45 protein-coding genes, 1 tRNA gene and 1 pseudogene are annotated in these 55252 nt (G+C 33.4%); 21 read left to right on the top strand and 26 right to left on the bottom strand.

Going from position 1 to position 55252, the window contains the following annotated elements; all coding sequences use genetic code 11:
• Positions 1 to 25 precede the first annotated feature (25 nt).
• Genes GMC_RS0110485 through GMC_RS0110470 form a run of 4 tightly spaced genes read right to left on the bottom strand, consistent with a single transcriptional unit; the run spans position 26 to position 6003 of the window.
• Complete coding sequence (locus GMC_RS0110485) at positions 26 to 2431, bottom strand: TonB-dependent receptor plug domain-containing protein (protein WP_010522098.1); 2406 nt, start codon at positions 2429 to 2431, stop codon at positions 26 to 28.
• A 3-nt stretch (positions 2432 to 2434) separates the two neighbouring features.
• Positions 2435 to 3154 carry a DNA repair protein RecO gene (recO, locus tag GMC_RS0110480; protein WP_010522097.1) on the bottom strand — a complete coding sequence of 240 codons (720 nt, stop codon included), beginning with the start codon at positions 3152 to 3154 and terminating at the stop codon, positions 2435 to 2437.
• Positions 3154 to 5490 carry a type IX secretion system anionic LPS delivery protein PorZ gene (gene porZ / locus GMC_RS0110475; RefSeq protein WP_010522096.1) on the bottom strand — a complete coding sequence of 779 codons (2337 nt, stop codon included), beginning with the start codon at positions 5488 to 5490 and terminating at the stop codon, positions 3154 to 3156. The genes recO and porZ overlap by 1 nt, the downstream gene beginning before the upstream one ends.
• Before the next feature lie 39 nt (positions 5491 to 5529).
• Complete coding sequence (locus GMC_RS0110470) at positions 5530 to 6003, bottom strand: DinB family protein (RefSeq protein WP_010522095.1); 474 nt, start codon at positions 6001 to 6003, stop codon at positions 5530 to 5532.
• 85 nt (positions 6004 to 6088) lie between these two features.
• Here GMC_RS0110470 and GMC_RS0110465 point away from each other — a divergent pair, with 85 nt between their 5' ends.
• Positions 6089 to 6448, top strand: a complete 360-nt coding sequence (locus tag GMC_RS0110465) for an arsenate reductase family protein (RefSeq protein WP_010522094.1) — start codon at positions 6089 to 6091, stop codon at positions 6446 to 6448.
• A 5-nt stretch (positions 6449 to 6453) separates the two neighbouring features.
• Positions 6454 to 7350, top strand: coding sequence for a DMT family transporter (locus GMC_RS0110460; RefSeq protein ID WP_010522093.1), 897 nt, complete (start codon positions 6454 to 6456; stop codon positions 7348 to 7350).
• A gap of 24 nt (positions 7351 to 7374) precedes the next feature.
• Here GMC_RS0110460 and GMC_RS0110455 read toward each other — a convergent pair whose 3' ends face one another.
• Positions 7375 to 7884 (bottom strand): acyl-CoA thioesterase, encoded by a 510-nt coding sequence (locus GMC_RS0110455; protein ID WP_010522092.1) that lies wholly within the window; start codon positions 7882 to 7884, stop codon positions 7375 to 7377.
• 190 nt (positions 7885 to 8074) lie between these two features.
• Between GMC_RS0110455 and GMC_RS0110450 the strand changes: the two genes are divergently transcribed.
• The 5 genes and pseudogenes from GMC_RS0110450 (at position 8075) to GMC_RS0110430 (ending at position 14213) form a co-directional block, all read left to right on the top strand.
• Positions 8075 to 8932, top strand: coding sequence for a YicC/YloC family endoribonuclease (locus GMC_RS0110450; protein ID WP_010522091.1), 858 nt, complete (start codon positions 8075 to 8077; stop codon positions 8930 to 8932).
• The gene (gene gmk, locus GMC_RS0110445) at positions 8932 to 9501 is read left to right on the top strand and encodes a guanylate kinase (RefSeq protein ID WP_010522090.1); all 570 of its coding nucleotides are present in this window, start codon (positions 8932 to 8934) and stop codon (positions 9499 to 9501) included. The genes GMC_RS0110450 and gmk overlap by 1 nt, the downstream gene beginning before the upstream one ends.
• Positions 9502 to 9543: 42 nt before the next feature.
• A pseudogene (gene nadD, locus GMC_RS19720) lies at positions 9544 to 10124 on the top strand (nicotinate (nicotinamide) nucleotide adenylyltransferase).
• Between the two features lie 692 nt (positions 10125 to 10816).
• Positions 10817 to 11992, top strand: a complete 1176-nt coding sequence (locus GMC_RS20720; protein WP_010522088.1) for a T9SS type A sorting domain-containing protein — start codon at positions 10817 to 10819, stop codon at positions 11990 to 11992.
• A gap of 193 nt (positions 11993 to 12185) precedes the next feature.
• The gene (locus GMC_RS0110430; protein ID WP_010522087.1) at positions 12186 to 14213 is read left to right on the top strand and encodes a ComEC/Rec2 family competence protein; all 2028 of its coding nucleotides are present in this window, start codon (positions 12186 to 12188) and stop codon (positions 14211 to 14213) included.
• On the opposite strand, the gene GMC_RS0110425 is transcribed toward GMC_RS0110430, so the two are convergent.
• Together GMC_RS0110425 and GMC_RS0110420 are read right to left on the bottom strand one after the other, a co-directional pair.
• Positions 14203 to 14742, bottom strand: coding sequence for a thioredoxin family protein (locus GMC_RS0110425; RefSeq protein ID WP_010522086.1), 540 nt, complete (start codon positions 14740 to 14742; stop codon positions 14203 to 14205). The two genes, GMC_RS0110430 and GMC_RS0110425, sit on opposite strands and share 11 nt — an antisense overlap.
• A gap of 50 nt (positions 14743 to 14792) precedes the next feature.
• Positions 14793 to 16382 (bottom strand): peptide MFS transporter, encoded by a 1590-nt coding sequence (locus tag GMC_RS0110420; RefSeq protein ID WP_010522085.1) that lies wholly within the window; start codon positions 16380 to 16382, stop codon positions 14793 to 14795.
• A 268-nt stretch (positions 16383 to 16650) separates the two neighbouring features.
• Between GMC_RS0110420 and GMC_RS0110415 the strand changes: the two genes are divergently transcribed.
• From GMC_RS0110415 to GMC_RS0110395, 5 genes are all read left to right on the top strand, one after another.
• Entirely contained in the window at positions 16651 to 17967 is a 1317-nt protein-coding gene (locus GMC_RS0110415) for a hydroxymethylglutaryl-CoA reductase, degradative (RefSeq protein WP_010522084.1), read from the top strand.
• Positions 17967 to 18896 (top strand): GYDIA family GHMP kinase, encoded by a 930-nt coding sequence (locus tag GMC_RS0110410; RefSeq protein WP_010522083.1) that lies wholly within the window; start codon positions 17967 to 17969, stop codon positions 18894 to 18896. The genes GMC_RS0110415 and GMC_RS0110410 overlap by 1 nt, the downstream gene beginning before the upstream one ends.
• A 297-nt stretch (positions 18897 to 19193) precedes the next feature.
• Entirely contained in the window at positions 19194 to 22004 is a 2811-nt protein-coding gene (locus GMC_RS0110405) for a glycoside hydrolase family 9 protein (protein WP_010522082.1), read from the top strand.
• A gap of 426 nt (positions 22005 to 22430) precedes the next feature.
• Positions 22431 to 23024: a hypothetical protein gene (locus GMC_RS0110400; RefSeq protein WP_010522081.1), complete on the top strand. Its 594-nt coding sequence runs from the start codon at positions 22431 to 22433 to the stop codon at positions 23022 to 23024.
• Positions 23025 to 23177: 153 nt separating this feature from the next.
• On the top strand, positions 23178 to 23909 hold the full coding sequence (locus GMC_RS0110395) for a hypothetical protein (protein ID WP_010522080.1): 732 nt from the start codon (positions 23178 to 23180) through the stop codon (positions 23907 to 23909).
• Between the two features lie 239 nt (positions 23910 to 24148).
• Here GMC_RS0110395 and GMC_RS20715 read toward each other — a convergent pair whose 3' ends face one another.
• The 4 genes from GMC_RS20715 to galK all read right to left on the bottom strand — a co-directional run bounded on the left by GMC_RS20715 (position 24149) and on the right by galK (position 30001).
• Entirely contained in the window at positions 24149 to 25753 is a 1605-nt protein-coding gene (locus tag GMC_RS20715; protein ID WP_157998160.1) for a T9SS type A sorting domain-containing protein, read from the bottom strand.
• A complete protein-coding gene (locus GMC_RS0110385) occupies positions 25746 to 27596 on the bottom strand; it encodes a hypothetical protein (protein ID WP_010522078.1) in 1851 nt (616 codons plus the stop codon). The genes GMC_RS20715 and GMC_RS0110385 overlap by 8 nt, the downstream gene beginning before the upstream one ends.
• Positions 27597 to 27799: 203 nt before the next feature.
• A complete protein-coding gene (locus tag GMC_RS0110380) occupies positions 27800 to 28846 on the bottom strand; it encodes a UDP-glucose--hexose-1-phosphate uridylyltransferase (RefSeq protein WP_010522077.1) in 1047 nt (348 codons plus the stop codon).
• A gap of 6 nt (positions 28847 to 28852) precedes the next feature.
• On the bottom strand, positions 28853 to 30001 hold the full coding sequence (gene galK, locus GMC_RS0110375; RefSeq protein WP_010522076.1) for a galactokinase: 1149 nt from the start codon (positions 29999 to 30001) through the stop codon (positions 28853 to 28855).
• Between the two features lie 719 nt (positions 30002 to 30720).
• On the opposite strand from galK, the gene GMC_RS0110370 reads away from it, so the two are divergent.
• Together GMC_RS0110370 and galE are read left to right on the top strand one after the other, a co-directional pair.
• Positions 30721 to 31758 carry an aldose epimerase family protein gene (locus GMC_RS0110370; RefSeq protein WP_010522075.1) on the top strand — a complete coding sequence of 346 codons (1038 nt, stop codon included), beginning with the start codon at positions 30721 to 30723 and terminating at the stop codon, positions 31756 to 31758.
• Between the two features lie 15 nt (positions 31759 to 31773).
• Positions 31774 to 32796 carry a UDP-glucose 4-epimerase GalE gene (galE, locus tag GMC_RS0110365; RefSeq protein ID WP_010522074.1) on the top strand — a complete coding sequence of 341 codons (1023 nt, stop codon included), beginning with the start codon at positions 31774 to 31776 and terminating at the stop codon, positions 32794 to 32796.
• 136 nt (positions 32797 to 32932) lie between these two features.
• Here the strand turns inward: galE and GMC_RS0110360 are convergent, their stop codons facing one another.
• From GMC_RS0110360 to GMC_RS0110330, 7 genes are all read right to left on the bottom strand, one after another.
• Entirely contained in the window at positions 32933 to 35047 is a 2115-nt protein-coding gene (locus GMC_RS0110360; protein ID WP_010522073.1) for a peptidylprolyl isomerase, read from the bottom strand.
• A 101-nt stretch (positions 35048 to 35148) separates the two neighbouring features.
• Positions 35149 to 36414, bottom strand: a complete 1266-nt coding sequence (locus GMC_RS0110355) for a hemolysin family protein (RefSeq protein WP_010522072.1) — start codon at positions 36412 to 36414, stop codon at positions 35149 to 35151.
• A gap of 3 nt (positions 36415 to 36417) precedes the next feature.
• Positions 36418 to 36609: a hypothetical protein gene (locus GMC_RS0110350; protein ID WP_010522071.1), complete on the bottom strand. Its 192-nt coding sequence runs from the start codon at positions 36607 to 36609 to the stop codon at positions 36418 to 36420.
• 63 nt (positions 36610 to 36672) lie between these two features.
• Entirely contained in the window at positions 36673 to 37185 is a 513-nt protein-coding gene (locus tag GMC_RS0110345; RefSeq protein WP_010522070.1) for an LptA/OstA family protein, read from the bottom strand.
• A gap of 62 nt (positions 37186 to 37247) precedes the next feature.
• A complete protein-coding gene (locus GMC_RS0110340) occupies positions 37248 to 38621 on the bottom strand; it encodes a tetratricopeptide repeat protein (RefSeq protein ID WP_010522069.1) in 1374 nt (457 codons plus the stop codon).
• A 14-nt stretch (positions 38622 to 38635) separates the two neighbouring features.
• Positions 38636 to 39874, bottom strand: a complete 1239-nt coding sequence (bamG, locus tag GMC_RS0110335; RefSeq protein WP_029489713.1) for a BamG family beta-barrel-assembly machinery protein — start codon at positions 39872 to 39874, stop codon at positions 38636 to 38638.
• Entirely contained in the window at positions 39871 to 40602 is a 732-nt protein-coding gene (locus GMC_RS0110330; RefSeq protein WP_010522067.1) for a type III pantothenate kinase, read from the bottom strand. The genes bamG and GMC_RS0110330 overlap by 4 nt, the downstream gene beginning before the upstream one ends.
• Before the next feature lie 109 nt (positions 40603 to 40711).
• Between GMC_RS0110330 and GMC_RS0110325 the strand changes: the two genes are divergently transcribed.
• Positions 40712 to 40784 (top strand) — tRNA-Phe (locus tag GMC_RS0110325).
• A 175-nt stretch (positions 40785 to 40959) separates the two neighbouring features.
• On the opposite strand, the gene GMC_RS22995 is transcribed toward GMC_RS0110325, so the two are convergent.
• From GMC_RS22995 to GMC_RS21930, 4 genes are all read right to left on the bottom strand, one after another.
• Positions 40960 to 41022 carry a transposase gene (locus GMC_RS22995; RefSeq protein WP_238527972.1) on the bottom strand — a complete coding sequence of 21 codons (63 nt, stop codon included), beginning with the start codon at positions 41020 to 41022 and terminating at the stop codon, positions 40960 to 40962.
• A gap of 663 nt (positions 41023 to 41685) precedes the next feature.
• Positions 41686 to 42318 carry a hypothetical protein gene (locus GMC_RS19705; RefSeq protein WP_010522066.1) on the bottom strand — a complete coding sequence of 211 codons (633 nt, stop codon included), beginning with the start codon at positions 42316 to 42318 and terminating at the stop codon, positions 41686 to 41688.
• Positions 42319 to 42639: 321 nt separating this feature from the next.
• Positions 42640 to 43044, bottom strand: coding sequence for a hypothetical protein (locus GMC_RS21935; protein ID WP_238527970.1), 405 nt, complete (start codon positions 43042 to 43044; stop codon positions 42640 to 42642).
• A 120-nt stretch (positions 43045 to 43164) separates the two neighbouring features.
• Positions 43165 to 43398, bottom strand: a complete 234-nt coding sequence (locus GMC_RS21930) for a hypothetical protein (RefSeq protein WP_010522064.1) — start codon at positions 43396 to 43398, stop codon at positions 43165 to 43167.
• Between the two features lie 329 nt (positions 43399 to 43727).
• Here GMC_RS21930 and GMC_RS0110310 point away from each other — a divergent pair, with 329 nt between their 5' ends.
• The 6 genes from GMC_RS0110310 (at position 43728) to GMC_RS0110285 (ending at position 49043) form a co-directional block, all read left to right on the top strand.
• Positions 43728 to 44126: a hypothetical protein gene (locus GMC_RS0110310; protein ID WP_010522063.1), complete on the top strand. Its 399-nt coding sequence runs from the start codon at positions 43728 to 43730 to the stop codon at positions 44124 to 44126.
• 18 nt (positions 44127 to 44144) lie between these two features.
• Complete coding sequence (locus tag GMC_RS0110305) at positions 44145 to 44501, top strand: DoxX family protein (protein ID WP_029489712.1); 357 nt, start codon at positions 44145 to 44147, stop codon at positions 44499 to 44501.
• Positions 44502 to 44565: 64 nt separating this feature from the next.
• Complete coding sequence (locus GMC_RS0110300) at positions 44566 to 45180, top strand: alpha-ketoglutarate-dependent dioxygenase AlkB family protein (RefSeq protein WP_010522061.1); 615 nt, start codon at positions 44566 to 44568, stop codon at positions 45178 to 45180.
• A 427-nt stretch (positions 45181 to 45607) separates the two neighbouring features.
• A complete protein-coding gene (locus tag GMC_RS0110295) occupies positions 45608 to 46414 on the top strand; it encodes an HAD family hydrolase (RefSeq protein WP_010522060.1) in 807 nt (268 codons plus the stop codon).
• A 9-nt stretch (positions 46415 to 46423) separates the two neighbouring features.
• The gene (locus tag GMC_RS0110290; RefSeq protein ID WP_010522059.1) at positions 46424 to 48325 is read left to right on the top strand and encodes a M61 family metallopeptidase; all 1902 of its coding nucleotides are present in this window, start codon (positions 46424 to 46426) and stop codon (positions 48323 to 48325) included.
• Between the two features lie 4 nt (positions 48326 to 48329).
• Complete coding sequence (locus GMC_RS0110285; protein ID WP_010522058.1) at positions 48330 to 49043, top strand: DUF4369 domain-containing protein; 714 nt, start codon at positions 48330 to 48332, stop codon at positions 49041 to 49043.
• 294 nt (positions 49044 to 49337) lie between these two features.
• Here GMC_RS0110285 and idi read toward each other — a convergent pair whose 3' ends face one another.
• The 4 genes from idi to GMC_RS0110265 all read right to left on the bottom strand — a co-directional run.
• A complete protein-coding gene (gene idi, locus GMC_RS0110280; protein WP_010522057.1) occupies positions 49338 to 49862 on the bottom strand; it encodes an isopentenyl-diphosphate Delta-isomerase in 525 nt (174 codons plus the stop codon).
• Positions 49863 to 49956: 94 nt separating this feature from the next.
• Positions 49957 to 51912, bottom strand: coding sequence for an OmpA family protein (locus GMC_RS0110275; RefSeq protein WP_010522056.1), 1956 nt, complete (start codon positions 51910 to 51912; stop codon positions 49957 to 49959).
• Between the two features lie 33 nt (positions 51913 to 51945).
• Positions 51946 to 52887 carry a PorP/SprF family type IX secretion system membrane protein gene (locus tag GMC_RS0110270; protein ID WP_029489711.1) on the bottom strand — a complete coding sequence of 314 codons (942 nt, stop codon included), beginning with the start codon at positions 52885 to 52887 and terminating at the stop codon, positions 51946 to 51948.
• A gap of 33 nt (positions 52888 to 52920) precedes the next feature.
• A partial coding sequence (locus GMC_RS0110265) for a T9SS type B sorting domain-containing protein (RefSeq protein WP_010522054.1) occupies positions 52921 to 55252 on the bottom strand: 2332 nt, incomplete at its 5' end.

Below are 55252 nucleotides of genomic sequence, written 5' to 3'. Positions count from 1 at the left end.
TAATACATACTATCATGTTTCTTTTTTAAAAGCTATAACGCAAACTTGAAATAAAGTTTATGCCTGGGGCGGATATCCCTGAAGAGTAAGTTCGGTAACGCTGATCCGTAATATTTTCGATAGCCGCAACAAAAGTTAGCTGCTTAGTTACGTTTAAACTGGTTCTTAAATTGTAAGTGATCCACGATGGCAAAAATGGATTACCCTGATTATCTTTGGCATAAATAAACACCTTTTCTTTTTCTGAAGGAGCGAGTTCTTTAAAAGAAAAGGCTTTACTAAATTCTGTGTAAACATCAAACATCCATTTATTATTTCTGTAAATTAAATGTGCATTACCAAAGTCAGGCGACACATGTCTTACGGGTACTTTTGTTTCGTCTGAAAGTGTATTTTTACCTCTAGTAACAGTATAGCTCCCTACTAATTTTAAATTTTTAACTATTGGTATTTGTGAATTGAATTCTAATCCATTTACATACAAATGCGAACTATTCTGAATTGCCAAAACTTCACTCTCCTGCCCTCTAAAAAATACAGAGGTATTTCCATTAAGTTCAAAATTTGTTCGAGTCAGTGCATTTTCCAGAAAAGTATAATACCCCGTTATTGAAAATTTGAACTGTTTTTTACTGTAATTAACACCAACTTCAGTATTATATGCGTACTCAGATTTTAAATTAGGATTTGGAACAGTTAATGAACCTGGCTCAGAATCTAACACCGTTTTCCCAACATCATCTATATTGGGTGCTCTAAATGCTGTATTCGCGTTTGCTTTTAAAGTTATGCTTTTTGTCATTTTCCAATTTACTCCAAAAGCACCAGTTAAAGCTCCTGTGTTTATGTTGGATTCTGAAAAAGGAAACTCTAAGCTAACATCATTAAATTTCGCCCTCAAAAGCACGTGATTGTAGCGCATGCCCAAGGACAAACCTAAAGTTTTAGTCGCTTTTATATTTGTTACTGCGTATCCTGCTACAGATTGCCATGTTGAACCGTTTGGATATCTTGTCAAATCCAAATCATTTATTTGCCCGTTGATACTATTTAATTCATAAGCATTACTTAAAACTTTATTGTAAATATATTCAAAACCATAATTGAGCTTTAATTTTCCTTTTGCTTTTCTAGCATCAAAATTAAATGAATATATATTTACCTTTTCTTGATTAGTAACCCTGATGGAATCATTAAAATCTCTTATATTCCTACTCTCTTCGTAGTTTTGGTAGGCATTAGTTACTTTCAATTCGTCAAAAAATTGTTTTTTCTTTTTATACGAAACAACTCCAGAAGCCACTAACCATTGTTGTGGACCATAAAACCATTCTGAATGCCTAAATTGATTATTTCTTTTGCGTTGCAAACGATCGTATCGATCATATTCAGATGAAGTAGTGTATATAAGTCCTAGATTTACATTTAAATATCTATTAGGTTTATAAACTAACTTTTGCAAAAAATTATACTGTTCGTACCCTGATTTGACTTGCTTTTTGGGATTTGAATTTGATAAAACAACATCATTACCATCAACAACTTCAACAAACTCATTTCGCAAATAATCTTTTGGTCCATGGCTTCCTTGAACTAAGTCGCCAAAGTTGTTGTATGAAAAACTAGTTACTGAAGCTATTTGATTGCCTGAAAAATTGATGTCACCATGAAAGGTACGTTCATTATTTGCTGTTGCAGTTCTTGCTAATAAATTTCCTTTAGCTTCAAACTTTTTATTTTTAGCTAAAGTTGGTTTTAAAGTACTAAAGTTAATTGAGCCTCCAATTGCATCGCTTCCGTAAATTATTGACCCAGGTCCAAGAATTACTTCAGAATTTTCAACAAATAAGGGATCAACAGAAATAATATTTTGAAGATTACCTCCTCTAAAAATAGCATTATTCATACGGATACCATCCACTGAAAGTAATAGCCTATTAGCTGAAAAACCTCTTACAAAAGGACTACCTCCACCTAACTGGCTCTTTTGGACAAAAATATTCCCTGACTTTTGTAATAGATCTGCGGAAGTTTGCGGATTCGCTTCTAAAATATCATTTTTAGTGATTTGATATACTTTCCTAGAAATTTCCTGTTTTTTTTCGGTCCATTTTGTATTGGAAACGATCACTTCCTTTAAAGATTCCTTCAAACGATCAATCTCCACAACATACCCTAAAGCTAATATTTCTGAGGCACTTAAACCCACCTCATCATAACCGTCAATTACAAAATCGTACCAGGAATCCCCTTTATTCAAAACGACAACAACACGCCCCTTTGCATCAGTATACCTATCTTCTTTTAATACTTCAGATGAAACACGAACCCCTTCAATCGGTTTTTTTGTTTCTAAATCGATAATTTTTATAGACTGCGAAAAAATAAAAATTGGAAAAAAAGAAAAAAGATATAACGTAATTTTATTCATCAGTCAGCTAAAAAGAGTCTCTAATACCAATAAAGACTTTGGGTTTTTAAACCCTGGAACATGAAAACTATAATAAAGTAACACCTTATTTAATAATTGTTTTCTTTCTTCTTTTGGTAATGAAATTTCTTTTAGATTATCAAAATTTGTGCCTAAAAGCATTTTAAATGCAACTAAAAGTGTGCCCTCGATAAAATAACCACTTTTGGTATTAAAAGTAAAGTTTCCTTCTTTCAAATCAAATTTTGTTAAATGTATATTTGTACTATCAGGACTGCACCCTAAAAAAGTAGTTAACCTGAGCAAAAAATGAACATGGAATAGAGTAATTTCTTCATTTGCATCCAACCACAAAATTGAATAGGCTACAAATTCATAAAGCTGTTCATCAGGTGCTTCATCTGCTAAAACTTGCAATAAAATTTCAGTTAAAAAAGTGACCATACTATTTTTAACTATTGATTGGTGCAGCGTAGTGTAAGCCTCAATAGGACTAGCATCTATCAAACGTTTTAACGTAGTTTTTGATTTGTGAGATGCATCGATGGTTAAAATAGAAAAAGGCAATAAAAAAGCTGGCTTTATTTTTCTTTTTTTTGATTTTAGTACTCCTCGTATTAAGTACGAAATCAACCCTTTTTCCTTAGTATATATTTTAGCAATAACATCAGCTTCGCCATACCTAATAGAATGAATAACAATACCCTCTGTTTTTATTTGCATCAGCGTACAACAAGTATTTTTCCTACAGTAGTTTGTCCACCCTCTTCCCCGGTGACCAACACTAAATAAACACCCGAGGCTACTTTTTGACCACTAAATGAACGGGTATCCCACTCTATCTCCCCACTACTCTGTCCTCCAAAAGTTTCATTTTGAGCTTCAAAAACTAAGTTCCCTTCCACGTCAGTGATTTTAACATTAGCTCCAACTGTCAATCCTTGTATTTTTACATTGACGTCCGTATGTTCTGGACGGACTGGATTTGGAAAAATTTTAAATTTTTCCAAATTTTCTTGAGCAACTGTAACTCCTGCTGTATATTCCATCAAACCTTTATCGGTAGCAAAAAAAACAACTCCTGTGGACTCATCAATAGCAATATCAATGATGTTGTTTGAAGGAAGCGGAGAATTATCTTTAGTAAAATTTAATAAAATTTCTTGCCCGTCTGGGGAAAGATAAAACGCTCCTCCTTCCGTTGCAATCCATTTATTGTTATTGGCGTCAATTTTTATATCAGCTACAGCTTGTTGAAAAAACAGTTCCTGAGGTATGCCGTCATCTAAAAAAATAACTGGTTCTCCTTTAACATTATTCCCTAATTCAAACATCCTATCTGGATTTTCAATAATTCTTAAGCCAGATGTGGTACCCACCCACAGATCTCCTGTAAGATCTAAGGCTAGAGCTATTGTTCTGACAAAAGAAAACTCCAAATCTTCAGTTTTCAATATTGCTTTTTTATTCGTATTTAATTGATAACCCAATAATCCATCTCTTACGGTAGTAAAGTAAAAATTATCATCATCATCTCTAACAATTTCATTACTGTTAAAAGCTTCAAAAGTTCCAAATTCATTTAAAAAACCATCGTAATCAACCTCAAAATTAGTCCCTGAAGAATCCTCATTTCTTTTAAATTTTTTCAACAACTTAGTTACTTCGTTATTTATTATCCATAGTTGGCCAGCAGTATCAAATTCAAAAGTAAAAACTGATGTTGCTCCATTTTCAAAAGTACTTTTTTCAATATTACTGTTTTCTGCATTAAAAACATTCACCATTTCTGCATCCAAGATCTCAAAAAAACCATCATTACCCCTAAAGGTCCCTGCGTACACTTGCTCTTTATTGCTTCTATTTATTAGAATTTCAGACAGTATAGGTGCATTATTGAATTTACTTATATCAAGATTTGTCCATTTATTATTTCTTAATCTACTGGATCCTTTACGTTTTCGCAAACCACCTGGATTAAAAGTTGCAGTAACCGCTCCATAAACCATCCACAAATCACCATCAAAAGCATCAATTGCAAATCCATTATTTAACAATGGCCCATCAGGTCCTATTGTTACATTATCCTGAAATTGTTGATTGGTTGTTTTAAAAAAACCGTTTTCTTGATTTACATAATACACCTCATCATTTACAAATGTGGCATGAGTAATTTTATTGTTTAATTCTGTATCATTGAATGGCATTTCAATATCCGAAACAAAAGATGTTGTTAATCTAGATACTTTATTAGAAAATGTTACCACCAAAAAACTATCGCTAGTTTCAAAATCCAAAATCCGATCCTCATCCGAAAAAACCGACTTAAATGTAACTCCATCAAATTCAAATATAGAATTCCCATCATTATGAGCTATTGCTTTACCTGAAAAAAGTTGAATATCCTCAAATACTTCATCTTGAATTTGCAGCCAGTTGGCAAATTCAATCAAATTTGAATTGTTTTTATCTCCAGAAAAAGTGCCTCGCCCTTGTATTGAAGCAATTATTGTATTGCCAACCACTGCAACACTAGCCACATCACTTGTTACTGCCGATGAACTACTGATAAAAAAAGTATCTCCAAATAAATTAGTATTTAAATCATAAACTACAATTCCAAACCCTGTAGCTATATAAAGTAAATTTTCATCCTCAAAAAAACTATTGACTTTAATACTATTTGGCGGCACCCCTGTTTTATTTTGGATATCCACTAATGAAGTTACTTTACCTGACACTTCATCAATAATTTCGACCAAACCATTTTTATAGCCTACTACAATTAATGCTTTGCTTTCACTATAAAGTAATGTTGCAATATCATCTCCTGATAAACCATCTACTGTAGTATATTCAATATTGGTGTTTGTAACAGCATCATGAACAAAAATAGTATTGGTTGAAGCAACAAAAACACGATCTTCGGCTGTGGTAATATCAACAAAATCCACATAGGCAAAATGGGACTTCCAATTGCCTGAAAAATCTTGAGCCAAAAACATAAAAGTGTTTAGCAAACAAAAGAAAAAAATTAAATAGCGCTTTAAAACAACCATAGTTTATTTTGATATATAACTGAAAGTGGGATATTAATATTATTTTTCGGGAATAGCTTTTTTTAATGCCAATATGTATCCCAAATGAATACCTTCATGAAAATTATTGAATTCAAAAGCATCATTTACTTTTTTTAATTCAAAACCTGTACTGGTCATATAAGCATCATATTTTTTAAATTTCCCTTCTTCAATTGCTTTTTCTGTCGCTTCAATAGTAGTAAAAAGTAGTTTTTTTAACTGGTCTAGTTCTGATTTAGTAGCATCTCTTTTGGTACTTGTTCCTTTTCTATACAAATTAATCCATGTTTCATCAATAACTGTATTTAAACCACTTTGTACATAAACCAATAACTGTTGTGTCACCATAATGTGTGCTATATTCCAAAACAAATTATTTTTAAAACCGCTTGGTATATAATTTAATTCTTCTAAAGTGTAGTGATTTAATATTTTATAATGAACCTTTCTGCTGATTTTGGTTATTTCAAGTGCTCTTTTTAAATCTTCCATTTTTGGGTATATTTTATATCAAAAATATGCTTTTTCTAATTGATTTCATTTTCCTTTGCAATCTAAGATTTTAAACTAACAATAAATGACCAAAAAAGTATACTATTTAGCTACATGTAGCACTTGTAAGCGCATTATAAAAGAATTGGAACTTTCCGAAAATTTCACACTTCAAAACCTTAAAGAACAACCTATTGAAAAAGAGGAACTGGAAAAAATTTATACTTTTAGCGGAAGCTACGAAAGCTTATTAAATAGGCGTTCCGTATTATATAGAGAACGAAACTTAAAAGAAAAGCAACTTACTGAAGAGGATTGTAAAAATTTAATTTTAGAGCATTATTCTTTTTTAAAGCGACCAATTATTCAAATAGGCGACCATAACTTTATTGGAAATGCTAAAAAAACTGTTGAAGCTGCTAAATTACATATTGAAAATAGTTAATCACGATGAACCAACGTCAACTTGCACTAGTTGCTGCTTCATTTGTGGCTATATTTTACGCAGCTAATTTTAGCATTGCTAAAAATGTAATGCCGCATTACATAAAGCCTTTCGGATTTATCTTATTCAGGGTTACAGGTGCCGGCTTGCTATTTTGGTTAGTGGGTTTGTTTGGCCCTAAAGAAAAAATAGCTCGCAAACATTATCCCCGAATTTTGGGCGCTGCCTTTTTTGGAATGGCGCTCAATATGTTGGCTTTTTTTTATGGATTAAACCTTACCACACCAATTAACGCTGCGGTTATGATGGTAACAGCTCCTATGATCACCTTACTACTCGCTGTTATTTTTTTAAATGAAAAACTTCAATGGCATCGTATTTTAGGACTACTTATAGGTTTATCTGGCACTTTATTAATGATTATTTACGGAAAAGGAAACTTAGCCACGGCACCTAATCCTGCTCTTGGTAATTTTTTGATTTTTGTAAATGCGGCATCATTTGCTTGTTATTTAGTTATTGTAAAAAAATTGACAACATTATACCATCCTTTCACTTTTATTAAATGGATGTATCTTTTAGGAATTTTAATGGTACTGCCATTTGGACTAAACCAAGTATTGGAAATGCCATTTTCGGAAATCCCTTTGTCTGGTTATTTAAGCATAGCTTATGTTGTTGTATTTGTAACTTTTGGTACTTACCTCTTAAACATTTTTGCTATTAAAATTTTAAAACCGACTACCGTTGCCGTATTCATCTACTTTCAACCGCTACTTACTACTCTTTTTGCCGTAGTATTAGGCACTGATAGTATTGATATTGTTAAAATTATTGCAGCAATTCTGATATTTGCAGGTGTATACCTAGTTAGTCAAAAACAATTAAAGTTTAAAGTTTGATTTTTCAAATTCTTAAAAAATATGTTATGCATTGCCAAACCAATCCAATTCATTTGCTAAATCAATGTCAGCAGGAGCTACATTTGCTACACGGGTTTCTTCTTTAGTTAAAATTTTAAAATCAGCGGCATGATTACTTCCCATTAATGGATCATATATTTCTGAAGGAGGGGCTACAATTTTTCTAGTTTTCATATCCAACCAAGTTCCTAACATTTCGCCTCTAGCAAAATTACCTCCCTGATCGTCATAAAAATTATGTCGAATCTTATAAAAACTCCCCTCTTCACTCACTGCAAACACCTCTTGACTAACGTATACTGGTTTCCCTGGAAAAACTTCTTTAAAATAATGTATTTCCTCTCTAAGAACGACGGGACCTATACTGTGCTTTTTGAGATCATTATAACTAACACCTTGCTTGGTCATATAAGCCATTCGGGTAGCACTCATAAAATTTGTGTAAGCAGAATTTGCCAGATGTTGATTAGGATCCAAATCGCTCCAACGAATATCAAATTTATTTAAAAACATATACTTAATTTATCTATTTAGTTCGCTAACAATTTAAGTTAAAAATATTCAATTTATCAATAGCAAAACATCATAATTTTCTTATTAAAAAATCCATAAATTAGCAACTATCAAATTATGAATGCCCTACTAAAAACAGCTATAAAAACTGTTATTTCTGTATCTTTGCACCTTATACAATATACATCGAATGATACATTCTATGACTGGCTTTGGAAAAGCCGTGATTCAACTAGAAAATAAAAAAATAAGTATTGAACTTAAATCTTTGAATAGTAAAAACCTGGATTTAAATGCTCGAATGCCTAATCAGTACCGAGAAAAAGAACTTATTTTACGAAACACAATTGCCAAAGCATTGACACGTGGTAAAATTGATTTTACTTTGTACACTGAAATTACTGGCGAAAATTCTAGTTCAAGTATTAATGCACCTGTTGTAAAAAAATACATGCAGGAACTTAATGAAATTTCTAGCGTAAGCGAAGCAGCACTTTTAGAAATGGCTATTCGTTTACCTGATACTTTAAAAACAGAACGTGAGGAAATTGATGCTGCTGAATTTAAAGTTATTGAAAACTTACTTAGTGAAGCGATTACCGAAATAATCAATTACCGTAAAACTGAGGGCGAAGTACTTGAGAATGACTTTACCCTGCGCATAGCTTCAATACGTACGTTATTAGAAAAAGTAATTGCTATTGATCCTGAACGTATTGAAAATGTTAAAACTCGATTGCAGAAAGGAGTGGCCGAGCTTAAAGAAAAGTATGATGAAAATCGATTTGAACAAGAACTAGTATACTATATTGAAAAGTTTGACATTACCGAGGAAAAAGTTCGTTTGGCAAATCACCTTGATTATTTTAATGAAAATTTAGTTTCCAACGATTCCAACGGAAAAAAATTAGGTTTTATTTCTCAAGAAATTGGACGCGAAATTAACACCATTGGCAGCAAATCTAATTATGCGCCCATGCAACAGCTTGTTGTTCAAATGAAGGATGAGCTTGAAAAAATAAAAGAACAACTTTTAAACGTATTGTAATGAACAAAGGTAAACTTATTGTTTTTTCTGCCCCATCCGGTAGTGGAAAAACAACCATTGTACAACACTTATTACGCAAAACTGATTTAGCTTTGGAGTTTTCTATTTCGGCTACATCACGCTCCCCACGCGGACAGGAAATTGACGGAAAAGATTATTATTTTTTATCCATTGATCAATTTAAAACTAAAATTGCTAACGATGAGTTTTTGGAATTTGAAGAGGTGTATTCCAATAATTTTTACGGCACACTTAAAAGCGAAGTTGAGCGTATTTGGAAAACTGGGAAAGCTGTTATTTTCGATATTGATGTTGTTGGCGGATTAAATATTGCCAAGCAATTCCCGCAGGAAACCCTTTCAATTTTTGTAAAACCACCTAATAAAATAGAATTAGAAAAACGCTTGCGCGGAAGAGCCACTGAAACTGAACAAAAAATACAAATGCGTTTAGCAAAAGCAGATAAAGAGTTGAATCTGGCACTTAAATTTGACGCTATTATTACTAATGACAATTTGAAAATTGCTAAGCAAGAGGCATATCAATTGGTTTCTAAATTTTTAAAATAACAGTTCGTTTTAAATAGGTATTTAACATAAACTTTGTTTTTTATGAAAAAAATTGGATTGTATTTTGGCACGTTTAATCCTATTCATATAGGGCATTTGGCTATAGCCAACCACATGGTTGAGTTTTCGGATTTAGATGAAGTTTGGATGGTAGTTACTCCGCACAACCCTTTTAAAAAGAAAAGCTCCTTACTTGACAATCATCACAGATTGGAAATGGTATACAAAGCCACAGAAAATTATCCAAATATTCACCCAAGCGATATAGAATTCAAATTACCACAGCCTAACTATACCATCCTTACGCTGACTAATTTGGAAGAGCGCTATCCAAACAAAGATTTTTGTTTGATCATGGGTGCCGATAATTTAAAAAGTTTCCACAAATGGAAAAATTACGAAGCAATTTTAGAAAATTATAAACTATACGTATATCCAAGAATTTCAGAAGGTACCATTCCCGAAAATTTTCAAAATCACCCAAAAATAAATCTGGTTACAGCTCCAATTATGGAAATTTCATCCACATTTATTCGGAATGCGATTAAAAACAAAAAAACATTACACCGCTTTTAAGCAACTCCGTTTGGAATTATATTGATGAAATGAATTTTTACAAATGATAGTATAAAAATCAAAGTAAAATTGAAACCCCTTCTCGTATACAATTTGATCCATTGCATTTCGCAAATTGTTTGAAGCAACTTTAAATACAAAATCTACTCCCTAATATTAGTCCGAGTGTTTTTATATAGCGGAGCGAAATAAAAATATATCGAGAACCTACTGGGTAACAACGTAACTCTTTTTGATACAATTTACCCCATTACATACCGCAAATCATTCAAAATACTTCAAACACAAAATCTACACCCTAATATTAGTTCGAGTGTTTTTATGTAGCGGAGCGAAATAAAAAATATATCGAGAACCTACTGTGGGTAACAACATAACTCTTTTCGATACAATTTACTCTATTGCATTGCATAAATCACACGAAGCAGTTCTAAACTCAATACCATCACCCCTATTACCGTTCAAAAATTATTAACTGTATTAAATTAAATACTGTTAACACTATTATAACTAAATACAAGTGCTTTATATATTTAAAATCATTTAACAACAGTATCAACTAAGATTGATTAATTATTACCCAGTAAGCTCGAACATTTCACAATACCCTCCTATATTAATCATAAAAAAAGCACTAATTTTTTATGACTCACCCACACTCAATATTAACATAACTAAAGGATAATCAGCAATATGTTCCTCTTACTTTTACTTCAAATTTTAAACTAACTAATTAAATATGAAAACAAAATTTATTTTAAACGCTTTATTTTTATTGCTCTTTTCAACAACAAACTTGTTAGCTCAAAAATACAATCCAAGACACCCTGGCTGGACTGATAGTTATGCTAAAAATGGTTTTTGCTGGTGTAATACCACCTTTGATCATGATTTGGGCGACATCAATAAAGTTTCGTTTGTAATTAACGGCAAAAAAAGAAACATTCGCGATGTATGTAACGAACTAAAAAAACACCCCCTGTATAAAAAATATGTGAATGGCGATGCCCCTTACAATGATATCCAATGTGGAAACGGGCCTGCAAACACTGCTCCTGATGAAACAGGTTGTCCTGGTAGAACGGATATTGGTCCAAACGGATGTAATCAAAAAGGACCAAAATGGGATGTTGCATGGTTAAAATCCAGAAAGCGTTTTGGGGGTAATAACAACTCAAATCCTGATGCTGGTAACGCAAACGGAGCTCCTGTAGGAAGCATCATTTCATTACAAAAGTCAGGCGGAAATAAAAATTATGTTACTGCTGATATCTCAGGGGCAAATAATTCTGTAATAGCGCGCGCTAACAGAGTGGATGCTTGGGAGCGTTTTTTAGTTGAAAACAACCCTAAAGGAGGTGCTGCCTTAAAAGCTTTATCAAATAATAACTATTTACAATCAGTGGGAAACAACACTGGTATTGGAATTAGAGCAGCTGGAAAAAATAAAGGTGACTGGGAAAGATTTGAATGGAAATCAAAAGGTAACGGAAAAGTAGCTTTAAGGAGTTTACAAACTGGAAAATGGTTACAAGCCAAATGGAATGTGAACAGAGCAATTATTTTCCCTATCGGAAATAACGACGGAAATCAAGAAACTTTTGACTGGAAAGTAACATCTGGACAAAAATTAATTTCTCAAAATGAATTCAATGGAAACTTCCGTGCAGTACAAAACAATATTACGAATAATGATTTATTTTTAGAAGTAGTTTCAAATAAAATTGATGCTTCTAAAATAAGCGTTTATGACCTAAGCGGTAAACTTGTATATACATTTAACTACAGCTTGATTGACGGCGTTAACTCAATAGATTTGGGTACTATAAAATCAGGATTATCAACTAAGGGTATTTACCTTTTGAACTTTAAATCGTCAGATAGTAATTACACTCAAAAAATTATTATCAATTAATATTTTGATAATTCGCTAAAGCCAAAATCTAACTATTTATGGGAAAGGGAACATTTTGAAAATGTTCCCTTTTTAATTTTCATAAATTTCATGCTCCAAAATTGTTTCTATTTAAATTTTTTTAGACAAAACACACCTCCCCAATACATTAATAAGTTTACAATTAGTACTTTAGAATGCTAATTGTTAAAAATTGAAAATAAAACCATCTTTAAACATTCCCTTTTGGGTCATTTGCTGTGCTTTTGTGCTAGGTGTTTTTATTGCCCAGCATTTCATCAATTTATTCATCACTATTTCAATTTCAGTTGGACTAATCACGCTACTTGCGCTGCTGTTTTTTTACAAAAAACTCAACTCCGTAAGTTTTCTTTCAATAGCTGGTGTTTTATTTTTATGCATAGGGTACTTGCGCTTACATATTGCACAACCAAAGTATCAAAAGTCACATATTGTACATTGCAGCTCAACCAAAACCCCTAAAAATCTAACCTTTGAAATCACTAAAGTTTTAAAGCCTTCCAAAAAACATCAAAAATTTAAGGTTAAAATACACTACATGGACACCAAAAAAGTGCTTGGTAACGCTTTAGTTTCCGTAAAATGTGATAGTCATGTTCAATATTATAAAGGAGATAGTTTTACGTGTTTTTCAAAACTTCATTTGCTAAAGAAATCAAACAATCCCTATGCTTTTGAATATACTGATTATTTAAAAAAAGAAAACATCACCCATCAGTTTTGGGTAACTTCAACTGACTTATATCAAATACCTCCATTGGCAAACTCACTCAATAAAGTAGCAAATACACTAAAAAAACACCTTGTAATTAACTTAAAAAATCAACATTTGCACCCCATTGCATACCAATTGACAACCGCATTAGTTTTAGGCAATAAATCCGAAGTAGACAATCAATTGGCTACTGACTTTACAAATGCTGGTGTAATCCATATTTTGGCTATATCTGGATTACATATGGGTATTATCTACCTGGTACTTGCTTGGTGCTTTCAACAAGTTCATGCGTCTATTATATTAAAATCGATATTAATCATCGGATTTTTGTGGCTATTTACTTGGTTTTCTGGCGGAAGCCCATCAGCCATACGTGCCACAACTATGTTTAGCTGTTTTCAGCTTTCCAAGCTACTCATGAGGCGGCAACACCCACTAAATCCTTTGTTTGTCAGTATTTTTATACTTGTACTTATTGATCCTTACACCTTACCTTCCGTTGGTTTTCAATTGAGTGTAGTTGCCGTTGGTAGTATTATAGTAGGTGTACCAAAACTACTAGCACTATGGAAACCAAAATTTTGGCTAACTCGAAAAGTTTGGGGAATAATATGTGTTAGTACCTGCGCTCAATTTGGATTACTCCCACTAAGCGTCTTTTATTTTCATCAATTTCCCAGCTTATTTTTACTAGCTAACCTTCCCCTTATGCTCATGATCACTCTAGTGCTAATTACCGCTATAAGCATTGTAATTTGGAGTGGAATAGGCACCATACCCGGTATTATAATTAATGGTTACAATTATTTTATAATGAGTATTTACAAATACATTCAATGGATAAGTTTGCAAAAAGAATTTTTATTTACAGAACTGTACATACAACCTGCAACTTTGATCTTTTTATACCTGTTTTTAGCGTTTTTAGTAGTAGCATATCACAAACCCCTATTTTTAATCCGACGGGGATATTTAATTTTACTCGGCTTAATTGGCCTGTTTTTTTATGAAAAAACATTACCCCTCTTTGTTGACGAATTGTGGGTTCACCAACACTATACAAACACCATACTTACTGAAATAACTTCACGTAGTATTAACACACATTCAAAAAACACCTTAAGTACGGTTGATAAAAAATTTTTAGTTGCTCCCATTAAAGGAAACTTGCATTTAAATAGTAATCGCTTTAAATTAAAAAACAGCTACACCTACAAAAAACATCAAATTCATATTATTGATAACAAAAGTAGTATTCCTACAACTGTTGCTAACGCAGTTGTAATTTTAACTGATGCCCCTAAAATTAATTTACAACGCATATTGAGTACTCAAAAACCAAAGCTAATTATTGCTACTTCTCATAATTATAAAAATCTTGCACAAAAATGGAAAGCTACCTGTGCTGAGCACCAAGTAGCGTTTTATGATATTTCCCAAAGGGGAAGTTTAAATATTACTAAGGAATTGACTACCCCTTAAAGGTCCCTACAAAGTTTTTTTCGTACTCTCTAAACATTTTTTGACTAGTTACCTGTTTGTAATCGTCAGACTGTATTAGCTTCAAAAATATTTCGAGCTGTTGTGCCGTATGAAATCCTGTTACGGGAAAAATCAAGTTACTTTTTTCATCAAAAAACACCATACTTGGATATCCTGAAATTCGTAAGGATCTTGCAAAAATATGACTTGACTTCCTACCTCTTTTACCCGCTACATAATCAGGGTTATTAAATTTATTCCCTTGATATACAAACTCATCATTACCTTCTGCATCAAATTTTACTGCATAAAAATGTTCATTTACGTACTTAACAACATCTGGATGTTTAAACGTTTTTTTATCCAACAATTTACAAGGACCACACCAATCGGTGTATACATCCATAAAAATTTTCTTCGGATTTTCTGCCTGTGCGCTCAATGCATCCTGCATGCTCATCCAATTAATTTCTTGTGCAAACAAATTAGAAATAAACAAAAAACAAGCAATAAAAAGCAATTTTTTCATAACTATAAATTTGAATTTTTAGTCTCAACAACCGTTCCTAAATTACAAATTTATCGAATACCATGCATTAATTTGATGATTGTTTTATTTAAAGCAAGCATAATTACCCCTGCTAAACAAGGAATTACCATTAAAATCATAAAGAAAAAACTCATTCCGTAGCTTTCAACAATCGGATCCAAATAACTACCAGTAACCCCTGCCATTAAATTACCTATAAAACTTGAAAAATACCACACACCAAACATTAAGCCCAAATATTTTATGGGGACTAATTTGCTTACGTAAGAAGTTCCCACTGGGGATATACAAAGCTCGCCCATAGTATGAAAAAAATAGGCTAACACAAGAAAAATCATACTTACAGAAGCTGACTTGGCATTTAATGGAATTCCAAGTGATCCGTACGATAATGCCCCAAAACCAATACCTGTTAATACCAAACCGATCGCAAATTTTGCAGGTCCTGTTGGGTTGTACTTACTCTGCCACCACTTAGAAAAATAAGGGGCAAATACAATGATAAAAAACGAGTTTAAAATACTAAACCATGAGGCTGGTACTTCAGCAACTTCATTTGAAAAATCCCTAACTAACATCCAAATAACAAGTGCCCAAATAATTACAAAACTAGTACTCAATAATATATTTGAAAAAGCATATTTTGAATAGGTTTGCCTAAATAATAATGACAATACCCAGGTTATAATAAGCATGGGTACTACCGTTAATAATGTATTAAAAACTTTAAAAATTAAAGCGCCATTACCTTCCAAAATTCGTTCAGTGTAGTCTTTGGCAAAAATAGTCATAGATCCTCCGGCTTGCTCAAACGCCCACCAAAACAGAATGGTGAAAAATGTAAAAATACCCACTACCACCAACCTGTCTTTAACAACTTTAGAACTATCCGCTTCTTCCGCCAAATCTTCAATAGCATCTTTAGTATCCTCAAAAGCATCCTCAACAGTATCATCAATTTCTTCAAGTTGTTTTGGAGAATCACCTATTTTACCAAAAATACCCTGTGCAAAATAAAATTGAAGCATCCCAAAAAACATAAAAATACCTGCTAAACTAAATCCGTAATGCCAACCCACTTTTTCACCAATGTAACCGCACAGTAAAATTCCTAAAAATGCTCCAGCATTTACACCCATATAAAATATAGTAAAACCAGCATCCCGCTTTTCAGGTACTTTAGTATATAATTGCCCTACTATGGAAGCTATATTTGGCTTAAAAAATCCATTTCCAAGTATAATCAATCCCAAACCTATAAAAAAGAATACGTTTGAAACTACTTCTAACGCCATGGAGGCGTGCCCTAAGGTCATTAAAAACGCACCTAATACTACTGCCTTTCTAAATCCCAAAAATTTATCTGCAATAAATCCTCCTAACAAAGGCGTCAAGTATACCAAACCTGTATACCAGCCATACAATAACATTGCTTCGTTACGCTCCCATCCCCATCCATTATCCACTAATGATGTTACTAAAAAGAGCACCAATAAGGCACGCATTCCATAATAAGAAAATCGTTCCCACATTTCTGTAAAAAACATTACAAATAATCCCGAAGGATGTCCTAAAACTAATTTTTGATTTACTTCCGTACCGCCGTATAGCATATGCATTAAAATTTTTGAGCTTAAATTAAGGTGTAAATTACAAAATACTGCGTATCTAAATCGATTAATTAACTACTTATATACTGTTTTATGAAATAACAAATTAGTCCTATCAAAAAAATAACAGTCTTTATTTTTTTGTTCAATCGCTTGAAATTATAAAAATTTTGGGCTTTAAAATTTTTAAATTCACAAAAAGTAAATGGACACAAAACACAAAAAAGCGCCTCTTTTTATTCAGTTCATTTATATTTGTGGCAACAAAACATGATTTATGATCCCTGAAGTTACTGGATTTTCAAAACTCAACAAACAGCAAAAAATTGATTGGTTAGTTTCAAACCATTTTAAACATACCAAAAAAGCAGAACAAGTTTTATATACTTATTGGAATACTGACAAGCAATTACAGCAATTGCATGATGAGTTTGCTGAAAACACTTTAAGTAATTTCTACCTCCCGTTTAGTATAGCTCCCAATTTTACTATAAATAATAAACGGTACACCATTCCTATGTCTATTGAAGAAAGCTCAGTAGTTGCAGCTGCCAGTAATGCTGCTAAATTTTGGAATAAACGCGGTGGTTTTACTGCAAAAGTTATTGACACCCAAAAAATAGGTCAGGTTCACTTTAGCTTTATTGGAGACACAACAAAACTTGTAACCTTTTTCAACTCAGTTAAACCCAAACTTATCAACTCCATCCAACCGATTGAGGCAAATATGAAAAAACGCGGCGGTGGTTTATTGGATATTGAATTACGAAATAAAACTGGCGATATTCCTAATTACTATCAATTACATTGCACCTTTGAAACTGTGGATGCCATGGGGGCTAACTTTATTAATACATGTTTGGAAAAGTTTGCCGAAGTATTACAACTTAAAGCGTTGGAATGGGATGCATTTACAACTTCCGAAAAGGAAATAGAAATTATAATGAGTATTCTTTCCAACTATGTTCCGGATTGCATCGTTAGGGCTGAAGTTTTTTGCAATGTAAAGGATTTACCAAATACAAGCGAGATATCCTCAAAAGCATACGCTGAAAAATTTATCCGTGCCGTAACCATCGCCGAAAAAGAACCCTTTCGAGCCGTTACTCATAATAAAGGGATCATGAATGGCATTGATGCTGTTGTAATTGCCACAGGTAATGACTTTAGGGCTATTGAAGCTGGAGCCCATGCCTACGCTGCAAAAAACGGAAGTTACAGCAGCTTAACACACGCTTACATCAAAAACAACATTTTTACTTATTACATTGAAATTCCCTTAGCAGTTGGTACCATTGGCGGATTGACCAGCTTACACCCCATGGTTAAATTGGCACTGGAGTTACTAAACAAACCAAATGCAAAGCAACTCATGGAAATTATTGCCGTAGCTGGATTAGCGCAAAATTTTGGAGCGATAAACTCACTTATTACAACAGGGATACAAAAAGGACACATGAAAATGCACCTTTTAAATATTTTAAATCAGTGTAACGCTACTGCAGAAGAGAAGCAACAAATTGTACAATACTTTACTAAAAACACAGTAACACATAGTGAAGTAATTAAACAACTTGAACTATTAAGATCCTAATGAAACAATCCTTTTATAGTAATGGTAAATTATTAATTACAGGTGAATATGTGGTATTAGATGGCGCAAAAGCCTTAGCAATACCTACTCAAAAAGGCCAGTCACTCGAAGTTAAAGAAAACAACACGGGCATACTGACATGGAATAGTTTTGATCATAACGCCCAAATATGGTATTCTACTCAAATCGCTACTAAAGATTTTTCAAATAATATTGCTCCAAAAGGGAATTCAAAATTTGATACTACATTATTCAAAATACTTTGGACTGCCAAACAGTACAACCCAACTTTTTTAATACAAAATAAAGGATATGAAATAGAAACCTACCTTACATTTGATCGATTATGGGGACTTGGCACTTCATCAACACTAATAAACAATATTGCTCAGTGGGCAAAAATTAATCCTTTTCAACTTTTACACCAAAGTTTTGGAGGTAGCGGATATGATATAGCTTGTGCTTCAAACAACACTCCTATTTTTTATCAACTTAATAAAAATAAAAACACGACAAAGGTGATCAAAACTACATTTGAACCCGCTTTTCATGAATTTTTATTTTTCATTTACTTAAAGGAGAAAAAAGATAGTAAAGATGCTATAAAAAATTACCGCAATCAATCGAAAGAAAATTTATCCTACACTATCAACCAAATTAACATTCTTACAAATAGTATTGTACAATGTACAAACTTACTTGCCTTTGAAAATTTGATAAATGATCACGAAAAACTAATTGCATCCCTATTAAAAACAACTACAGTAAAGCAAGACCGATTCAAAGATTATTCTGGTGCTGTTAAAAGTTTAGGAGGCTGGGGTGGCGACTTTGTATTGGCCACAGGTGCAAAAGAAAATATGGATTATTTTCAAAAAAAAGGTTACCATACCATTATCCCATTTAACAAAATGATCTACAAAGGATAATTAATATTAATAAAATTTGAACTCAAATACACTCTGGTTTGACTTTTAAACAATACTAGCTCTCTATTAAAGTTCATTTTTATAGACAAACAAAAACAAAGTTCAAAATAATTAGATACAAAAAAGGTACCACATAAATTACTAAGCAAATAACATTAAGTTACTTAGATAATTTAATAATGCATTTCATCTTATAAAAAAACCATACATCAGAAAAAATAAGTAAGTGAATTCGTTCTAATTTTTATAACTAAATATTCGCTCTGGACTTTATTTTTAAGCAACTAAATACTGACCATGAAAAAAATAAGTCTTTGGGCAATTAGCTTAATTGCCTGCGCTACCGCTTCGGCGCAATTTAACTACGGAGAAGCACTCCAAAAATCACTACTTTTTTACGAAACGCAGCAATCGGGGGTATTGCCCGACTGGAATCGAATTGACTGGAGGGCTGATTCAGGTGTAAATGACGGTAAGGATGTTGGCTTGGATTTAACAGGTGGATGGCATGATGCTGGAGATCATATTAAGTTTGGTTTTCCTATGGCATTTTCAGTCACTGCCTTAAACTGGGGATTTTTAGAATATAAAGAGGGTTATGATAAAGTTAACCAAACTGATATATTTTTAAGAAATATTAAGTGGGTTACTGATTATTTCATTAAATGCCACCCAAGTCCAAATGAATTTTATGCCCAGGTGGCTGACAGTAAATCACAAGATCATAATTTTTGGATGCCTGCTGAAATGGTAGATGTACACCCAATGTACGGTATACGTCGATCTTACAAATTAGATACGGATAACCCTGGATCAGATGTGGCCTGTGAAACTGCCGCTGCATTAGCTTCAGCGAGTATGATGTTTAAAACAGTAGATCCTACATATAGCGCTACATTGTTACAACACGCAAAAGAATTATATGATTTTGGGGATACTTATCGCGGTAATTACAATGAAGAAGGTAACATTCCTGCATCAGGCACATACTCTTCCTTTTCGGGCCATGTTGATGAGTTAGCATGGGGAGCAATGTGGTTATTTAAAGCTACTGGCGACAGCACTTATTTAGCAAAAGCTGAAGAACATTATAAAGACCCTGATTTTAAATGGGGAATTGCCTGGGATGATAAATCATACGGAACAATGGCTTTATTAGCTATTGAAACTGGTAAAGAAAAGTACAAAATTGCCACTGAAAAATATTTAGATTTTTGGCAAAAAGGTGGTGGAATAAACTATTCACCAGGAGGACAAGCCCATTTAGATCAATGGGGATCGTTGCGTTATGCAATGAACACTTCGTTAGTTGCCTTAATTTATTCTGACAATGTTACTACATCAAAAAAAGATACTTATCATGATTTTGCGGTTAAACAAATCGATTATGCATTAGGAGATAATCCGTTAGACAGAAGTTTTGTTACTGGTTTTGGAAAAAACCCACCAAATAAAGTGCACCACCGCGGGCAACACGCAAGCTGGATTCGAAGCGAGACGATTCCTGCAGAATCAAGACATACCTTATGGGGAGCATTAGCCGGTGGCCCCAACAGTGACGATGATGGTTTTGAAGATGATCGAACAGATTTTCAAGAAAACGAAGTTGCTACTGACTACAATGCATGCTACACAGGTGTACTTGCTCGTATGATTATGGAATTTGGAGGAACAGCCTTGGAAAATTTCCCACAACCTGAAGTGCCTGGTGAAGAATTTGTTACTGAAGTAAAAATTAATGGAGAAGCTAGTCGTTATACTGAGTTAGCCATTTGGTTAAACAACCGTTCTGCATGGCCCGCTCGTATTCCTAATTCACTTTCTGCACGTTATTTTGTTGACCTTACCGAAGGTATTGAGGCAGGACTTAAAGCTTCAGATTACACCATTACAGCTCGTGGGGCAGGAAAAGCTACTGGAGGTTTACAAGAATGGGATAGTACTAACAATATTTACTATGTTGAGGTGGAAGTTGATGCTGACAAAATGCCTTTCCCTGGAGGAGCCAGCCAATACCGTAGAGAAATTCAAGTACGCATTGAGATACCAACTTCAGCACCAGCAACCGCATGGAATCCTTCAAACGACCCATCTTACGAAGGACTAACTGGTGTAGTTACTGAGTTTAACAAAGTATCAATTTATAGTGATGGTAAATTAGCCAATGGAGATGAGCCAGCTGGCTCAAGCGTACTTGCAGCTGGATTTACTATTGACAAAACATCAGGAATAGCTCCTTTTGAGGTTAATGTTAATGCTTCAAAATCCAGTGACCCTGAAGGCAGTGGACTGACCTACAGTTGGGATTTTGGCAATGGAGATACTGCCAATACTAAAATTGCTAGCACTACATTTGAAACTGAAGGTCAATATACAATTGAACTAACAATTACCGATGGTACTGGTGCCACAGCTACTAAAGAAGTAACAGTAAATGCATTAGGGGAACGTAGTTGTTCCTTTGACGCTCCAAGATCAAGTGCGCTTCCTAGTGTAGAGAACAAAGACTACTCAAATGTTCATATTATAGGTTCAAATGGACCAAACCTTGATAATGTTACTACATTTACCATTAACTGGAATCTAGAAAACAATGGATTATATGGTTTTGCTCTTAGTACTAGTGATGGTAACCCAGGACATTATGTTGATTTATCAAGTAAAATAAACCAAACTTTTAATGGTAATAATCCAGGTATTTCAATAGCAGACAGTGGGTTTACTGGTTTGGATGACGACTACTTTGCAACCGTGGATGAAGGTAATTTTGTGTTAGTTTCAAAAACAAGAGAATTAACTATTTATTTTAGTAACAGTAGTGAGACTCCAGTTTGTGGTGAATCTTCCACTTTATCCACACCTACATTTAGCGCATTAAACATAGGCTTGTATCCTAACCCTGTCGTTGATAAATTATATATTCATGGTGATATCAGTAAAGCTAGATTGACAATTTATACTATTGATGGATCAATTGTTGAAAACACAATTATTGATTCAGATGAATTTTCAACAGAACTTTCAAGCCTTAGTAACGGTATCTATTTAGTACATATCGAAAAAGAAGATGGATCTGTTGGTATTGAAAAAGTTATTTTGAATAGATAATTTTTTTCAATAACATTTACAGATTTTCATATAAAAAAAAGGACAATGACAAAATCATTGTCCTTTTTTTTATATGAAAATTATTTTAAAATGAATCACTATTGACTAAAGGTTCCATAGTTTCGGTTATGACTAAAAGTCATTACTTTTTAAACATCTGTTTTTTGCAATTAGCTATTAGCCTTTGGCTATTTTAAAGCCAACAGCTAATTACTAATTGCCAATAGCTCTTGTAATATTTATAGAAACTAAAAGCGAAATGCTTTAAAAATGCATAGTTTTTACTAAACCTGAGACCAATAAAGATTACGACACGTCAGTAAACGAACTTTTGATAGACGTTATTTGTAAAAACCTGAATTTTATGCCTTATTTTAAAACAAGATTTGTTATTTACTGTCTGAAATTTCAATAATAATTCATTTCATGCAATCATTAGAAAAATTAAAAAAAATAAGCTCAAACAAATCAATAATATTATATCAAAATTTTAATATTAAAAACACCTACAAAGGAATGGGTCGAATTATTGGTGATTTTAATAACAAAGAATTGCTTGAAATTCTTAAATACACTAATGGTGCTAGTATTTTAGGATATTGCTTCTTAGGCATTAAAAATAATAAATTAGGAACAAATTTGGATAGCTTTCAGTATGAATTATGGCAAAGTAATGATTTAATTGCTGGAAAAATGATTGGTTTTATGATCGATGAATTAGGAGGAACATTTGGTTTTTTAATCAATGACAAGGTTAAATATCCTTTATCACCAATAGTATATTATTCTCAAACCAATCCCAATAAATTATTTATAATAGGTTCGTCCTTTGATTCATTTTTTTTCAATTTCTTAAATGATATTGAATATACCATTGAAACAAATACTGATGGTTTATTAATTGATATCGAAATCGAAAACTGGCCATTTAATAGTTCTCATTGGTTAAAAAACGACCAAAACTTACCTCTTATTTACAATGCATTAGGTACTGAAAACGGAATTATAGAATTAATATAAAATCTAACTAACGACCTAGTATGATATTCAAGAAGCCACTCTTTTTTTTCCAATAAGTGGCTTCTTCTATTTTTTAAAAATTCAATTATTCTTAATTAGAAGACGAAGTATCAGGAGCTGAGCATAAAAAAGGAAAAAGAAAAAGAAACGGACATGAACAAGGAAAAACTAGAAAACAACAAGTTAACAGAGATAAAAAAAGACAAAAACCTAATTTTAAACGTAGAAAATAAGCCTATGTATATTGGAGTAACTTTTTTGTATAAAAACAATAATGATAATTTAATTGAAGTAGTATTAATTTCATGTATAATTGAGATTCCTTCGATTAAAGATTTAACTAATATCGATAAAAAAGCTAAGGAAATTTCTTCTAAATTTAACTACGAATACCTAGGAATAAATGATCTATTCCATGTTACTGGAAAGTTAACTGAAGGAGAAATAATAGGTAGAACATCATATTACGAACTGAACACTTTTGACAAATCTAGGTCTTTAATTATGGATGATTCATTTTTTAAAAATAAATCATCCATAATTAATAAATTTTATTGTTTCACAACTATTTATTTTTGTAAAAATGACATTAATCAAAATTTTACTATATCAATAAAATCAATATTTAAAAACAATTCTAATAATTTACATCAACAAATCCATGAAATAAGTAAAAATCGTACTTTCTTAAAAAAAATTATATCAAATTCAATTGATAAAATACAATCAATTGAATTTGTTGGAATCGAAGACCTTTATTTAATTGACTTAAATATGGATATTTTTGAAACTTTATTCAGTAACATCAATGAAATCCAATCAATCGAAGATGAGATTATTTCTGAAAAAAAAGTCAAAGAATTGATAACCGATATTTTAAACTAAATTCATTTATAATGCACTAGATACTGAAAACGGAATTATAGATTTAATATGAACCCAATATAATATATACTATTAGATTAAAAAAAGCCACTCTTTTTACAAAAGTGGCTTTTATGTATATCACCTCATTCTGAGTACTCAAAAGTATTCCTAATTGCAGTATTGTTTTGTTTTAAAGCATCTAGCTAAAAAAGAACCCTTGAATTTCCAAAATGGTATAATTCACAAATTACTATTTTTTAGTCAACTACAAATGTTTCCACTCTTGAAGCTTCATTACTTTTTATTTTTAAGAAGTAGATTCCTGTTTCTAAATTAGAAACATCCACCAAGGTAAGCGAATTTGATACCTCCTTGGTTCGTATGAGTTTTCCTAAACTATCGTAAATTGAGTACGTACTATTCTCAATTTCTAACGCAAGTTTGACATGTAATATATCATTTGCTGGAACAGGATAAATTGAAACTAAAGAGGCGTCAATTTCCAAATCTTTTGCTCCGGATTTTGATTCCACTTTCCAATTAAAGGTTTCCCAATTTTTTGGGCTTCCTCCACGTGCTACTACAATGGCATTATCGTTATTCCATGCAGCTTGCAACCATTTGTTAGTATGCATACTTTTTAAAGCTACCTTCCCACCACCTAATGTTTTCCACTCAAACTGTTCCCATGCATATTTTCCATTTCCATTAGGCCTTACTGCTGCATTTTCATCGGTGTTGGGTACTTGGATGTATTTATTATTAGAAAGTGCTTTTAAAGCAACTCCTCCTTTTGGGTGTTTTTCTACTAAAAATATTTCCCATTTTTTTACTTCTTTTCTGTTAGCAATTAATCTGCCACTTGGTTCAGCAGCAACAAAACCTTTGTTACCTCCTGCTTTTTGTAATGAAATATATTTGCCAAATGGGATGGCATTAGCAACTGGAGCTGGGGTTGCAGAAGCTACTTTTCTTAACCATATACGAGAAACAGACCATCTATTATTCCGCCCACCTGCATCAATAAATTCTAAATTTAATTTTTTGTCTTTCACCTGAATAGTAAAATCACTATTCTTAAATTCGCCCGCTTTAGTAGCTATTTGTTGTCCAATTGTTTTTCCTTCGGCTTTAATTTGCATGTTATCTCTTGGATCTTTTGCATCCCCAAAGGTAACAACCACTCGCCAAAATCCATTGGCTACATTATGTATCAACATATTATTTTCACCTTGTCCAAATAAAAAATCTCGATTTAAATTATTAGCCCCGTTGATATTTCCCCTGTCAGCCACAAATAATTTGCTTACATTCCTCCAACTATACACACCATTCAAATTGGCATTGGTCATTTTTTTGTAATCCTTAAATACTGGCGAGCTTGCTGTACCTAAATCATAGCGATATTCATCAACTCCAGTTTCTACAACTGGTGGATCGGCTACTTTACCGTAACACGGTACTAAATCTAAAACCATTTTGCCTGAATTGTAATAAAGTAAATTGTTTACTGTATTTCTATTATACCTGGCTTTATCGTCATGGACTGGTCTATTATTGAATCTTTGTTTCACCTTTGAGCGATATTGATTTTTATTAGGCACTTCACAACGATAACTATCTTTGTACAACCCAATTTTTTCAAAAGGAATATTTACAAACCCTGCTGGTTTATTTTTAAACTTAAAATTTAAAGCATTTGGATTTTCAAATATTGACAAGTTAATGTCTTTATTGCCTCTTTCAGCAGTAGCGGGAGTAAATACACCAAATTTTCCTTTAGCATTTTTATGAAATACATTATCATAATACCTACTTTCATAAGCATGCATGTTTTTATTGTTCTGATATTTTTTAAACATAATATCCATTTTTGGATAGCGCTTTTTCCAAAAAAACAGAAACTTTGGAGTACCAATTATTTTCATTCAATCCGTTTTGCCACCCAGGTTTACCGATAGCCTGTAACATGCGTCCAATGTAATTTGGCTTGGATTTATTGGTAGGATCATTCCTTAAAAATTCTACGGAAGTGTCGTAAAAAGATTGTCGGTACGTATTGTTTCTAATTCCTAAAAATCCATTTAAAAAAACATTATTCTGCACCGTATGTCCACCACTTTTATTGAATTTTACTGCAGCCCAACCTCCTTTGTAAAAAACATTACCTATAATTTTTTCGCCTGCATCAAAATCATCGCAATGAAAGCCTCCTTTACCCAATAAACCTGGAACAGACATATTGTGGTGGATAAAATTGTGTTTCAATTCCGTACCAAAAGACCATATACTGTTTCCTGTGTAAAACACTCCTCCGTCACCTTCTTCAATTCCGGTGTTAAAGGCTTCATTAAACTCAATTTTATGATCCACACCCGAATACGTCATTGGTTGTCCATTGGTATTGTGTATTAAATTATTTCTAAAAACATTACCTGCCCCTTGAACAGCTGCCATCTTACCATAAAAATCTCGTGAATATACTTGAGTATAATGGCAATTTTCAACATAGTTCCTACCATGTTCAATTTTATCAACAGTTGCGCTACCTCCATAACATCGAAAACCACCTGAACAGTCAAAAATATCACAACTTTTGATCCCACAATTTTTACCGTCTATAATGTTTGCTACTGCTATATTATCAATATACCGGAACCGTACCCCTGCAATTTCGCAGGATTCACTACTGCGTATATCAATAACAGCATCACCCCCACTCTTGCCTCTGCTGGCATGTTGTACCGTAAACTTTTGCACCTTAATATTACGTGCTCTTGTAATATTAATTAATTCCGGACCTGCCCAAACACCAATTTTACTCGTATTTTTAATTTGCGATAATGGCCATAGGTACACTTTCTTTTTAGCTATATCATAAAACCACTCTCCTGGCTGATCTAATTCACACAATAAATTAGTAATATAAATCCTATCGGGTCTATTTCTGTTTTTTATGCCATAGCGCGAACCATCCCTTAAATGCAATAAACCACTCCCAGAAACGGATTGAATTGGCGAAGATTCCTTTAACCAATCTGCGGAGTAATATCCTACTACCAACGCGTTTTTATTGTTTTTTACTTCCCTATTCCATTTTCCATTATTAAAACTTTCGTGAATTTTAAATTTAGGTCCTTTAGGGTTATTGCTTGTTCCGTCAGTGTTGATAACCTCCGATGATGTATTTGTAGTACTATGATTTAAATGTACGAACCCTTTATTAGGAAACCGTGATATATACATCATAATGTCATCCATTGAAAGTTGTGTTCTTCCCTCTTTTAATTGATTTGCGATTTCATTATTTCTAACTGTAATTTCAAACACCTTGTCTTTCGCTTTGGCATGCATTCTATTTAATGTATTGCCATCAGTTACTTTTTTGAAGTCATTGGATTTGAAGTAGAAAGCACCATCAAAAATTACTTCTTCATTTTGATACCCCGAAATTTTTAGTCCGTTATCTTTACCATCAAAATCTACTGTATTTGTATAGGAGTAGCGCCCACCGCGTACCCATATCGTTTTGCTTCCATTTGACCTTGCTTTATTACGCGCGGCCAACAATGTTTTTAATGGTCGTTGTTTTGTTCCGGGATTGGCATCGTTCCCATTGGTAGCCATAAATATTTCTTGAGCAAAAATAGAATGACTAATTAATAAGAATGACCCCCAAATAATAGATTGAAAAGTAGTTTTCATTTTGCAGAGCGAATTAGATTAGTTGCCACAAAAAAACTAAAAAATTCCCATAATATTAAAATTTTAATAAAAAAATAGGTGATTTCCCACCAATAAAATACGAAATTTGTTTTTTTTCTATAAAGTACACATTTTTATAGAATTCAAAAAGCCACTACTGAGATTTCAGAAGTGGCTTTTTTGTTCTTGCTATACTTTTACAATTACAGTTCCTTACTGTAATGTATATCGCTTTGCGAACGTATTTTATCCGCTGCCATTTCAGCAGTGATATCACGTTGTGGATTGGCAAACATTTCATACCCAACCATAAACTTTTTTACCGATGCTGAACGCAATAATGGCGGATAAAAGCTCATATGCATATGCCATTCTGGGTGTTCCTTACCATCGGTAGGTGCTTGATGGATACCTGCTGAATATGGGAAGGATGTTTTAAAAATGTTATCCATTTTAATAGTTAACGCTTTTAAAATTTCTGCGTAAGCTAACTTTTCTTCATCCGAAAAGGTGGAAATATCCGCATGTTTTTTACGGGGTATAATCATTGTTTCGTATGGCCAAACTGCCCAATAAGGTACCAAGGCTACAAAATGTTCATTTTCTATTAAAATACGTTCTTTTTCTTCTAGCTCCTGCTCTAAGTAAGCTTCTAAAAGTGATCTTTTATTTTTATCCCAGTAAGCTAAAAGGTTGGCTCCTTTCTTTTTGATTTCTTCAGGAATTGAACGTTGCGACCAAATCTGTCCGTGAGGATGTGGGTTACTACATCCCATAATACCTCCTTTATTTTCAAAAATTTGAACATAATTGATATCATCATGCCCCCCGAGTTCAACAAATTCCTTTTGCCATAATTCGATCACTTTTTTGATGTCTGCTATTTCCATTAAAGGCAAAGTCAAACTGTGATTTGGAGAAAAACATACTACACGACAAATACCTGTTTCTGTTTCAGCCTTAAGCAATCCTTTTTCAAAAGTTTGGTGCGGCACATCTTGTAACAAAGCAGCAAAATCATTAGTAAAAGCCCAAGCTTCAGTATAGATGGGGTTTACTGCTCCTCCAGCGCGTTCATTTCCTGGACACAAGTAACAATTGGGATCATAATCCACATCAGAAAGTGGTGCTGGCTCTTCATTTTTTCCCTGCCAAGGTCTTTTAGTTCTATGCGGAGAAACTAAAACCCATTCTCCCGTAAGTATGTTTAGCCTACGATGAGGACTTTCGTTAAAATCTATATTACTCATGTTTTATTAGTTTGTTACCGCGGTACCTTGACTTGGAACTGCTGTAAATGATGTTAAATCTATATTAAATTTTTCTTTATATGCTTTGGTCGCTTCGGCTACAAACGACTCAACTCCATCCTTACGAATCAAATTGATGGTACAGCCACCAAAACCACCTCCCATCATTCGGGCTCCTAGAACTTGATCGTAATCTTTTGAAAATGCTGTTAAAAAATCAAGTTCTTCACAACTTACTTCGTAGTCATTTTGCAAACCACTGTGCGATCCGTACATTAGTTCACCAAAAGTGTTTAAATCCTTAGATTTTAATGCCTCAACAGCTTTATTTACGCGCTCATTTTCTTCCAAAACAAAACGTGCTCTTTTATATGCTATTGGAGTTATTTCCGATGTTACCTCAGCCAACATTTCAAAATTAACACCCCTTAATGATGTTACGTCTGGATAGTATTTTGCTATTGCTTCAACTACTGATGCGCATTCGGCAACGCGAGTATTATAAGCACTATCCGCTAAATTATGAGACACATTTGTATTGAGTAACAACACTTGATAATCACCAAAATCAGCTGGAATCATTTGATGTGAAATACTATTACAGTCCAACAAAATCACATGTCCACTTTGGCTCATTACAGATGCAAATTGATCCATAATACCACACTGGGTACCCACATAAGTATGCTCCGCCTTTTGACCAATTTTTACCAATTCTATTTTTTCAAGACCTAAATTAAAAATTTGATTTAAACCAAAAGCCAACCCACACTCCAAGGCTGCTGATGAACTAATTCCTGATCCCATAGGCAAATAGCTTTCGATAATGCAATCAAAACCTGATAATTTTTTACCTCTCAATTGAATTTGACTAACTACACCTAAAATGTAATTTTCCCATTCTTTGTCACTAGGTGCTACTTCATTTAAATTAAAAGTAAGCATTTTATCAAATGTGGCACTGTATACATTACAGGTATCAGTAGTTCCATTTTTTTTAAACTGAAAAACAATATGCTTATCAATGGCTGTTGGCAAAACGAAGCCTTTATTATAATCTGTGTGTTCACCAATTAGGTTTATCCTACCAGGAGAAGCTATTTTCAATTCCGCTTTAAAGGAATCCACAAAATTTTTGTGTACACTATCTGTCATACTTACTGTTAATTGTATCTGTAGTTATAAATTTCTCACAAAACAAACCTCAAGAATTTGTAGTCTATATTAATTAAAAATAGTTTTAAGAATTAAACCGCTTAAAGATTGTTAGAATCAGGTGCAAATATAGTAAATAGCGCCTACATTTAAACTCTATACTCAACAAGAACATATTGGATAATCCTTCCCAATATTTGTAAAAACTGACGTTTTTGTCTTAATTTTCTTCAAAAAAATTAACGGATAGAAACGAAACTTTCAAAACAAAGAATCACAACCATAAGTTAAATGTCATATTATTACACAATTCTTAATTTTTTTTTAAAAAAAAAGCGTTTTAACCTAAATATTAGCCCTAAAATTAAATTTAACACAATAATAACCTGTCAACTATTTCTATTGCAACTCAACAGAGTGATTTTGCTTATTTTTGGGGTACGCTTTCGAGCGTAATTTCATAATTAAACTTTGTTTATAGGCCTGAGCAACCTATTTACGATTAGAAGTTTAGTTTTTTGATTAGTTGTTATTCCAGGCAGAGTGATTACTGCCTGGATTTTTTTTGCCTTTTATCGGACTTTAAAAAACAAAGTACCCTCTTTTGTTTATTCTTTAAAATGCCGCTGTAAATTTTACCTTCAAATTATTTTATCTATCTTAAAAATAATGGAAATAACGTACCTTTACCGTTTCATTAATCTCTTATATATTTAACAATGATTACTCAAGAAAGCTTTGGAACAACAAAATCCGGAAATGATGTTCAAAAGTTTATTTTAAGTAACAAAAACGGATACACAATACATATTTTAAGCTACGGTTTGTGCATTCAAAAAATAATTTACCCTGACAACCAAGATATTGTACTAGGATTTGATGCGCTTGAAGCCTACGAAAATGACACTTATTATATAGGCAAAATAATTGGAAGGAATGCCAATAGATTATCCTACGGGAGCATTATACTTAATCAACAAGAGGTGCAACTATCCCAAAACGAGGGATTAAAACAATTACACGGCGGACACAGTGGCTTTGATACTAAAAATTGGGATTGCGAAGTTATAAATTTTGAAGACAAAGACGTATTAATTGCCACCTACGAAAGCGATGATTTAGAAGAAGGCTACCCCGGAAGGCTTAATGTAACGGTGAGCTTTGAGCTTACACAAAAAAACACTTTGGAAATGAGTTACACTGCCACTACAACTAAAACAACGGTGGTAAATTTAACTAGACACGACTATTTTAATTTAAAAGATGGCGGTATTTCAGATTGTAAAGATCACCAAATAAAAATCAATGCCGAAAATTACACCGAAAACAACTCGGATAACCTACCCACTGGAGTAATAAAGGAGACTAAAAATACTCCTTTGCATTTTTATAATGCAGCCTCCATTGCTGAAAATATTTCAAAAGATCCAGATAATTTAATTATGGGCTTTGACCATAATTATGTGATCAAACAAAACAACCCAAATGGAATTTCACTAGCTGGTACGGCAGTAGATTTAAAAAGTAAAAGACGGCTTGAAGTATTTACTACCCAGCCTGGTCTACAGTTTTATACCGCAGCATATTTGGATAATGTAAAAGGTAAAAATAACACCGTTTACAATGGGTTTCATGGATTTTGTTTTGAAGGACAACATTTTCCTGACGCCACTAAACATGCGCATTTTGAATCAACAGTTTTGAGACCCCAACAAACATACACACAAAAGTTAATTTATAAATTTAGCACTAAATAAAAAACAATAGGTAATATGAAAATATTAGTAACTGGAGGATTAGGTTTTATTGGTTCACACACAGTTGTAGAACTTCAAAACGAAGGATATAAGGTTGTTATCATCGATAATTGCTCAAATTCTTCCGAAGAAGTACTTGTTGGCATTGAAAATATCACTGGAAAAAAGCCTCTTTTTGAAAAGATGGATTTACGCAATCGTCAAAATGTGAGTGATTTTTTCAAGAAACATTCAGATGTTGTTGGTGTTATCCATTTTGCAGCATCAAAAGCTGTGGGCGAAAGTGTACAAATACCACTTACATATTATGAAAATAATATTGGCACACTTGTATACCTATTACAGGAATTACAAGAAAAAGATGAGGCAAGTTTTATTTTTAGTTCCTCTTGTACTGTTTACGGACAGGCCGATGAATTACCTATTACTGAAAGTGCTCCTATAAAAACAGCAGAATCTCCTTATGGAAATACCAAACAAATTGGCGAAGAAATAATTAGAGATACTTGTAAAATTGCCCCACAATTAAAAGCTATAGCCTTACGCTACTTTAACCCTATTGGCGCACACGAATCAACTGAAATTGGTGAACTACCTTTGGGAGTACCTCAAAATTTAGTGCCTTTTATAACGCAAACTGCCATAGGCTTACGCGAAAAATTATTCGTTTTTGGAGATGATTACGATACGCCTGATGGTACTTGTATCCGCGATTATATTCATGTAGTTGATTTGGCTAAAGCACACGTGATCGCCTTAACCAGATTACTAAAAAACAAAAACAAAGCAAATTACGAAGTTTTTAACCTAGGAACAGGAACAGGGAGCTCCGTTTTAGAAGTAATTAAATCTTTTGAAAAAGTTTCAGGAAAATCCCTGAATTACGAAATAGTTGACCGTAGAGAGGGAGACATTACAGCGGCTTTTGCTGATACTACTTTAGCTAATAATGAATTAGGCTGGAAAGCTGAATTAAGCTTAGATGAAGCTATGAGAACCGCTTGGGAATGGGAACAAAAGGTTAGAAGCAAGAAGTAAGAGCTGTTAGCTGTTAGCTGTTAGCTGTTAGCTGTTAGCTGTTAGCTGTTAGCTGTTAGCTGTTAGCAAAATTATAAAAAAACCTGTAGAACATAATGTTTTACAGGTTTTTTTGATCAGATCAAAAGATTGCTTTCTAATAAAGTACCGCTCTTTTATCTTCAATATCCGCATTATCTTTTAATGCGTTTAATAAAGCACTTCTGGATTTCCTAGCCTCTTCCTCTGCCTTTTGATTAGCTAAACCTTGGTATGAAGCTAATCCTTGACCTGGTGTTTTGGAAGTTACCTTTACCACATACACTCCTTTGTTACCTTCAATTGGTTTTGACACCTCATTTACATCCAATGCAAATGCTGTTCCTACTACTTTCTTTTCAATACCCGCACCACTAATAGTAGAACTTTTCATGGTTATCGCTGAAGCTGATTTTACCGAAACATTATTTGCTTTAGCAATTTCATCTAAATTCGTTCCGTTAATTTTAGCTTTTAAAATATCTGCTTTTTTCTTATTCTTTAAAATTGGCGAAACTTTTGCCGATGCTTCTTCAACGTTCATTAATCCTTTTTCATGAACTGCCGTAAGCTTAGCAATTACATAACCGCTAGGCAAATCAAAACTTTTAATTGCTCCTTTTTTAGTTTCTTCATTAAACGCCCAACGTACAATTGAACGTTGTTGCCCTACACCAGGAATATTTTCATCCAGTTCCCCCATTTTGGTTACTGGCTTCACCGTTAAGTTTTCAGCTTTTGCTGCTTCTGCAAATCCTGATTCACGAGCATTAATTACAAATTTTGTAGATTTTGCATAAATTTCGTTAATAGTTTTTTCACTTGGCTCAATTTTTTGTGCAATTGTAGCTACTTTAACTGCCTTTTGAATATTCTTTTGATCTTCAATTTTAATTATATGATAACCAAATTGAGTTTCAACCACTCCAATATCTCCTGTTTTATTTTCAAAAACATAATCATTAAAAGCTGGTACCATTCTACCTGGAGTAAAATATCCTAAATCACCACCTTTATCTTTGTTTGATCTGTCCGCAGATAATTCACCAGCCAAGTCAGCAAATTTATCATTCTTTTTAGTCACAACAGTCAATACACTATCTGCTAATTTTTTAGCCTCCTCCTTAGTTCTGGTAACATCAGGACCTGCAAATTGCAACCCTTTGTAAGCAATTAAAATATGACTTGCTTTTACAGAATCTGGAATTTTAGTTGTTGCAATTAATTTTGACAACTTAATAAAATTACCCTCCTTATAAGGTCCGTAAACCTTACCTAATTCAGCATCAAATAAATTTGTTGCCACCTCAGCATTCAGTTTACTTTTAAACTCGTACTTATCGGTATACTTTATTGCCGAATTTTCGTTTACAAACTCTTCAACATTTTTAGTGTTTGTAAATCCTAAAACTTTTTCAGTTTGCTTGGTTACATTATTAAACTCATCAGCATCATTGATCAACTTTGCCAATTCATCTGAAATTGCTTTTTCATCTTCCAACGTAGCTACCTCATCAATTTTAACATATTCAATGTTGGCGTAAGCATCACTTTCAAACTCACTCTTGTTTGCTTTTATGTAAGCTGCAATTTCGTCTTTTGAAACTTCTGCTTCCTTATCATCAACTGAGCTGTACGGCAATTGCACATAACTAATATTGATTTTGTCACTTTCCATTTTGTAAGCCAATTCACCTTCGTTAATCGTAGCACCTAAGCCCGCTTTAACCATGTCAAAATACACATTACTGGCCACATCTTTAGCTATTTGCACTTCGTTATTAGTCCAATTAGCATACCGCGCTTTATTGTCATCTTCTTTCATTTCTAAAATCAACTCCTGTAATTTAGAAAAACTGAAGTTTCCATCCTCATCCTTTAATGATGGATCATTTCCGTAACGACGCGCCAACTCTTCATTAAGATGTGCTTTATCCACAACAATCCCAGCCTCATCAGCACGTTGACCTGCCAATAAACCATTTATTTTTTGATTCCAAACATTTTTAACGGCTTGCATATCCGATCCGCCTCTTCGTTGATTATCAACTAAAGCCTGAAATTCAGAAGTTTTAATTTCTTCGCCATTAATCTCACCTATTGTTTTTTGAGCTTTTTGCCCTCCAAAACCTCCATTCCTCAACAAATCACCAATGATAAATGCGAAGAGAGCCAAGGCTATTATCACGATTAGAAAGAATGATCGTTGCCTAATTTTATTTAATACTGCCATTTTTTGGTACTTAATTTTTAATCTATAAGGGGCGAAAATAAGGTTTTTATTACTAAAAATAAAACAGAATACATTTAAAAATTGCAGCCTCTCCTTGCGCTCTATTCCGACAACACCTCAAGTTTGGTTAGGATAATTTTATTCTCCAATGTTTCAATAATTGTAATTTGAAAGTGTTCGATTACAATTACTTCATTTGGCTTAGGAATTTCTTCGGTAAAGTTGACAATATAACCTCCCAAAGTTTCATAACTTTCCGAAACAGGTATATTTAAATTATAAGTTTCATTAATATAATCTACCTCAATTCTAGCTGAAAAAATATATTGTTTATCTGAAATTTGTTCTTCTATTAGTTTTACCGAGTCATGTTCATCTTCAATTTCACCAAACAATTCTTCAATAATATCCTCCACTGTAACCAGTCCACTTGTACCACCGTACTCATCAACTACTACCGCCAAACCTTTCCGTTTTTTAGTCAAACTATTTAGTACATCTTTGATGTACATGGTTTCTGGCACAAATACAACGGGACGTATAATGGCTCGTAAACTTTTTGGTTTTTTAAATAACTCAAAAGCATGTACATAACCGATAATATCATCAATAGTGGCGTTGTATACCAATATTTTAGACAATCCAGTTGCTTGAATCAATTTCACCACCTCGGCAATGGATTGCCTACGATCCACTGAAACCATTTCTGTCCTAGGCACCATTACTTCTCGGGCACGAACATCAGAAAATTCCAAGGCATTTTGAAAAATTTGAATTTCAGAATCTAACTCTTCCTCATTTGATCCAGCTCCTACCTGCTGATTGATATAATCACCAATTTCTGTTTTAGAAAAGCTTAATGATTTTTGATCCCCTTCAGTTTTAAAAAAATATTTTAATATTACATTTGATACTCCCATAACCACCCACGATATTGGCGTAAATAACCAATAAAACAGGTATGCAGGAAAAGCCATTACTTTAACTAATTTGTTGGCATAAATTTGAAAGAAAACTTTTGGTAAAAATTCCGCTGTAAACAATATGATTAATGTAGATAGCAATGTTTGAAAAAACAGACTTACGCCAGAAGATATTCCCTCAAAATTCACAGCCAACCAATTGATGAGCAACTCCCCCATGAGAATCCCATAAATTACCAGTACAATATTATTCCCTACTAGCATTGAAGCAATAAATTGAGAAGGTTTTTTGGTAAGTTTATTTAAAATTTTAGAAGAAAATGTGAGTTGCTTCTTTTCAATTTCAAGATGAATTTTATTTGCAGAAACATAGGCAATTTCCATTCCTGAAAAAAAAGCTGAAAGTATTAAGCAACAAACAATAATTCCGATTTGAAACCACATGAATTACTGATTTCTGTTTTCAAATTTTTTACGAAAGTGACGTTTAAAAAAGAACATCCCTATTGCCGTAATTGCAAGCAAAACAAATGCCCAATTAATAGCACCAGTACTTTGATATTCCTTATACACATTGTATCCAAAAAATATACCTACAAACAAGTAAGCATATTGAAAAAAAGCCTGTAGTGACTTCATAAAATTAGTATTAATAAAACCAATTGATATTTATGGCAAGATACAAAAAATGCCTGTAGAAGATTAGTCGTTTAATATTTGTGTTCCCACGTTTGTTCTTGATCTAAAATTGGTGAAATCCTCATTTACATCAAATCCAGCACCTTTATTTTTTGCTCCATTTTTAAGCACAGCGTCGTAATCATTGTCAGTATACAACCAGTGTAACTTTTGATCCCAATACAATTGTGGAGCATTGACTAAAACACTATCCGCGGTAACAATTTTGACATTACCCCTCAAATCCACCAAATTTGTCAATTCATACTGCACCCCAAAATCCGCCTTAACGTTGGATTGCCCTCCTTTTTTATCAAATACAATTAATTCCACTCCTTTTGGGAACTCGCGGTAAGGAAAATCAATATGCGTAAAATCTTTAAAAACCGGCGCCTTCATAATGGCTACCAACCTTCCTGAATCCGTGTACTTTACTACAACTTCTTTCCCTACTCCTTGTGCTACTTCGGTAAAATTAATGGTATTGTTTTGATTACCTTTTGGAGCACAACAATAAAAAAACATTGCTACAAGCACAGTTGCAGCAATGTTTTTAAATTTTTTATATAATTATTTTTTATAGCCATAATAGCTACAAATTACAAGTTTGGCACTTTAACCGACTCTCCAATCCAACATCCAACCTGGATTGTTTTACCTTGCATTCCTTTGGTAAATACATCAGATTTAGATGGCGCACTAGCCATGTAACTAGCCACTGTTTTTTTAGCACGGGATGCTACCGACGGATCAACCCTTGCTGCTTTATTTGCATAGTTAGCAGCCAACCAGTACACGGCACGTTTACTAAATTCATCAGACCCACAGTTATTGGCACTTTTACCTATCATGCTTGCAATTTGCAAATAAGCTCCTCCTAATGATGGTTTGTATTCCAATGCCTTTCTAAAATACGTACGCGCCTTTCCGTAGCTTCCTTTTTTCTTTTCTGCCAAAGCGATCTCCACGTAAGCCTCTGCTTTACGACTAGGGTTATCCTCACGCTCAATAGCTTCTTCGTAATATTTACGCGCAGCAGCTACATCACCTCTTTGTTCAGCCAATTTTCCTAAATATTTTGCGGTAACTGCTGAAGGCTCTAACTTATGTTGTTGCTCCACTAATTTTAAAAATAATGGATCCGTAGTACATTCTTTTTTGTACATGCGTCTTGCCGACTGTTTTACCCATTTGATATCATCCTTTTTAGTATCAAACTCCTTAGTAAACAATGGAATTAAATAAGGACAATCGGCTAATTTTCCTAATTTTTTATCTATTGAAGTTTTTACCTGACTGTATACCTTTAAATTCTTTTCTGCTTTATCCAAAGCTTTTTTCTCCTTACTTAACAACTGCGTTCCAGATTCTTCTTTTGCTGTATATTTAGCAATTTTAGTTGCCATTTTACTTTCTTCTACCTCAATTTTATCAGTAAGTTCATCGTAAGATTCAAATACTTCGCCAATATCTTTTTTCCCTTCAGATTGTAGCCCTAACAATAAATCAAAATACACATATATTTTTTTCGGGCTTTTAAAGTTTTCTTTATCATTGGTGTACGCCTCTTTAAACAGCTCAAACTGCTCGGATTTTGTTCCTAACTTATTTTCATACTTTAACAATGCAATATCAGAAATCATATCACCATCGGGCGTTTTAGAAGCAAAATGCTGCTTACGCTCTTTAAATAAAGTAATTAATTCATTAACAACTGCTTCTTTTCCTCCTTCAGGTGCTTTTTTAAGCTTATCGCGAAGAATTTTTTCGCTATACTGAAATGTTGCCAAACTGTAACTTGGACAATCTTTTCGTACTTTTTCTAAATAAGGCGCTGCCCTTTCATAGTCCTTCACTTTAGCACTCTCAATTCCCAGAGATGCATTTTTTTTACACTCATCAGATACCTGAGCGCTTAACGAATAAGTCGTTACTAAAAAAGTACCAATAGCTATTTTAAGTAATGATTTCATAGTTAATTATTATGTTAATTAAATTTCCTTTTTCTAAACCATTTATCACTTAGTGATAAACCTACTGAAAGATTAATAAAATTTTCTTTTACCAATCCTGCGGATGTCGTACCTCTTGATCCAAGCTCTACACCTAAATCTAATGAAGAATATCCTTGCGATACTGGTAACGAAATACCAAAAGACGTGCCAAACTCATTAATATCCTCACCACGGATGACCAGACCTAGTCTTTCGTAACGGAGTCCAACACGGTAAGTCATTCGCTGAAAATAACTTGTAAGCGAGTTGTATTTAGGAATAATAAACCCCCCAACTTTAACCCCGTAAGCCTTGGCATAATTTACGCGATCTCTACTTTGAATACGGTCTTGATAATCATTATTATCTTCCAAATAAGCTTCTCCACCAACGAACCATTTACTTTTTTTTATTACAGCTCCTCCTAATGTAAGTCTACTTGGCAAATTAAATGAACGATCTGCAATATCAACAACCTGTTCATTTGATGTAGTCTCTTGGTCGTCTTCAAATTCTACAGCTGATATTTGCTGTATATTTTCAGAAGTAATACTAGCTGAATTACTATATACGGCTGAAACTCTAAATAAAGTTTCTTCATTAACATCCAAATCATACACTCCCGAAAAAGTAAAACTTACACCTTGTATATCGGACTGGTTAATTACCCTGGTATTAATACTTGAGTCAGGGAATTGAGTTACAATATTTTCCAAACGGCCAAAATTATACTGGAATTCAGCACCAAGCTTAAAACCTTTATGAATTTTTACTCCTGCACCAAAATAGGCTCTGTTTACATTACCTGAGCCCGTATTAGTTTCCTGAAATCCAGCTCCATTAATTCCTTCAAACGAAAAACCTACAGATCTGTAGGGCACTATTCCGAAACCAAATCCAAACTTGCCTGCCGGAATACTTAGCGTTAAATAATCTAACGTAGTTGCTTTTCCTGAGCTTTCCGCATCACCCTCTTTAAAAGTTGCTGTTTTATAGGATCCTCCAACTCCTAAAGCAGTAGTTTTAAGACCCCCATAAAGCGCAGGGTTTTGTATGTTAGGAGTAAAAGGGTCTGAGTACAAAGTTAGTCCCCCCATACTCCTGTTAGCAATAGAACCCCTAAAGTTTGTAATTCCCAATCCATGGGTAGAATATGGTGACGATGTAGACTCTTGTGCGTATGCAAAACCTGCCACTAAAAGCAACATACTAATTATTATTTTTTTTATCATTTACTACTATTGAAATCGAGTATGTAATTTAACCCTTTGAATAAAAAATTAGGGTCGACAAATATGCCACTTTTTAATCGTTTAGACAAGAAATTAGCATTTCCACCCGTCAAAATAACGACCAACGCACCAAAGGTGTTGCTAAATTGCTCAATTATACCACTAATTTCATTTACAAAACCATTAAAAACACCTGCATGGATTGCATTTGCTGTACTATTTCCTATTATTAAATTAATTTCTTGAGCTTTCAACAAAGGTAAGTTTGCCGTATAATCATGTAAACTTTTATAACGAAGTTGCAAACCTGGACTGATACCTCCCCCTTTGTAAATTCCTTGTTGATCTAAAAAATCATAGGTAACACAGGTTCCTACATCAATTACTAAACAATGTTGATTTGGGTATGCTTTACTTGCTGCTGCTACCAAAGCCAAACGATCCACACCCAACGTTTGTGGGGTGATATACAAATTTTCAAACGGCATGGAGGTCTGATGATCTAACACAAGCAATAACTCAGCGTCTATTTCATTTTCAATAGCCTGCTTACTTAATTTTGATACTGACGAAAGAAAAATTTTATCTATTGTAGGATACGCTGATTTGATTTTTAAAAATTTTTTTAAAAAATCACCATATTCTACTTGCCACTTTTTTATTAAAATATCTTTCTGAAAAACAGCAAGTTTGACTAAAGAATTACCAGCATCAATAATTAAATTCATGAATGAAATAATTTTTATTTTTCAAAAATATGAAAGTTTTTAGGCAAAGTAGTTGCAAAAGCCAAAAAAGGTTCTATATTTGCACTCGCTTAGCTACATAAGCAAATTGGGTGCCTTAGCTCAGTTGGTAGAGCAAAGGACTGAAAATCCTTGTGTCCCTGGTTCGATTCCTGGAGGCACCACCTTTAAAACCTCGTAAATTATCGTTTACGGGGTTTTTTGTTTGTGATAGTGTTTAACTTATTTTGGATCAACCCGAAAAGTTGTGGAATGATAATTTTTAAGCATATATATTTGACAGTCTAAATAAAAAAAAAGATACAGATTTCACCCCTCTGAATTGACTCCTAAATGCTTTTATTTTGCATTGAAAGATTCAGCCGAAGCATTTGTACTGCGGTTATCAAAGAAGTTTAGAATGTTGCGATAATAGCTTTGTATTGATCTAGCTACGGCACCAAAAGTTTTTGTGATAAAATACAGTGGTCACAAAAGTCTCTTTTTAATTCAGTAAAGTCAATTATCTTGTAAGAATGATGTGAAATAACTATTTTGGAAATAGAATTTAGCAAGTTTTTGTCCACAATATTAAAGATTCGTATCAAATTATAGCAGGTAACTATAAATCCAACTTCTGCGCTGGTTCTATGAATATTTTTTTTGTTGAGATCTGAAAAATTCCCATTGGCGTTTTATAGTGCCATAAAGATGTTCTGCGATTAAAAAATTGAACAAAACCCACATAAAACTTATAATCCATGACAATGGATTTGTTTTTCAATAGTCAAAGCGTATTTTCAAGCTTTAAAACTTCTGAAATCAAGGAGCGTTCCTCATCACTTTACCAATAGATCCACCATTGGGTATGTCAAACGGATTATAAAATGAGACTGAAAATAGGCCACTGCTTTTTTTTAAGATCAAAGCCGTGTTTTATTTTCATAGCCCCAGCTTTGGAAATGAGACACAATGCAGCTATCGAAAAAATGAACTAGTATTTGCGTCTGTTATTTTGTGATTTTTTGAGCATTGGTCATTATCGCATTTATCTCTAGCTTATAGGCAAGACGAATACTTTAGGTGTTAGCTTGCGTTATTTATCTCAAAGTTTAATCTTTTTCCTAATTCTATTGATTTTTGTTTAGACCAACCTCTTGAAAGATGATTCATTGCTAAAATATTTGTTTTTACTTCTAAAATATCAAAAATTTCAATTTTGTCTTTCACGATTTTTATTCCGTATAGTTTTTCAAAATATTCGATTACTTCATTTCCGTGTAAAAAAAGTATTTTCGGTTTTATAGATTCTAATAAATACTCAAAAACAGAACTTTCTCTATCTTCACTTTTCAATTTGTCTGCAGTCGGTGTAGCTTTTACAAATAAATTTGTCTCTAAAGTTTTGATTGGTTTTACTGAGTCAATAATCCATTCAATTCTTTGTCTGGTATTACTAAATTTATTTCGTCTTGTCTTATTCGGTTTTAGTGGCTTCAACTTTCTTTCCAAAATGTAGCTCTCAAGCCATTCCGCTTTTTTGAATCCATTTTCTTTAGACCAAAAACTCCAAAAATCACTTTTCATTTCAGTTGCGGCATTTATTCCTACGATAAATATTTCACAGTCTAAAGGATTTCCTTCACATATTAATGGTCTTGATTTGTCATATTTTTTTAATCTCTCACGTAAATTATTTTCAAACTCCAATAATTTCATTTTATTCTACGGTTTTCGGTAAACAAAGACAACATTTATTTAAACCCCACCAATAAGGTTTATTTCTGTCATATCCCAAAACTATCTAAATTACATTTACCACCCAACAATTTAAGCTTCTTTATCATATAAATATTTAATTTACAGCAACATAAAGCATGAATTCTTGTTTTGTGAGTAAATTCCAAAGCGATGTCAACTGAATTTAAACGTATTTTACTCATCTATTTATACGGTTGATAATTACTTTTTTTTGATAAACTCAATATAAATAAGTTAGGCACAGTCAATCGTTTAGCTATAAGCACATGCGTTTCAGTGTTACTTACCTGTCAACCGAGACCATAGTTTGTTAAAAGTATCATCGTTTCGTTTACCGCTATCCGTTTGCTTGCTTGTAAATGTTGTAGCCAGTGATTTTTCTTTTATTTTTTTCAATTTGTTGATTGTATTCTTATCTGCCTTGATTATTCCAATGGTTTTATGTCTATTAAATTGAGGTTCTGTAATTGTTGAAAGTTGCAAAGCTGAATTTGCGTATTCAGAAGCTTCTTCAATTTTTCCCATTCTTAGGCACAAGTTAGCCATCAATGTCGCATAATAGAATTTTTGGTCGTTCATTAATAAGTGGCCACCTGTTTCGTCAAATTTTAAAGTCGACAGTTCATAAGCTTCTTGAAGTTTGTCTTTTTGGTCTGAAAGCAAAATTGTTTCACACAATTTCAAATCTACCAGCCCAGTTGTACCGCTCCGTGTGTTCGAGTGATAATGATCGGTTACAATTCTAAAACAACTTTCGGCTTCTTTATAATTCCTGTTTTTCTAGTAATAGTCACCAAGTTGTTCTTATCCGTGTATCGTGCTAAAAGTTTCTTCTGGATAACCGTCAATCACCTTTTTCATTAACTGAATTTCCTTTTTCTGATTTTCAGTCTCTTGAGAATTTAGAAGATAACTGGCTTGAATACGTAAATATTGAGCCTTGTTGAAGTTTCCACGTGAGCGTTTCAGTCGAGCTTCAAATTCAGATTCAATTTGGTCGTTCCATTCCGTATTTCTATACCAATCATCTTTGCTCATTCGTGTTTATTTATTAGTTACAAAGGACTTATCTATGAAACTTAGCGTGCAAAATACACACTAACTTTTCGGATTAACACAGAGCCGAATTTTTGTATTTCGTTTTAAATTTTTCTCTTAATAAAAGCCAAATTAAAAATTTGCCGGACTTACTAAATATACACAAGCCTTACGGTTAAGCACATATTAGCTATATATTATACACCGTGTGTGCCTTGAATGGTAAATATAGTGCTTTTAACAACAGGTAATAAAACTATCAATCAATCTCATACTTTACAATTATTGTTTTTTGTATCTTTAAGAAAGCTGAAAAAACAATTGGTAAAATGACTGAATTATTTAACAAACTAGGTATTGGTGAAGTTGATGAAATTTTAATTTTAAACGAACCCGAGGGATTTTGTAAGGAACTGGACAAATTACATGGAATTATTATTAGAGAATCAGTAATTAGAACTTCTGAAATAGATTTTGCTTTAATATTTGTAACTGAAATTTCGCAAATTCAAAACCGTATTGAAACTGTGTATCCTAAATTAGTAGGTGATGCGGTAGTTTGGTTTGCGTTTCCTTCTGACACTGATAAAACAACCCTTTCAGAAACTAACGGTTGGGGCGTTTTAGGAGATTACAATTTAAAGCAAATTGAAACCGCGCCCATTAATGATGACTGGCTCGGTGTACATTTCCGGAAAATTGAATTTATTGAAACTGAAGCTTCTTAAAAGCACCTATTAAATTATATGACAACACCTTGGCATTTATTCCTTATGGCTGCAATGTACGTAGTGGCAGGCTTTTTCCATTTTTACAAACCAAAACCTTACCTAGCCATTATGCCTCCTTATTTACCTCAACCAAAAGCATTAGTTTTTTGGAGTGGTGTAGCTGAAATTTTATTAGGATTGGGATTAATCTTTACCCCAACCCGAGTGCTTAGTATTTATTTCATTGTAGCCATGCTTATTGTTTTTTTACCTGTTCACATTTATATGCTACAATCCGAACAAGCTGCTAAAGGTGTTCCAAAATGGTTTTTATGGCTGCGCTTGCCCTTACAATTCGTACTTATATGGTGGGCGGTATTTTATTTACCCTAGTACAATATAACTGTTACCATACTCTTTATTAAAATATTCCCAACAGCTTTTTAAATCAACGCCTGTGCAACTTTTTCAAAACCCACATCAAAAAATTGATTTAGCGCTCCCGGATGCCGATATAATTTTTTACCCTAACTTTATTTCTCCCGAAAGGGCACAGCATTATTATAATGACTTGTTAAACAACACTACCTGGCAACAAGATAATATAAAACTTTTTGGCAAAACGTACCCTCAACCGCGTTTAACCCATTTGTTTGCAAATAACAATTTGCCGTACTCCTACTCCAACATTACAATGTATCCAACTGAATTTACTAGCAGTTTGCTTGCATTAAAAAACGATGTAGAAGTTATTACCTCCAACAAATTCACCACCTGTTTAGCAAATTTGTACCGTAATGGCCAGGACAGCAATGGTTGGCACGCAGATAATGAAAAGGAATTGGGAGAACGCCCGATAATTGCATCAATAAGTTTGGGTGCCAGTAGATGGTTTCATTTAAAACACAGGACTAAAAAAGAATTGAAACAAAAAATTGAACTTACCCATGGTAGCCTGCTACTTATGCAAGGTAACACGCAAAAATATTGGCTACACCAAATTCCGAAAACAAAAAAACCAGTAGGCAAACGCATCAATTTAACATTTAGAATTGTAGAGACTAAAAACTAAAAAAATTAATGTCAAAAGTGGTACTATTTCAATTATTTGAGAAGTGATACTTATTACGCTCAACTTTGATCGTACAACAACACCCGTTTTCGTTAGCTTTATTAAAAAAACTTACATAATTAACACTATATTTGTTGCACCCCTCACAACTTTTTAACAGGTTTTTTACTATTGCGAATAATAGCTATTCATTTGAAAAAACTAGAGGTGAGGTGTTAAAATATAAAAAAATGCTATAACCTTGTTATACAATTTGTTGATAGGAAATTCGTGCAATTAGGTACATTTGTTTTTTACTGATTAAAAGCAAAAAAAGAGCACCACCTTAACCCTAGCTTCTTTTATAACGGACTAATGATGTTAAAAGAAATGGGATACCTACGAAATTTCATAGATCATCAAACGGTTATGCTACTAATTGTAAAAAATGCAGCCAAAAATTGTTTTTTCAGATATCGATGGAACTCTTTTAAACAATAAACGTTTATTATCCGAAGCTACTATTAGCCAGTTTAAAAGAATTAAAGCGTATACTCCCATTGTATTAATATCTTCCCGTATGCCAAACGCCATGGTACACTTACAAAAAATGGCTTCTATATCACATTTTCCTATAATTGCTTATAATGGTGGTCTGATAATTGTAAATGATGAAATAGTATCCAGTACTGAAATTAAAGGAAGTATTTTACAAGAAATTATTAGTTTTAATAAACAAACTGATGTCCATTTAAGTCTTTATAACCACAACCATTGGTATGTGCCGCAAATGGATTATTGGGCAAAACGTGAAATTAGCAATACCAAAACAACTCCTGAAATCCTTATTAATGATCAAGTAGCCTCTCGTTGGAAAGCGGAACAAAAAGGAGCTCATAAAATCATGTGTATGGGTAATGTGGATGCTATTGACAAACTGTACCATTTTTTACATCAAAACTATAGCAACAAGTTACATTTGTACCGATCCAAAGAAACATATATTGAAATTGCCCCTGCTGAGATATCAAAAAAAACAGCCATTCAGTTTTTACTAAATCGGGTATATACTAATTTTTCATTTAAAGACGTCGCTGCATTTGGCGATAATTTTAATGATATTGAAATGTTGGATGCTGCTGGTTTTGGAGTGGCTGTAGCCAATGCCAAAAAAGAGGTTTTAGCAGTTTCAAAATACACCACGCTAGCAGGCACAAATGACGGGGTGGCACATTTTATTAAAAATTATATTTAAGCTGTTTTTATGAAATTATACTTTTACTATTTATTTACTTTTATTTTAATTGTTAGCTGCAAAACAATTCAACCTATTGTAAACAAACAAGTTCCCCATATAAACAACAAAAACAACAAGGTGCTTATTGATCTTGTTGGTGTTGAAAATGATCAGGTTTCGGTTAGCTTTTTTCCCAGCAAAATAACAAAGGATACTACCGTTTTTTATATGCCACGTATTATTCCTGGCACCTATAGTAGTGACAATTACGGACAATTTATTACTAACTTAACGGCTTTTACTCCAACTGGCGAAGAATTGACCGTAAAACAACTTGATACCAACAGTTGGAAAATTAGTGATGCCACTAAATTAAATAAAATCACGTATTTGGTGAATGATACTTTTGATGATGAAAAAAATCACAGCGTTTTTTCTCCCGCAGGTACTAATATAGCTAAGAATATCAATTTTATTTTAAATCTTCATGGGTTTATAGGATATTTTAAAGAAACCAAGGAAATTCCATTTGAACTTTCAGTGATTCGTCCTAAAACCATGTCTAGTGCCACCTCGCACGATAAAGTATTGGGTATTAACCCCAAACTGATTAAAAATGAAAATGATTTGATTGACACCTTTTACTACAACCGCTATGCTGAAGTAACAGACGATCCCATAATTTACGGCAAATTAGATAGTAAAACCTTTAAAATAAACGACATTGAAGTATTGATAAGCGTATACTCTCCAAATAAAATACACACTGCAGATGCCTTATTACCTTCCATGAAAAAAATGATGTTAGCCCAAAAAAAATTTATGGGAAATATTAACAGCACTAAAAAATACAGCATTTTAGTATATCTTTCTACTTTGATGCCTAATGATGCCAGAGGATTTGGCGCATTGGAACACAACAACTCTACGGTAGTAGTATTGCCGGAAAGAATGCCTTTGGAGGCCTTAGAATCCACCATGATTGACGTAGTATCTCATGAATTTTTTCATATTATTACGCCACTCACTGTACACTCCGAAGAAATTCATAATTTTGATTATTATGAACCTAAAATGTCCGAACATTTATGGATGTACGAAGGGACTACTGAATATTTTGCGCAGTTGTTTCAGGTAAAAGAAAAACTGGTAAGTACTACTGAATTTTTTAACCGTATTGTAGATAAAATTAGAAATGCCAATCAATACGATAATAACATGTCCTTTACTAAAATGAGTAAAAACATTTTGGAACAGCCTTATAAAGATAATTATAATAATGTTTACGAAAAAGGGGCTTTAATCTCCATGTGCATTGATATAATTATCAGAAAAAACAGTAATGAAAAAAAAGGAATTCTAGACTTAATGAAATCCCTGTCAGAAAGGTATGGTGCCAAACGCCCTTTTGTTGATAGCAAACTTATTGAAGTAGTTACGGCATTTACCTATCCTGAAGTTGGTAACTTTTTGAAAAAACATGTAGTAGGCAATTTGCCAATCAATTACGCAGACTATTTTCAGTTTGTAGGTTTGGAATACGGTGCTAAAACTATAAATACCGATTATTTTCAGCACAATGAAATTCCTTACCTATCCCCTAATCAGGATAAAAATGAAATCTATTTTAACACTAGTGGCACTTACAATAGTTTTTTAACTAGTTTAAATATTCAGCCCAAAGATGTTTTGGTAGCTATAAATGATCAAAAATTTGATTTAAACAACGCCGCCTACATTTTTGAGTTGACTAAAGAATGGAAAATTGGTGATACGGTTAAAATAACTGTGAAGCGTAATGGAGAAGAAATTACCTCCGAAACCAAAATTGCAGAACAGCCCGTTAGTTTTGAAAAAAAATTGATTGAAATCCCCGAGGAAAACCTAACACCATTACAACTCACTACAAAAAAAGCTTGGTTGCATTAAACTTATGAAAAAAAACTATTTTTATTATGTTATTTGTGCTTGCGCAGCGCTGTTATTCAACTGTTCAAAAACAGAAAATACCTCATTTAGCGGTACTATAAAAGGGTTGAGTAAAGGAACTATTTACTTGCAACAAATTAAGGACACCTTACTTGTTACTATTGATTCTATTCAAGTTAACGGAGCTTCGGCATTTGACTTCAATTTGCAGCTGGATGAGCCCGATATTTTTTATTTGTACTTGGACAAAAACGATGGTACCATTTACGACGACCGTTTAGAAGTTTTTTTAGAACCTGGCGAAATCACGTTTTCTACCAAACTAGCTGATTTTGAAAAAATGAGCAAAATTAACGGATCGGAAAACCACAACAAATTTGCACTTTACAAAAAAACACTTCAGCGCTTTAACTTAAGAAACATCAATTTGCTCCAGGAAAATTTTGACGCCCATAAAACCAATGATACCAATAAAATAAAAGAAGTTGAAAATAAACTTAGTAGATTACAAAAAACCAAGTATTTGTACACAGTTAATTTTGCTATTCAAAATAATACTCTTGAAGTAGCACCTTATGTTGCTTTGCGCGAAATTAGTGATGCTAATATTACTTATTTGGATACCATTCATAAAAGCTTACCCCTAAAAATTAAAAAATCTAAATACGGAAAGCAGTTAAAACAGCTTATCAAGGAGCGTAAAAAACAAACCAAATAGCTTAAACTATCCCAAAAAAAGTAACAAAATTACGGGCTGTTTAAAAAAATGTAGTTTTAAGTTCAACCTCGAAATCCAAACGTGGTTTGATCCGATTCCTAATAACAATAGCAATGAAATAGCAGTTTCAGAATAAACTTCTCCGGTAACGGATACTATCAATTCTTAATTACGCCCATGAAAATTAAAATTTCTGTATTTTCCAAAAACAGCAGTGTTTTTTAACTTAGACCAGTCCGCTCTAAAAACACCTATGAGTTGCGTTAAAATATGCTTTTCTACTTATGGTAACATTCATGAGGTTACTTGTAAGTGATGGTAAAACTTTTCAAAAATTATTTTAAACCAAGGCGTGTAGCTATCTGGATGCTGTTCTATATCTATTTTAACCCCTTCCAAATCCATCCATTTCCACCCTGCTGCTTCCTCTGTATTTATCAAAGGGTCTGCCTCATAATTACCCACTAAAACATGATCATACTCGTGCTCGGTAAGTCCATTGTCAAATTCAGCTTTATAAATAAATGAAAACTTTTCATTTAATGGCGTTACAAAGCCCATTTCCTCTTGTAAACGCCGCTCTGCAGCCTCTAAACTTGTTTCTCCCTCCCTTTGGTGACTACAGCAAGTATTTGTCCATAAGCCAGGAGAATGATATTTACTTAACGCTCTTTGTTGCAACATCAATTCCCCATTTTTATTCATCACAAACACGGAAAAAGCTCGGTGTAACAATCCTTTTTCATGTGCTTCTATCTTTTCCATTAATCCAATTGGTTGGTCATTAGTATCAACCAAAATTACTTTTTCTATACTCATACAATTCCAAAGCTAAGTAAGTTCTTATCAACTTACAAAAAAAGCGCTCCAAATTGGAACGCTTTTTTTATAACATTATATTTTGTTAATTATTTTAGTATTCTAAAATTATAAATTCACTCCTACGATTTAGCTGATGCTCCTCCACAGAACAGGGCACTCCGTTGGCACATTTATTCACTAATTCACTTTCTCCGTAACCTTTACCAGTCAAACGATCTTTACTAATTTTCCCTTTAGTAACAATATAATCTATAGTTGATTTGTTTCTATTTGAAGATAAAATCTTGTTGTACGCATCATTCCCTCTACTATCGGTATGTGAGCGCACATCAATTTTCATAGTTGGGTATTCCTGCATTACAGCAATTACTTTAGCCAACTCAACAGAGGCATCATTACGAATATTATATTTATCAAAGTCAAAATAAATTGGATTTAGGTTCAATACCTTACCTAAATCTTGACCTATTTGAGCTGTTTTTATAGTTTTTTCAAGTTCTAATGGGATAGTTATCGTTTCAGTTACTTTTGGCGTACTTACCAATTCCTCTACAGTATTGTAAGCCTGCTTATCTGCTCGTAAAAAATAATTTTTACCACATTCCACAACAAAATTATAAGTCGCTTTTACACCAACTTTAACGGTTTCCACAATCTCATTATTTTCATCAAACAAAGTTACTTGAGATTCTGGCAAAACTTCTTGTGTATCTTTATCTTTAACCACACCTGTCAGCGTTACTTCACAATCCTCTCTAAGTTCCTCTAGCTGGGTAAACTTATAAATATCATCATCACCATTTCCTCCATCTCTGTTCGAAGAAAAATATCCAGTTTTTGTATCTTCATTAATTATAAAAGCAAAATCATCTTGAGGTGTATTTGCAGGATTTCCTAAATTGTAAATTCCATCAATATTACCTGCTGCATCTATTTTTGTAACATATAAATCCAAACCACCTAAACCGATATGTCCGTTGGAAGCAAAATACAAGTTTCCGCTTTTACTCACAAATGGATATGCTTCTCTACCTTCTGTATTGATTTCAGGACCTAAATTTCTAGGATCACCTAAAGTACCGTCTTCTGCAATAGTTGCTTCATACAAATCAGTATGCCCGTAACTACCAGGCATATCGGAAACAAAATATAATTTTTTATTATCAGGACTTAATGCAGGGTGCGATACTGTATATTGATCACTATTGAATCGGATTTCTTCTGGCTTGGACCATACCCCTTTTTCAACTAATGTTGATTTGTAAATTTTTAATTTATTTGTACCATTCTCATCCTGACTATAATTACCATTATTATAATTATTACGAGTAAAATACATAGTTTTTAAGTCATTAGTAAAAACAGGAGTGGATTCATGAAACTTTGTATTAATACGTCTATTAAATTTTTTAACTCCTTCCAGTTCTCCTGAATCTTCTTTAATTTTACCAACATACAAGTCTAAGAAAGGCTTATTGTTCCACTCATGCACACGCTTAACAAACACCCCAGTATCTCTGGCGGATGCAAATAATAAACGTTCTCCATAATAAGCGGGTCCAAAATCAGCATATTCTGAATTAGCAACGATATTTTTTACTTTGTAACGTCCAGACTGAAAATCAATTTTCCTTAAATAATCAGGCGCATCTTGGTAATTTTTTGCACGTAAATCTTCGGACTTTGCTCCGTAAAATTTATTCATATACTTATCTGACTCTTCGTAAGCTTCAATTGACTTTAAAGATTGTGCATATCTAAAATAATATTCTGGCTTCGTTTCTTTTTCGTAGTCAAGCATCAGTTCTTTATACCATCTTACTGCATTAATGTAATCTGCATTAAAATAATAACTGTTCCCTAGTTTTTGAAAAAGATCAGCACTACGATATCCTTGCTCAGCTACTTTTAAAAATATCTTTTGAGCATCAATATATGCGTATCGATCGTAGCTTTTTGTCGCTTGTTCAAGCTTATCCTGCTGAGCAGACCCAAAAAAAGAAATGAACAACGGTACAACTAACGTAATTAAGTATTTTTTTTTCATAATAATAACTCCTATCTACTTAAAATATTTGTTCTAAAAGAAACGTGGTGTAACTAAACGACTGTATTTTTTTATCAATTCAAATCGAAGCATTAATTCAAAACTCCCATCATTTTTCTCTTGCAATTCTGTTGTATCTCTATCATACGAAAAACCTATCAACATACTATCCGATACTTGAAATGCTAATAAAGCACTTACAGCAGCACTCCATCGGTAAGATAAACCTGCTGTAAACTTATCGTGGAAAAGAAAATTAGCGGATAAATCCACCTGCAATGGTGCTCCAAAAACCAATTTGGTCAACGCAGCAGGTTTAAATTTTACGTTATCGCTCAAATCAAAGATGTACCCCGCTATCAAATAATAATTCAAGCGTTCTTTGGCAATAAAACTAGATTCAGCAATAGAAGATGAATTAGTTGTGTCAAAATGCTTTGTTTGTAAAAGATTAGGTGCACTTAATCCAATATACAATTTTTTTGTATGATAATATCCTCCAATTCCAACAACAGGACTGAATTGACCGTCAATATTGTTTCTAAAAATATCATCATTTGCATCAAATTGAGAAAGCTTATTGAAATCCACGTTAAATAAGCGTCCTCCTGCTTTTAAACCTAAACTTAACTTTCCGAATGCGGAGGTAGGTATAGTGTATGAAAAATCAATATTGAAATAGGTTTCTGAAGCAGGTCCAACGGCATCATTGACTAATGAACCACCCAAACCTACTCTACCAATACCTATTGGTGAATGAATAGCTAAGGTTTGTGTCCTTGGCGCACCTTCAAGCCCCACCCATTGCGATCTATGAAGACCAACAACATTTAATGCTCCCCTTGTACCAGCGTAAGCGGGATTGATAGCTACGGTATTATACATATATTGTGTATACTGAGCATCTTGTTGAGCGAAAACCCCTGCACAAAATAGTGATAATGACAAAAAAATTAGTTTATAATATACTTTCATAAGAAAAAATTAAACTTTCAACATTAATATAAGTTATCTGTTAATATATAAATAACCAGACAAACACTTTTCTCCACTACCCGTATCAACGTTTAGCACATAATAATAAGTTCCTACAGGAAGTTCATCACCTCTTGCAATTGTAGCACGACCGTCTGAAAGCCCTTCAAATAACTTTCCAGTTGGCTGAGGTACATTTGAATTATTTGACCTCGGTTCCCCTTTGTAATTATCCGCACTAAAAACTTCTACACCCCAACGATTGTAAATTTTAAGTGTATTATCAAATCTTGAAATATTTTTTATAGCAAAATGATCATTTCTTCCATCCCCGTTTGGCGAAACTGCCGTAAACACCTCTAAACCAGTTTCCTCAATTAACACAATGGTATCATCATTCAGCACATCGTTCAAATTAAGTGCTTCTATATCCATCAAATCATCAGAATGTGTATCCTCAATGGTAACACTTACACCTGAAATTATTACATTTCCAGAAACTCTGGCTTCGCTTACAACTTCTAAAGCTGCTACTTCTGATGCAGTAGGATTATAGGTAGAAGTAAAGGTTACCTCTCCTCCATTTGGACTTAAACTTTCAATTTCGAAAGTCCCATTTCCAAAAGCTACCGAGTTGACACCCTCGCGAACATCTGATAACACAATATCTCTAATTTCAGTAGTTCCTTGATTAATTACTTTATAAACATAATTCACCTGATCACTTTCATCAGCTAAACCATTATTATTGGTATCAACATATGATCCTGATTTGAATAACACTAATCTTGGCGCAAATCCATCGTTGGATGTAAATATATCATTTCGTCCTGTAAATTCATCTACTTCTGAAATACTAGTAATTAAACCATCTACGTTTGACCTTCCTGTAGTATTTTCAGTTTGGAAAATACCCGATGGTAATGATGTATTTACAATTGAGGTTCTTGTTGGTCCAAATGGCAATCCTTCAATAATCCAATCACCATTTTCATCAGTAATAGTATTATAAATCATTCCATTAACATCTTCAACAACAATTTCTATTCCTGTTAAATTTTCTTCATTAGCATCCTGTACATTATTACTATTGTAATCTAAATATACATGTCCCGTAACAATTCCTAAAGGCGTTATCACTCCAATTCCCGTAATATCATTTATTTCGTTAGTTATTACCCCAGTGATCACGTTTCCTGTACTAACCTCAATAGTTTCTACTGATTCGTCCTCTTTATCTGTTAACGTCTCTACGGTAAATGCTGCCGAATCTTCACCTGGTTCAAAAACAACCACTACCGGATTAGTATTGTAATCATTAGTATCCGCAGCCAAAGTAGGTTGCAGTGTCGTTGTTGTATTAAATGGGTTATTATCAAAAGGCATATTAGTAATTACTATTTCAATTTCAGTTCTTTCCGAAACTGGCTCAGATAAAGTTACTGTAAATTCTAGGTTACCTCCTTCTTGCACAATGGCATTTGATATTGAAGTTATTTCTGGACTAGTTATCACTCCGCCATCATTATCGATTACCGTAATTATGGCTTCTATTGGATCGGTATTGGTCGTATTTCCACTCGTTACCGTTCCTGTAATGGTAATTTCCTCATTTGGCCCTGGTGTCGTATCATCCGTTATTGGAATGATCGCATCCACACTTGTTTCTCCTGCTGGAATAATTACTGTTACTACTTCACCTGTACTGGTTACGATTTCTACAACCGTATCAACACTACTTGGTATATCAATACTTACTGGCACTACTACACTACCTGCATCTTCCAACACCGTTGGACTGGCGATGCTTACTGTTGGCGTTCCATCATTATCGATTACCGTAATTATGGCTTCTATTGGATCGGTATTGGTCGTATTTCCACTTGTTACCGTTCCTGTAATGGTAATTTCCTCATTTGTCTCTGGTGTCGTATCATCCGTTATTGGAATGATCGCATCCACACTTGTTTCTCCTGCTGGAATAGTTACTGTTACTACTTCACCTGTACTGGTTACGATTTCTACAACCGTATCAACGCTACTTGGTATATCGATACTTACTGGTACTACTACACTACCTGCTTCTTCCAATACCGTTGGACTAGCGATGCTTACTGTTGGCTGATCATTCTCTGGAGTAATCACTACACTTACCGTGATCGGTGCACTTGTTGTTCCATCACTATCAGTTACTGTATAGGTAAAACTATCTGTTGTAGTTTCACTGCCATTGTGTACATAACTGAAGGTTCCGTCCGTGTTGATTGTTACTGTTCCGTTGGTTGGATTGGTGGCTATCACTACATCGCCTGTTGGTAAACCATCTTCGGAATCCGTATCATTCGCTTGTAAGGTCGTTGCTCCA

Source organism: Aquimarina agarivorans (assembly GCF_000218485.1).
GTDB lineage: Bacteria > Bacteroidota > Bacteroidia > Flavobacteriales > Flavobacteriaceae > Aquimarina > Aquimarina agarivorans.
The sequence above is the reverse complement of the archived record's forward strand: the minus strand, read 5'-3'. Positions and strand labels throughout refer to the sequence as shown.

Bases quoted from the DNA above. Each gene is read 5' to 3' on its own strand.
- GMC_RS0110485 (WP_010522098.1), bottom strand. From the start codon at position 2,431: ATGAATAAAATTACGTTATATCTTTTTTCTTTTTTTCCAATTTTTATT.
- recO (WP_010522097.1), bottom strand. From the start codon at position 3,154: ATGCAAATAAAAACAGAGGGTATTGTTATTCATTCTATTAGGTATGGC.
- porZ (WP_010522096.1), bottom strand. From the start codon at position 5,490: ATGGTTGTTTTAAAGCGCTATTTAATTTTTTTCTTTTGTTTGCTAAAC.
- GMC_RS0110470 (WP_010522095.1), bottom strand. From the start codon at position 6,003: ATGGAAGATTTAAAAAGAGCACTTGAAATAACCAAAATCAGCAGAAAG.
- GMC_RS0110465 (WP_010522094.1), top strand. From the start codon at position 6,089: ATGACCAAAAAAGTATACTATTTAGCTACATGTAGCACTTGTAAGCGC.
- GMC_RS0110460 (WP_010522093.1), top strand. From the start codon at position 6,454: ATGAACCAACGTCAACTTGCACTAGTTGCTGCTTCATTTGTGGCTATA.
- GMC_RS0110455 (WP_010522092.1), bottom strand. From the start codon at position 7,884: ATGTTTTTAAATAAATTTGATATTCGTTGGAGCGATTTGGATCCTAAT.
- GMC_RS0110450 (WP_010522091.1), top strand. From the start codon at position 8,075: ATGATACATTCTATGACTGGCTTTGGAAAAGCCGTGATTCAACTAGAA.
- gmk (WP_010522090.1), top strand. From the start codon at position 8,932: ATGAACAAAGGTAAACTTATTGTTTTTTCTGCCCCATCCGGTAGTGGA.
- GMC_RS20720 (WP_010522088.1), top strand. From the start codon at position 10,817: ATGAAAACAAAATTTATTTTAAACGCTTTATTTTTATTGCTCTTTTCA.
- GMC_RS0110425 (WP_010522086.1), bottom strand. From the start codon at position 14,742: ATGAAAAAATTGCTTTTTATTGCTTGTTTTTTGTTTATTTCTAATTTG.
- GMC_RS0110420 (WP_010522085.1), bottom strand. From the start codon at position 16,382: ATGCATATGCTATACGGCGGTACGGAAGTAAATCAAAAATTAGTTTTA.
- GMC_RS0110415 (WP_010522084.1), top strand. From the start codon at position 16,651: ATGATCCCTGAAGTTACTGGATTTTCAAAACTCAACAAACAGCAAAAA.
- GMC_RS0110410 (WP_010522083.1), top strand. From the start codon at position 17,967: ATGAAACAATCCTTTTATAGTAATGGTAAATTATTAATTACAGGTGAA.
- GMC_RS0110405 (WP_010522082.1), top strand. From the start codon at position 19,194: ATGAAAAAAATAAGTCTTTGGGCAATTAGCTTAATTGCCTGCGCTACC.
- GMC_RS0110400 (WP_010522081.1), top strand. From the start codon at position 22,431: ATGCAATCATTAGAAAAATTAAAAAAAATAAGCTCAAACAAATCAATA.
- GMC_RS0110395 (WP_010522080.1), top strand. From the start codon at position 23,178: ATGAACAAGGAAAAACTAGAAAACAACAAGTTAACAGAGATAAAAAAA.
- GMC_RS20715 (WP_157998160.1), bottom strand. From the start codon at position 25,753: ATGTTTAAAAAATATCAGAACAATAAAAACATGCATGCTTATGAAAGT.
- GMC_RS0110385 (WP_010522078.1), bottom strand. From the start codon at position 27,596: ATGAAAACTACTTTTCAATCTATTATTTGGGGGTCATTCTTATTAATT.
- GMC_RS0110380 (WP_010522077.1), bottom strand. From the start codon at position 28,846: ATGAGTAATATAGATTTTAACGAAAGTCCTCATCGTAGGCTAAACATA.
- galK (WP_010522076.1), bottom strand. From the start codon at position 30,001: ATGACAGATAGTGTACACAAAAATTTTGTGGATTCCTTTAAAGCGGAA.
- GMC_RS0110370 (WP_010522075.1), top strand. From the start codon at position 30,721: ATGATTACTCAAGAAAGCTTTGGAACAACAAAATCCGGAAATGATGTT.
- galE (WP_010522074.1), top strand. From the start codon at position 31,774: ATGAAAATATTAGTAACTGGAGGATTAGGTTTTATTGGTTCACACACA.
- GMC_RS0110360 (WP_010522073.1), bottom strand. From the start codon at position 35,047: ATGGCAGTATTAAATAAAATTAGGCAACGATCATTCTTTCTAATCGTG.
- GMC_RS0110355 (WP_010522072.1), bottom strand. From the start codon at position 36,414: ATGTGGTTTCAAATCGGAATTATTGTTTGTTGCTTAATACTTTCAGCT.
- GMC_RS0110350 (WP_010522071.1), bottom strand. From the start codon at position 36,609: ATGAAGTCACTACAGGCTTTTTTTCAATATGCTTACTTGTTTGTAGGT.
- GMC_RS0110340 (WP_010522069.1), bottom strand. From the start codon at position 38,621: ATGAAATCATTACTTAAAATAGCTATTGGTACTTTTTTAGTAACGACT.
- bamG (WP_029489713.1), bottom strand. From the start codon at position 39,874: ATGATAAAAAAAATAATAATTAGTATGTTGCTTTTAGTGGCAGGTTTT.
- GMC_RS0110330 (WP_010522067.1), bottom strand. From the start codon at position 40,602: ATGAATTTAATTATTGATGCTGGTAATTCTTTAGTCAAACTTGCTGTT.
- GMC_RS19705 (WP_010522066.1), bottom strand. From the start codon at position 42,318: ATGAAATTATTGGAGTTTGAAAATAATTTACGTGAGAGATTAAAAAAA.
- GMC_RS21930 (WP_010522064.1), bottom strand. From the start codon at position 43,398: ATGAGCAAAGATGATTGGTATAGAAATACGGAATGGAACGACCAAATT.
- GMC_RS0110310 (WP_010522063.1), top strand. From the start codon at position 43,728: ATGACTGAATTATTTAACAAACTAGGTATTGGTGAAGTTGATGAAATT.
- GMC_RS0110305 (WP_029489712.1), top strand. From the start codon at position 44,145: ATGACAACACCTTGGCATTTATTCCTTATGGCTGCAATGTACGTAGTG.
- GMC_RS0110295 (WP_010522060.1), top strand. From the start codon at position 45,608: ATGCAGCCAAAAATTGTTTTTTCAGATATCGATGGAACTCTTTTAAAC.
- GMC_RS0110290 (WP_010522059.1), top strand. From the start codon at position 46,424: ATGAAATTATACTTTTACTATTTATTTACTTTTATTTTAATTGTTAGC.
- GMC_RS0110285 (WP_010522058.1), top strand. From the start codon at position 48,330: ATGAAAAAAAACTATTTTTATTATGTTATTTGTGCTTGCGCAGCGCTG.
- idi (WP_010522057.1), bottom strand. From the start codon at position 49,862: ATGAGTATAGAAAAAGTAATTTTGGTTGATACTAATGACCAACCAATT.
- GMC_RS0110275 (WP_010522056.1), bottom strand. From the start codon at position 51,912: ATGAAAAAAAAATACTTAATTACGTTAGTTGTACCGTTGTTCATTTCT.
- GMC_RS0110270 (WP_029489711.1), bottom strand. From the start codon at position 52,887: ATGAAAGTATATTATAAACTAATTTTTTTGTCATTATCACTATTTTGT.